The sequence below is a fragment of the Streptomyces sp. NPDC025618 genome (assembly GCF_055558795.1).
In genome coordinates this window covers 6481-62178 of the sequence record NZ_JBVHLW010000003.1, presented here as the reverse complement: position 1 = coordinate 62178, position 55698 = coordinate 6481, and the positions used below count along the sequence as shown (strand labels likewise).

Genomic DNA, 55698 nt, shown 5'->3' with positions numbered 1-55698 from the left:
CGAGGCGAGACGATGAGGGACGCTGCGACCACCAGGACGGGTGACGGCGGCAGCGACGCCGGCCGGGGTGACCGGGGCTGGTTCACCCGCCCCGCCACTCCGGGGCAGCGGGCGGGCGGCAGCCCTCCGGCCGAACGGCCCGCAGGCCCGGCCGACGAGCCGCCGGACGGCACGCCGGAGCCCCGCGCCGCGCGCGCCGCGAAGTGGGTGCCCGTGCGGGCGGTGGTCCCCGACCGCCCCGCGGACCGCCCACCGGCGGACCCCGTACGCCGCCACTACGCGAACCCACCGGACGGCCACTCCGTGCGGCCGGAGCAGCGGCCGGAGCAGCGGCCGGAGCAGCGGCCGGAGGCGCGGCAGCGGGAACACCCGGCCGCGCCGCCCGAACACCCACCGGGCCTTCCGCACCGAGCGGACGAGCCGCTTCCGCACCAACTGATCCCCGGGCCACCGTGGTTCGCGCCCGGAGCCCAGGCCGAGCACCAGCGCCCGGCCGACGGCCCGCCGGACCGCCCCACCCGCCCCGCGCCGCCGCCCGCGGCCGGACGACCGCCCTCTCCCGACGCCCTGGCGATACGACGGACGCTGGCCGGGATCGAGCCCGTCGCCGACAAGGCGACCTCGTACTTCTACGCGCTGCTGTTCGTGCGCCACCCCGATCTGAGGGCCCTCTTCCCCGCCGCGATGGACCTCCAGCGCGACCGGCTGTTCAAGGCGCTGCTGACCGCCGCACGCCACGCCGACGACGGACCCACGCTCTCCTCCTACCTCTCCGCACTCGGGCGCGGCCACCGCAAGTACGGGGCGCTGCCCACGCATTACCCCGCCGTCGGCGAGTGCCTGATCGCCGCGCTCGCCCGCTACGCCGGGGACTCCTGGGACGAGACGGCCGAGGCCGCCTGGGTGCGGGTCTACACCGCGGTCTCACAGATCATGATCGACGCGGCCGCCGAGGACGAGGCGCGCGCCCCCGCCTGGTGGCAGGCCGAGATCATCGGCCATGAGCTGCGCACGCCGGACGTCGCCGTCGTGACCGTACGGCCCGATCAGCCCTATCCCTTCGTCGCCGGGCAGTACACCAGCCTGGAGACCCCATGGTGGCCGCGCGTATGGCGGCACTATTCCTTCTCCTCCGCGCCCCGCCAGGACGGGCTGCTCTCCTTTCACGTCAAGGCCGTTCCCGCCGGGTGGGTGTCCGGTGCGCTCGTCCATCGCGCCCGCCCGGGCGACGTCCTGCGACTCGGTCCTCCCACCGGTTCCATGATTGTGGACCACACCACTGACAACGGCCTGTTGTGCCTGGGCGGCGGCACCGGCATCGCGCCCATCAAGGCGCTGGTCGAGGACGTCGCCGAGCACGGCAGGCGCCGTCCCGTCGAGGTCTTCTACGGCGCCCGCCACGACGACGACCTCTACGACATCGAGACCATGCTGCGGTTGCAGCGCTCGCACCCCTGGCTGTCGGTCCGCCCGGTCGTCGCCGAGGGCCCCACGCGCCGGCTGGTCGGGCAACTGCCGCACATCGTGCGGGAGTACGGCCCGTGGAACGCCTACGACGCGTATCTCTCCGGTCCTCCGGGGATGATCCGCAGCGGCGTGGACGCCCTCAGGCGCATCGGCGTTCCCTCGGACCGCATCAGACACGACGCGCTCGACGATCCGGGCATGCTGCCGGGCTGAGGCGTCAGCCGAGGTCTTCCGCCAGGAGCGCCCGTACTCCCTCGATGTTCGCGTCGAGGTAGGCGCGCAAGGACGGCGGCACCAGCTCGACGGAGGCGATCCCCGCGCGGCTGAAGGGGATGCGCACCACCTCGTACGTCCCGCGGGGCTCGTCCACCTCGGGGCCGTGGCGCAGCGAGTAGTCCATGGAGGCGAGGCGGCAGACGAAGAAGTGCTGCACTTTGACGCCGTGGGCGGAGTGCGCGACGGTGTCGACGAAGGCCGGGACGATGTCGACGACCTTGGCGCCGAGTTCCTCGTCGACCTCGCGGTGGAGGGCGGCCACGACGCTGGAGTCCTCGGGCTCCATGCCGCCGCCGGGCGTGATCCAGTACGGCGCCTCGCCGGGCTTGGTCCGCTTGATGAGGATCATCTCGAGATCGGAGTCGCCGGTGGACCCCGGTGCGGTGCTGTCGAGCAGGATGGCACGGGCGGTGCGCTTGACCACGGGACGTTCGGTCATAGGGGACATCTGCCGCGTGACCGCCCTGGTGAAACCCTTCCGTGCGGGGCTTTCTCACCAGGAGACCGCAGCGCGCAGCAGCCACTCGTGTGCGCGGGCGAGGTGCGGGTGGGCCAGGCTGCCGGTGCGGACGACCAGGAAATAGGTGCGCAGCGGCGGGACCGGCGGGTCGAGCAGGGCCACGATCTCCCCGGTGTCGAGCGCGTCGGAGCACAGATAGCGCGGCAGCACGCCGAGCCCGGCTCCGGCGGCCACGCAGGTGAGGACGGCGCGCAGGTCGGGGGCGATGACGCTGCCGTCGGTGACGGGCTTGGTGTCGAAGACGGCCGTCCAGTAGCGGGTGACGAGCGGCAGGCTCTCGTGGACCTCGACGACGGGCAGGTGTTCCAGTGCCGGGGCGCCCTTGTCGCGGAGGACGGCCGCGCCGCCGAGGCGGGCCGCCCAGCGCGGGGCGGCGACCAGCACGTGTTCCTCGTCGCAGAGCGGGGTGGCGGTGAGCAGGCGCCCACGGGGGCGCGAAGTGGTGATCGCGAGCTCGTGGTGGCCCGCCGCGAGCCCCTCGAAGAGCTCCTCGGCGGTCCCGTGCGCGGCGCGGACCGCCAGGCCCTCGGTGATGAGCGGGGTGAGCGCGGGCAGGGCGCGCAGGGCGAGGAATTCGGGCGGGCCGGCGAGGTGCAGCGTGGTGGAGGCGGACGGATCGTCCAGCCCGCCCGCCTCGGCGATCTCCAGGAGCGCGTCGACGTGCGGCGCGACCTTGTGCGCGAGCTCGTCACCGATGCCGGTGGGGGTGACGCCGCGCGCCTGCCGGAGGAAGAGGGGGCGCCCCAGCTGCTTCTCCAGCGCGCGTATCTGGCTGGTGACGGCCGGCTGGGAGAGCCCGAGGAGCGCGGCGGCCCGTGTGAAGGACCCGGCCCGGTGCACGGTGACGAAAGTGCGTAACAGGGTCAGATCCATGCTGTCTCCCCTGGGCCGGACACCCCTCGGTACGGGAACTATAAATAAGTCGATAGGGCTGTGTCTCCCGCGTGATTGGACACTGACGCAGAGTCAACTAGCCTTGGTCGGGCGGCCCGCCGTGTCTTCTCCGGCCGGCCGTGACGGCTCAAGCCAAGAGGGGGGAGGCTTGAGCCGTCTTTCTGCGCGGGGTCAACGCGCCTTCCTCCCGGCCCGGTTCAGGAGCCCGGAGACGCCTTCTCCGCAGGGGATCCGCTCGCGGCGGCCCGGTCCAGTGCGGTCAGCACGTCGTCGACGAGGTCCTCGGTGTCCTCCACCCCTGCGGAGAAGCGGATGAAGCCCTCCGGTACCGCGTCACCGCCCCAGCGGCCGCGGCGCTCGGCCGTGGAGCGGACGCCGCCGAAGCTCGTGGCTTCGTCGACAAGTCGCAAGGCGGCGAGGAAACGTTCCGCGTGTGGGCGGTCCGGGAGGGCGAAGGAGACGACGCAGCCGTAGCGTCCGCCGTGCATCTGGCGCGCGGCGAGCTCGTGCGCGGGGTCCGTCGGCAGGCCGGGGTGGCGGAGGCCGGTCACCTCGGGGCGCTCGCGCAGGGCCTCGGCCAGGGCGAGCGCGCTCGCGGCCTGCCGGTCGACCCGCAACTGGAGGGTGGCCAGCGAACGGTGCGCCAGCCAAGCCTCCATGGGCCCGGGGATCGCCCCGGTGACCTTGCGCCACGCCCGTACGCCCGCCGCGAGCGCGGGGTCGGGCGTGGCGACGTAGCCCAGCAGGATGTCGCCGTGTCCGGTGAGCGCCTTGGTGCCGCTGGCGACGGAGAAGTCGGCGCCCAGTTCCAGCGGGCGCTGGGCGAGCGGGGTGGCGAGGGTGTTGTCGACGGCGACGAGCGCGCCCTCGCGGTGCGCGGCCTCGGCGAGGCGGCGGATGTCGCACACGTCGAGTCCCGGGTTGGACGGCGTCTCGATCCACAGCAGCCGCGCTCCCTCCAGCGCTGCCAGTTGGGCGTCGCCGCCGGTCGGCGCGGTCCGTACGGTGACGCCGAAGCCCTCCAGCCGCTCCCGCAGCGCGGGCAGCAGCTGATAGCCGTCGCCCGGGAGCACGGCGGTGTCGCCGGGGCGCAGCAGGGACAGGAGTACGGCCGAGATCGCGGCCATGCCGGAGGGGAAGACCACGGCCTCGGCCCCGCCGCCGGGGGCCTCCAGCAGGCCGATGGCGTCCTCCAGCGCGGTCCAGGTGGGGTTGGCCTCGCGGCCGTAGGTGTATGGGCCGCCGACCTCGCCCGGCAGGTGGAAGTGGGCGGCGAAGGCGGGCCCGGGGAGGGCCGGTTCGTTCGGCCGCGGCTCCGGGAGACCTGCCCGTACGACGCGGGTGCCGTCGCCTGTCATGTGTGCTCCCTCGGGTGGTGCCTCGCTCGTTCCGTCGGAGGCCGGGCGCCCGCGGCGCCCCGGCCCTCAGTCCTGCTCGTCCGGCAGGATCATGTGCATCGCCCATGCCACGACCGAGATGATCACGCCGCCGACCAGGGCACTCCAGAAGCCCGCCACATGGAAGGCCAGCCCGAGCTTGCCCGCGAGCCAGGACGTCAGCAGCAGCATCAACGCGTTGATCACCAGCGTGATGAGCCCGAGGGTCAGGATGAAGAGCGGGAAGGACAGCAGCTTCACGACCGGCTTGACGATGAAGTTGACCACGCCGAAGACGAGCGCGACGAGAATGAGCGTGAGCACCTTGCGCACGGTGTTCTCACCGGACAGCGTGATGCCCTTGAGCAGCCAGATGGCGACCGCCAGGGCCGCCGCGTTGGCGATCGTCTTGACTACGAAATTCTTCATGGTGAGATCGTTGCAGACGGGATCGGCTGCCGAGGTCCCGTGCTGCGACGCACAGCGAAGCGACAGCAAGAGACGGGCAACGAGGTGGTCGAGAGATGAAGGCGTTCCGGCTGGACGAGCTCGAGGCGGAGCGGGCCGCCAACGAGGGGGCCTATCTGCAGTTCCTGCGCGAGCGGAACATGTCCGTCGGTCTCTACGCGCTGGACGCGGGGGACACCGACCCGCAGACCCCGCACGCGCAGGACGAGGTCTACATGGTCATGAGCGGGCGTGGGGCGATCACGGTGGGGAACGAGACGACCGATGTGGCGCGGGGGAGCGTGGTCTATGTGCCCGCCGGCGTGCCGCACCGGTTCCACCACATCAGCGAGGACCTGAGGGTTCTGGTGGTCTTCTCTCCGCCTGAGAGCTGAGGGGGCACCCCGGGATCCCGTAGGGGGCCGCTCAGGGACGGACGGGGGCCGCGGGGCCCCCGCGGCCCCACCGGGCCGTCCTAGCATCGAGAGCGAGGCCGGGGCAGTTCCGCTCCGGCTCCACCGAAGAGCTCCACGAAGCGGAAAGCAGGGACGACGACATGGGTGAGAAGGGGATTTTCGCAGGACTCCCGTGGTGGGTGAAGTGGATCGCCGTGCCGGTCCTCGTCCTGATGGTGTTCGGCGGCCTGATCATGACCGCGCTCGGTTTCGTCATCGCGCTGCTCTTCAAGGCGCTGCTGCTGGTGGCGCTCGTCGGTGGCCTGATCTTCGTCGTCAGGAAGTTCACGTCGTCCTCGTCGTCCAGGGGCGACTGGTAAACGCGTCCCATCGGTGTGCGGGAGACAGGAGTACGTCACCCGCACCGCCCCTCGGCAACGCCTTCCGACTGTCGCCCACGGTCGGTGTTGACGATTGAGGCGATTTCTCCGCCGTGAAACGCCCGGAACGACTCCGCCCCGTAGTCGAGTCGCTACGCTCCAGAGTCATAGAGCTCGTAAGCTCACTCTCGATCTCTATCGGTATCTGAAATATCACTCCCTGTGATCCATGGATGCCGTCGAATGACGGAGCCTATGGCCATAAGGAGCCAATCCCGGCCAAAACGACGAATCGGGGCATTGGGCGATGCGTGAAACGGTTCAGGCAGAAGTAATCATGACCTTCCTCGTCTCCGAGGAGCTGTCCTTCCGGATTCCGGTCGGGCTGGTCTACGACAGCAGTGACCCTTATGCGGTGAAATTCACCTTTCACCTGCCCGGGGACGCCCCGGTGACCTGGGCGTTCGCCAGGGAGCTGCTGCTCGACGGACTCAGCCAGCCGTCCGGCGAGGGCGATGTGCACATCGCCCCCGCCTCCACCGAGCACCTCTCGGACGTCTTCATCAGACTGCAAGTGGGCTGCGAAGGGGCCCTGTTCCGGGCCGGGGCCGCGCCTCTCGTGGCCTTCCTCGACCGGACCGACCGCATCGCGCCCCTCGGCGAGGAGCGCTCGGTCGCGGACTTCGAGTACGACCTCGCGGCCGCCCTCGACAACATCCTCGCCGGCAACCCCGAGGGGCAGAACGCTGGTTAGCGGCCCGGTACGGCTCCCTCGTCCTTCTCGACCGGCACCCGCTCCGGGCGGGGCGCCGCGCCCTGCGGCGCGGCCGCGGGACCCCGGCCCGCCGGGCTTTTGCCGCTGTCACCCCGGGCGCTGTCACCCCGGGCCGTAGCGCCGTCGCCTTCGGCGCCGCTCGCCGCCGGGCCGCCGAGGCCGTTCGGCCCCGGGCCCTCCGTCGTGCCCATGCTCGCGAGCAGCTGCCGTGCCAGGCCCAGGCCCGTGCCACCCATCGTCAGGGCCTTCGCGAAGAGGTCGGACATGCCGTCCGCCCCGTTCAACAGCACCATATGATCGACGTTTCCGAAGGCCGCCGCCCCTGCCCGCACGATCTCCGGCCAGTTCTCGGCCAGTTGCTGGGCGACCACCGCTTCCTGGTTCTCCGCCAGGGCAGCCGCCCTGGCCTTGATCGCCTCCGCCTCGGCCAGCCCCTGCGCCCTCGCCGCCTCGGCCGCCGCCAGACCCTTGGCCTGCGCGGCCGCGGCCTCGGCCTCACCGGTCGCCCGGGTCGCCGCGGCGGCCGCGGTGCCGCGCGCCTTGGTGGCCTCCGCCTCCGCGCCCGCCGCCGTCTTCACCCGCGTCGCCTCGGCGGCCGCCGCCAGCTCCGTCTCCCGGGCCTTCGCCTGCGCCGCGGAGATCCGGGCGTCACGCTCCGCCTCGGCCAGCGTCCGCTTCTCGTACGCCGCCGCGTCCGCGGGCTTGCGGACGTCCGCCTGGAGCTGCTGCTCCTTGCGCTGCGCCGCGAGCTCGGCGACCCGCGTCTCCTGGACCACGACCTCCTGCTGCGCCGCGGCCTCCGCCAGCGGGCCCGCCTGCCGGGCCTTGGCCGCCGCGCTGTCCCGCTCGGCCTGATAGCCGGCCCGGAGGATCTCGCTGTCGCGCGTCGCCTCCGACATCCGGGCCGCGGCCTGCTGCTCCGCCTCCGTGGCCAGCCGGTCCGCCTCGGCCTGGGCGATCCGGGCGTCGCGGTGGACCGCCGCCGCGTGCGGCGCGGAGAGGTTCTTGATGTAGCCCGTGGGGTCCTGGATCTCGTGGATCTGCAGGGAGTCGATGATCAGACCCAGCTTCTCCATCTCGGAGCCCGAGGCGGCCCGGGTCTCGCCGGTCAGCCGCTCGCGGTCGCGGATCATGTCCTCGACGGTCAACCCGCCGACGATGGAGCGCAGGTGACCCGCGAAGACGTTGTGCACCCGGTCGCCCATGTGCTTCTGCTGGTCCAGGAAGCGGCGGGCCGCGTTCGCGATCGACACGAAGTCGTCGCCCACCTTGAATATCACCACGCCGTGCACCTTGAGCGGGATGCCCTGCTGGGTGACGCAATCGACGTTCAGCTCGGCCTCGTTGAGATCCAGCGACAGCTTCCGCACCACCTGCACCCCGGGCAGCACGAGCGTGCCGCGCCCGGTGACGATCCGGAAGCCCATGCCTTCCTCGAGGCCCTCGGTGCGGTGCTTGGAGCCGGAGATGACCAGCGCCTCATTGGGCTCCGCCACCCGCCACATCAGCTTGAACAGCCCGATCACGACGGCGACGCCTACGACGACGACCCCCGCCACGATGCCGATGAGCATCGCTCATCCCCCCTTTGACGGCTCCTGGGTGCGGAGCCTTGTGATCGAAAGTGTGCTCCCGCGCAGGCCGGGGGTGAAGAGGACCGGGCGTCTTGGCGCTTTCTTGACGCCCGGCGCCCCGCGAACCTCCGCTCACCCCAGGTGAATCAGCCGTAGGCGGCCGCCACATAGACCGTGCGCGGCGGCTGATACTCCATGATCACCACCACCGTGCCCCGCTCCAGGCGCTCGCCCTCCTCCATCGCATACGCCAGGAACGCCTCGGCCCCGCCCCTGACCCGCACGATCACCTCGCCGACCAGCCCCGGGCCGACCGTCCCCGTCACCCTGCCCTGCTCCCCGACCACCGGCAGCTCCCCCTCCCGCGATCACTTCGCCCGACGGCGCCTCCCGCCCCGGGACGCCCCCCGCGCCCTCGGACCGCTCTTCGCCCTCGTCTTCGTATTGTGCCGGTCGGCACTGACAACGAGCGCCGCCAGCGCGGTCGTCACCGGCACCGAGGCCACCAACCCGATGCTGCCGACCAGCGTGCGCACGATCTCCTCCGCGACGATCTCGCTCGTCGCGACCCGCCCGATCCCGCTGTCCGCGATCGAGAACAGCAGCATCAGCGGCAGCGACGCGCCCGCGTACGCCATCACCAGCGTATTGACCACCGACGCGATGTGGTCCCGCCCGATGCGCATCCCCGAGCCGTAGAGCTTGCGCCAACTCGCGGTCGGATCCGCCTCCTTCAGCTCCCACACCGCCGACGTCTGCGTCACCGTGACGTCGTCGAGCACGCCCAGGGAGCCGATGATGATCCCGGCGAGCAGCAGGCCGCGGATCTCGATCTCCGGATAGAGGCCGTGCACCAGGCCGGTCTGGTCGTCGGTGTCGCCCGTCAGGTGCGCCCACTGCGTGAACAGCGCGCCGAGCAGCCCGATGAGCATCAGCGACGTGAGCGTGCCGACGACCGCCACGGACGTCCGCGCGTTGAGGCCATGACACATATAGAGCGCGATCAGCATGATCGCGCTGCCGCCGACCACGGCCACCAGCAGCGGGTTTGAACCGTGCAGGATCGCCGGGAGGATGAACAGCGTCAGCACCCCGAAGCTGACCACCAGGGCGACCAGCGCGAAGACCCCGCGCAGCCGGCCGACCACCACGACGGCCAGCGCGAACAGCCCGGCGAGCAGCGCCATGGGCAGCGTCCGGTCCACGTCGGTGACCGCGTACTGGAGGTTCTTGGGTGCCTTCGGCGCGTACGCCAGGACGACCTCCTGGCCCACCGTGTAGTGCCGTGAGGCGCTCGGCTGCACCAGTTCGGTGAAGGTGCGGCCCTTGTCCGGGCCCGAGGTCACCTCGATCTCCGACTTCTCGCACGGCCCCTGTGCCGCGGGCGGGCCGCCGCCCGGCTGCGGGGACTGCTGCTGCGGCGTGGCACCCGCCTTCGCGCAGTCGATCTCCTCGATCTTCACCACCCGCCCCGACCGCGTCTGCTGGTCGAGGCCGAGCCCGGAGTGCTTGTGCGGAGGCGCTCCGCCCGGCCACATCACGACCAGCCCCGCGAGCACCGCGACGGCGAAGGGGATGAGCACGGCCGCGATCACCTTGCGCAGGTGCGCGGAGACGGGCGTGGGCGGGCCGTGGCTGTGCGAGTGGCCGTGGGAGTGCCCATGGGATCTGGGCCGGGGGAGGTCGGTCGGGGTCTGCGGTTCCGTGGGGGTCACGCCCCGCATCATCGCAACCCCCTCTGGTCCTCCGTACGGGGGAAGCGCTAGCGTGGTGGCACCTTTGCAATCGCGGGAGCTCGGAGCACCGGGCTGAGAGGGCGCTGAACCTCCGTACGGCTGGCACGTACGGGAATCGCTGCGTCGACCGCCGAACCTGTTACCGGGTAATGCCGGCGTAGGGAGTTCTGGTCTCATGACCTCGCAGGATGCGCGCACGTCCGAAACCGGTTCCATCGGCTGGCACAAGGACTACGTGACCGGCTCGCGGCCGGACCTCAGGGTTCCGGTGCGGCGGGTGCATCTCACCAACGGGCAGGACGTACGGCTGTACGACACCTCCGGCCCGTACACCGACCCGGCCGTCGAGACGGACGTCCGCCGTGGCCTCCGGCCGCTGCGGGAGAGCTGGATCATCGGCCGCGGTGACACCGAGGAGTACGCGGGGCGACCGATGCGCCCCGAGGACGACGGCCTCAAGCACACCTCTCCGCGCGGGGGTCTGAAGAACCTCGACGCGGTCTTCCCCGGCCGCCCGCGCCAGCCCCGCCGGGGCCGGTCCGGCGCCGCGGTGACCCAGCTCGCTTACGCCCGGCGCGGTGAGATCACCGAGGAGATGGAGTACGTCGCCCTCCGGGAGAACGTCTCCCCGGAGACCGTCCGCGAGGAGATCGCGGCCGGCCGGGCCGTGCTCCCCGCCAATGTGAACCACCCGGAGATCGAGCCGATGATCATCGGCAAGAAGTTCCTGGTCAAGGTGAACGCCAACATCGGCAATTCCGCCGTCACCTCCTCGATCGAGGAGGAGGTCGAGAAGATGACCTGGGCGACCCGCTGGGGCGCCGACACGGTCATGGACCTCTCGACCGGCCGCAACATCCACACCACCCGCGAGTGGGTGCTGCGCAACTCCCCCGTGCCGATCGGCACCGTGCCGCTCTACCAGGCCCTGGAGAAGGTCGACGGCAAGGCCGAGGAACTCACCTGGGAGATCTACAAGGACACGGTCATCGAGCAGGCCGAGCAGGGCGTGGACTACATGACCGTCCACGCGGGCGTGCTGCTGCGCTACGTCCCGCTGACGGCGCGCCGCAAGACCGGCATCGTCTCGCGCGGCGGCTCGATCATGGCCGCCTGGTGCCTGGCGCACCACAAGGAGTCGTTCCTCTACGAGAACTTCGAGGAGCTCTGCGAGATCCTCGCCTCGTACGATGTGACGTACTCCCTCGGCGACGGCCTGCGCCCCGGCTCCATCGCGGACGCCAACGACGAGGCGCAGTTCGCCGAGCTGCGGACGCTGGGCGAGCTCAACACGATCGCCAAGCGGCACAACGTGCAGACGATGATCGAGGGCCCGGGCCATGTCCCGATGCACAAGATCAAGGAGAACATCGACCTCCAGCAGGAGATCTGCGAGGAGGCGCCGTTCTACACGCTCGGCCCGCTGACGACCGATGTCGCGCCCGCGTACGACCACATCACCTCGGGCATCGGCGCGGCGATGATCGCCTGGTGGGGCACGGCGATGCTCTGCTACGTCACGCCCAAGGAGCACCTGGGCCTGCCGGACCGCGACGACGTCAAGACCGGTGTGATCACATACAAGATCGCGGCCCACGCGGCGGACCTCGCCAAGGGCCACCCGGGCGCGCAGGAGTGGGACGACGCGCTGTCCGACGCCCGCTTCGAGTTCCGCTGGGAGGACCAGTTCAACCTGGCGCTCGACCCGGACACAGCACGGGCCTTCCACGACGAGACGCTGCCGGCGGAGCCCGCGAAGACGGCGCACTTCTGCTCGATGTGCGGGCCCAAGTTCTGCTCGATGAAGATCTCGCAGGACATCCGCCGTGAGCACGGCGGGGAGCTCGCCGTCGACCCCGAGGCGGGCATGGCGGAGAAGTCCAAGGAGTTCGCGGCGGCGGGCAACCGCGTCTATCTGCCGATCGCCGACTAGGCGTTCTCGCCGGAGCCCGGTGCCGCACCGCGCCCCGTGAGGGGCGCGGGGAACCGCGCCCGCTGTCCCGCGGTGACCGGACCGCGCCGACCGCGGAGCGCAGGGGCGTGCAGCCGCACGGTCCGAGAGGCCCCGGCCGGTGTCGGGGCCTCTCGCATGTGCCGTGCGGCGGTCCGGCGCGTCACTCCGGTCGGTTGTCCGGGCCGCCGTAGTCCGGGCTGGTGAAGTCGGGGCTGGTGTAGCGCGGGCGGAGGTGCGGGGAGGACTCGCTGTCGGGGCTGGTGAAGCCGGGGCGTGAGTATCCCAGCGTGGGGGTGCGGCTCTGGCTCTCGTGCTGCCTCGGGACGTACGAGGACGACGAGTTGAGCGGGGCGTTGGCCAGGGCTTCGCGGAGGAAGGGCAGTATGCCGCGGTGGAGCAGCGCCTGCCGCCATGCCTCACCGGCCCGGTCGGCCTCCTCGCTCAGCCCGGCGCCCCGGGCGTCCGTCCCCTGGCCGACGCCGTTGCGCAGGGCGGTCACCACCATGCCGATCATGGCGACGAACGCACCGGCGGCGGTGAGCCCGGCGAACCACCAGCCGATGGTGATCATCGGCTGGCCGACGGACGGGTTGGAGCCGACCGTCCGCAGGACGTATCCGACGAGGAGGAAGATCAGGGCGGCTATCCCGGCGAGCACGGGGGCCAGCACGGCGAGGACCGCGCCCGCGCCAGCGCCGGAGGACTCCACGATCTCGCCGTCCGCGGGGCCGGAGCCGTCGGGAGCGCTTTCATCGCGGTGCGCGCCCCCGGTGGTCATGCTTTGCGGGTGCATGCTCGCGGAGAGCGCGCGCAGGGCGTCGCGCGCCCTTACGTAGTTCTGATATTCGGTTGTCGCGCACGCCGAGATGGCGGTCATGGCATTGAGTGCCATGGTGCGCAGCTGTTCCGCATTGAGCCGCTGTCCTATCGCCGCGGCCAGTTCCGGGTCATGGTCGGCGGTACGCAACGCCTGGTCGAGAACCCGCTCGAATTCCGGGCGGTCCTCGGCCAGTAGGTGCGGAGCGCTGTTCATGTGCATCCCCCGATGCTCCGTAGGGCCTTCTTGCCGGCTTACACCGGGCAGTGGGCGGAAACGGAGGAGAGCCTGCTACGGATAAGCCGATGGTAGAGCGGTACCGGCGCACGGTGACAGTGTGTTTCGCGAATTGCCCCGCGCCGGTGGAACTCCCTACCTGCCCGGGGACCTACCCCCTGAACCCTCATCCACCCAGGGGAAGTTGCACCACCAGCAGTTTTCCGGCCATGGTGACCCCTCCGTCCATCGCCAGCGCGAGCCCGTCCGCGTAAAGATGCGGGCCGTCGACGGCGGGCGTGCCGCCCTCCTCGCCGTCCGCGTCCTCCGCGCCGACCTCGCCCAGGAGATACGGAATCGGACTGTGGCCGTGCACCAGACGGCGGCCGCCGTAGGTGTCCAGCAGCTCCCGTACGGCCATCGGCCCGGTCTCGTCGCGGAAGGCGAACCGCTTGGTGAACTTCCGGAAGAGGTCCCAGCACTCGTCGGGGTCGTTGCGCTGGAGCGCCTCGGTGACGGCGTCGTTGACGGCCTCGATGGAGTCGCCGTACTCCAGATAGGCGGTGGTGTCGGAGTGCACCAGCAGGTGCCCGTCCTCCTCCGCCATGGCGTCGAGCCGCGACATCCACTGGAGGTGGTGGTCCTCCAGGCGCTCCATGTCGGTGCGCTGGCCGCCGTTGAGCAGCCAGGCCGCCTGGAAGGAGGCTGTTCCCGCACCGGAGTTGACCGGCGTGTCGGAGAACCGCTTGGCGCCGATGATCAGCAGCTCGTGGTTGCCCATGAGGGCCTTGCAGTAGCCGCCGGCGGCCGCGGCCTCGGCGGACAGCCGCATCACGAGGTCGATCACGCCGACGCCGTCCGGCCCGCGGTCGGTGAAGTCGCCGAGGAACCACAGGCGGGCGTTGCCCGCGCACCAGCTGCCGTTCGCGTCGATGAGGCCCTGGGCCTCCAGCGCGGCGTGCAGCTGGTCGAGATAGCCGTGGACGTCGCCCACGACGTAGAGCGGGCCGAGGCCGGGCCGCGGGGCCGTGTGCTGCTCGGCGAGGGGCGTCAGGGCGACGGTCGGCACGTCGTCGGGGACGGGCTGGCCGATCACGGGCAGGTCGCGTTCGGTGGGGGTGTAGCCCTCCGGAGCGTCGACCGGCGGCTGCGCGGGCGGGGCCGTGTGGTCGTACGGCGGCATGGGGGCATGCGGAGGGGGCGCGGCATACCCGGGGAAGGGCGGCATCGCCGCCGTGGTCCGTGCCGCGGGTCCCTGACCGGCCCCCTGAGTCATCGACCCCTCCACCATCGCGCCGCCGTGCACCTTGTGGACCTTGCCTGGTCGACGGCGGTCCGTGGTGTCGTGCGCCCATCATAGGAATGACCGTCGCGCCTTGTGACGCACCAGGGGCCGTCAATCGGGGCGGGAGGGTGCGCGCGTCGGTCATTTCTCCCCAATTGAGTCATTCGCCCCCGGGTCTCCGCGCCCCTGCGCCCTCCGCACGGCTTTGGCAAAGGTGTGGCAGCTCGGAAACGGCGCGTTGACCCCGAGCGGCCCCGCGGTGCCCCTCAGCCGGGGGCGGGACCGCGCGGCGGGCTGACCGTGGTGCGTGGCCTGCGGCGCTGGGAGGACGTCCGGACGATCAGTTCGGTCGGTATCACCTGCTCGACCGGCTGCCCGCTGTCGAGCCCCTCGATGGCGTCGATGAGGAGCTGGACGACCGCCGTGCCGATGCGCCGGGGCTTCAGCGACAGGGTGGTGACGGGCGGCTCGGTGGCGGCGTAGACGGTGGACTCGCTGCAGCAGACGAGCAGGAGGTCGTCCGGGACGCGCAGGCCGTAGCGCCGGGCGGCGGCGAGCAGATCCGTGCCGTTGGGGTCGAAAAGGCCGTAGACGGCGTCCGGGCGGTCGGGCCGGGCGAGCAGCCGGTCGGCCGCCACGGCACCGGCGCAGGGGTCGTGGGCGGGGTACTTCTCGTAGACCGGGTCCTGGCCCGCCCGCTCGCACCAGTGCAGGTAGGCGTGGGTGGAGAGCCGGGTGTACGTGTCGGTGGTGGTGCCCGTCAGCAGGCCGATCCGGCGGGCGCCGGCCGCCGCGAGGTGGTCGAGGATGCCGATGACGGCGGCCTCGTGGTCGTTGTCGACCCACGCGGTGACCGGGAGGCTGCCCGCGGGCCGGCCGTCGGAGACCACCGGGATGCCCTGGCGGACCAGTTCGGAGACGACCGGGTCGTGGTCGGAGGGGTCGACGACGACGGTGCCGTCGAGGGCGACGTTGGACCACACGTCGTGGCGCGAGGTGGCGGGGAGGATCACCAGGGCGTAGCCGCGGGCCAGCGCGGCGGAGGTGGCGGCCCTGGCCATCTCGGCGAAGTAGGCGAACTCGGTGAAGGTGAAAGGTTCATCCCCGTACGTGGTCACCGTCAGGCCGATGAGCCCGGACTTGCCCGTGCGGAGGGTGCGGGCCGCGGCGGAGGGGCGGTAGCCCAGCCGGTCGGCGACCTCGCGGACATGGCGGCGGGTCGCGTCCGGTAGCCGGCCCTTGCCGTTGAGCGCGTCGGAGACGGTCGTGATCGAGACGCCGGCGGCGGCGGCCACGTCCCGGATGCCCGCCCGTCCCAGCCGGCGGCCGGTGGGCCGGCTCACCTGATGCTTCCCTGCTGCTGTCATGGCGAGCCGATAGTAGGGCTCGGGTAGTGCGTGGGCGGCGTGCTCCGTTTGGCTGTTGACAGGCACGTTTCTGCAAGCGCAATTCCACTCAATGACCATGGAAACACAGAGAGTTGTCCGCATCGACGGTGAACCATTGGCCTCTGGCATATCCGCCTCCGGTTATCACCCGAAGTCTCGAAGAGGTCTCAACTCACCTTCATGGGTGATGCGCGCCACGGCGCCCGCCACCGGCGTGCAGAAGTTTCGGGAGCGCTCCCCCTGCTCTGGACGCCGCCCCGGTGAATCCTCTTAAGGTGTGCAGTATTCATGTCCGCTATTCGTGTGCGGCCTGCCCGTGCGGGTGCGAGCGCACGGGATGTCGAGGAGGACCCGCGGTGACCGAGAAGACCCCGAGGCTGCGCCCCGCCCTGGACGGCGTGCCGACCTACAAGCCGGGCCGGCCCGCCGCCGCGGACGGCCCCGTGGCGTACAAGCTGTCCTCCAACGAGAACCCCTATCCGCCGCTGCCTGGCGTGCTGGAGAAGGCGGTCGACGCGGCGGGCACCATCAACCGCTACCCCGACATGGCCTGCACGGCCCTGATGGCCGAGCTCGCGGACCGCTTCTCCGTGCCGGTGACGCACCTGGCCACCGGCACCGGCTCGGTGGGCGTCGCCCAGCAACTGGTGCAGGCCACCTCGGGGCCGGGCGACGAGGTGATCTACGCCTGGCGGTCGTTCGAGGCGTACCCGATCATCACCCAGGTCTCCGGGGCCACTCCGGTGCAGGTCCCGCTGACGGGCGACGAGGTCCACGACCTCGACGCGATGCTGGCCGCGATCACCGACCGGACCCGGCTGATCTTCGTCTGCAACCCCAACAACCCCACCGGCACCGTGGTGCGCCGGGCCGAGCTGGAGTCCTTCCTGGACCGCGTCCCCGCCGACGTGCTGGTCGTGCTCGACGAGGCGTACATCGAGTTCGTCCGTGACACCGACGTCCCCGACGGCCTCGACCTCTACCGTGACCGCCCGAACGTCTGCGTGCTGCGCACCTTCTCCAAGGCGTACGGCCTGGCCGGGCTGCGGATCGGTTTCGCCGTCGCTCACGAGCCCGTCGCGGCGGCGCTGCGCAAGACCGCCGTCCCGTTCGGCGTGAGCCACATCGCGCAGGAGGCGGCGATCGCCTCGCTGCGGAGCGAGGACGCGCTGCGGGAGCGGGTGCAGGCGCTGGTGGAGGAGCGCGCCCGGGTCGTCGACGCGCTGACCGGGCAGGGCTGGACCGTGCCGGAGACGCAGGCCAACTTCGTCTGGCTGCGGCTGGGGGAGCGCACGGCGGAGTTCGCGGCGGCCTGCGAGCGGGCGGGCGTGGTCGTACGGCCGTTCCTGGGCGAGGGCGTCCGCGTGACGATCGGCGAGACGGCGGCGAACGACCTCTTCCTCGAAGTCGCGGGGGCGTTCCGCAAGGAGCTGTAGAAGGCGGAGCCTTCGGGTCGGCCGGGGTGCGCGGGGAGACCGCGCGCCCCGGCCCGCCGTCGTTGTGCGGCTGCCTGCTGCCTGCTGCCTGCTGCCTGCTGCCCGCTGCCCGCTGCCCGCGCCGCCTGGGGCCGTTGCCCGGACCGCCGGTGGCTGTCCTGTCAGCCGAAGCAGGCGTTCCGGATTTGGCCGAAGAGCGTCGGGTCCCCGGCCGGGGGGACCCCCTTGTCGAGCGCGAAAACCTGTGCGTCATAATTGCTTGTGAATGTGAACGCGTTCACAAGCATGCCCTTTACCTCCCGCTTTCGTTGGGGCGAAAGGGGCATATCGCCGGTGCGTGAGGCGTCGGTGACGCAAGAGGCAAGGAGAGACCGCGTGAACCTCGCTTTGGCGCCGGAGACGCTGGCACGCTGGCAATTCGGCATCACCACCGTCTACCACTTTCTCTTCGTCCCGCTCACGATCAGTCTCGCGGCGATCACCGCCGGTCTTGAGACGGCTTGGGTCCGCACCGGCAAGGACAAGTACTTCCACGCGACGAAGTTCTGGGGAAAGCTCTTCCTGATCAACATCGCGATGGGTGTCGTCACCGGCATCGTGCAGGAGTTCCAGTTCGGCATGAACTGGTCCGACTACTCGCGCTTCGTCGGTGATGTCTTCGGCGCGCCGCTCGCGATGGAAGCCCTGCTGGCCTTCTTCTTCGAATCCACCTTCATCGGCCTGTGGATCTTCGGCTGGGACAAGCTGCCCAAGAAGATCCACTGTGCGTGCATCTGGATCGTCGCCGTCGGCACCGTGCTCTCCTCGTACTTCATCCTGGCGGCCAACTCCTGGATGCAGCACCCGGTGGGCTACGCCATAGACAAGGCGACCGGGAAGGCGCGGCTCACCGACATCTGGGCCGTGCTCACCCAGAACACCACCATGGTCGTCGTCTTCCACACGCTCACCGCGGCGTTCCTCACCGGTGGCGCCTTCATCGTCGGCATCGCCTCCTTCCACCTGTGGCGCGCCAAGCGCAGGCAGCTGCGGGGCGAGGAGCTCGGCGAGAAGCAGCGGTCGCAGGTCGGGGCCATGCGGGCCTCGCTGCGCGTCGGCCTGGTGGTCGCGGTCATCGCCGGTCTGGGCACCGCCCTCAGCGGTGACAGCCTCGGCAAGGTGATGTTCGAGCAGCAGCCGATGAAGATGGCCGCCGCGGAGGCGCTGTGGGAAACCCAGGCGCCCGCCCCCTTCTCGGTCTTCGCGGTCGGCGATGTCACCAAGGGCCACAACAGCGTGGAGATAGAGGTGCCGGGAGTCCTCTCCTTCCTCGCCCACAGCAACTTCTCCGAGGCCGTCCCCGGCATCAACGACGTCGCCGCGCAGGAGGCCGCGCGGTACGGCGGCAAGCCGGAGGACTACATCCCCAGCATCTTCATGACCTTCTGGGGCTTCCGGCTGATGATCGGCTTCGGGATGACCTCCTTCGTCGCCGCGCTCATCGGCCTGTGGACCACGCGCAAGAAATTCTGGCTCGACCCCGAATACCGCACGGGCGACAACGAGGTGCCGCGGCTGATGCTCACGCGCACCCGCGAGATGAGCCCCTTCTTCACCGCCTGGTCCTGGCGCATCGGCCTGCTCACCATGGGCTTCCCGCTCATCGCCAACTCCTTCGGCTGGATCTTCACCGAGATGGGCCGCCAGCCGTGGGCCGTCTACGGGCTGATGAAGACCGGCCACGCCGTCTCCCCCGGTGTCAGCCAGACCGAAGTGCTCACCTCCATGGGCGTCTTCACCCTGCTGTACGGCGTGCTGGCGGTGGTCGAGGTCAAGCTGCTCGTGAAGTACGCCAAGGCCGGGCCCGACACGGACGAGAAGCCGCCCGCGAAGGACCCGAGGCTGCGCCTGCCGTCCGGGGGAGCCGGGGCGGAGCGGCCAGAGGACGCCGACAAGCCGATGACCTTCGCGTACTGACGCGGCGGCGGAACGGAGACAACGAACCATGCACCTCCACGACTTCTGGTTCCTCGTGATCGCCGTCCTGTGGACCGGCTACTTCTTCCTCGAAGGGTTCGACTTCGGCATCGGCGTCCTGACCAAGGTCCTGGCCAAGGACCGCACCGAGCGCCGGGTGCTGATCAACACCATCGGGCCCGTCTGGGACGGCAACGAGGTCTGGCTGATCACCGCGGCCGGCGCGACCTTCGCCGCCTTCCCCGACTGGTACGCCACCCTGTTCAGCGGCTTCTACCTGCCCTTCCTCGCCATCCTGGTCTGCCTGATCGTGCGGGGCGTGGCCTTCGAGTACCGCCACAAGCGGACCGGTGAGCGCTGGCAGCGCAACTGGGAGCACGCGATCTTCTGGTGCTCGCTGCTGCCCGCCTTCCTGTGGGGGCTCACCTTCGCCAACATCGTCCGCGGGGTGCCGATCGGCTCGGACAAGAACTTCAGCGGCACGCTCCTCGACCTCTTCGGCCCGTACGCCCTGCTGGGCGGCCTCCTCACGCTCGTGCTCTTCACCTTCCACGGCGCGGTCTTCGCCGCCCTGAAGACGGCGGGGGAGATCCGCCACCGGGCCAGGTCCTACGCCACCGTGTTCGGCATGACCGCCGGTGTGCTCGCCGTGGCCTTCCTCGGCTGGACGCAGGCCGAGTCGGGCAACGGGCGCAGCCTGGCCGCCCTGATCGTCGCCGTGGTCGCCCTGGGCGCGGCGCTGGTGATGAACCACGCGGGGCGCGAGGGCTGGGCGTTCGGCTTCTCCGGGGTGACGGTCGCGGCGGCCTTCGCCCTGGTCTTCCTCGCCCTCTTCCCCGACGTCATGCCGTCCTCGGTCAACCCGGCGTGGAGCCTCACCGTGGCCGAGGCCGCCTCCAGCCCGTACACCCTGAAGATCATGACGTGGGTCGCGGTCCCCATGACGCCCCTGATCATCGGCTACCAGGCGTGGACCTACTGGGTCTTCCGCAAGCGGATCGGCACCCAGCACATCCCGGCACCCGCCGGCCACTAGGACGGAACGCGCATGAAGCCCGTCGATCCCCGACTGCTCCGGTACGCCTCCGCGACCCGCCGCTTCCTGGTCGCCTCCGTCGTGCTCGGGCTGGCGGGGGCCGGCCTGGTCATCGCGCAGGCGATGCTGATCGCCGACGTGGTGACCGGAGCCTTCCGGCACGGCCGGTCCACCGGCGACCTGGCCGCGCAGCTGGCGCTGCTGGCCGCCGTGGCCCTGGGCCGGGCGGCCGTCACCTGGCTCACCGAGCTGACCGCGCACCGGGCGAGCGCGGCCGTGAAGTCCGAGCTGCGCACGCGGCTGCTGACGCGGGCCACCGCGCTCGGGCCCGACCGGCTGGACACGGTGCGGACCGGTGAGCTGGCCACCCTCGCCACGCGGGGGATCGACGCGCTGGACGACTACTTCGCCCGCTATCTGCCCCAGCTCGGCCTCGCGGTCGTCGTGCCGGTGGCCGTGCTCGCGCGGATCGCCACGGCGGACTGGCTCTCCGCGCTGGTCATCGTCCTCACGCTGCCGCTCATCCCCCTCTTCATGATCCTCATCGGCTGGGCGACGCAGTCCCGGATGGACAAGCAGTGGCGGCTGCTGTCCCGGCTGTCCGGCCACTTCCTCGACGTCGTCGCGGGGCTGCCCACCCTCAAGGTCTTCGGGCGGGCCAAGGCGCAGGCCGAGTCGATCCGTGCGATCACCTCCGACTACCGGCGCGCCACGCTGCGGACGCTGCGTGTCGCCTTCCTCTCCTCCTTCGCGCTGGAGCTGCTGGCCACGCTCTCGGTGGCCCTGGTCGCGGTGGGCGTCGGCATGCGGCTCGTGCACGGCGAACTCGGCCTGGAGACCGGGCTGATGGTGCTGGTCCTGGCGCCCGAGGCGTATCTCCCGCTGCGGCAGGTCGGCGCGCAGTACCACGCGGCGGCGGAGGGGCTGGCGGCCGCCGACCGGGTCTTCGCGGTGCTGGAGACCGAGCCGGCGCCGGCCGGCACGCTGCCCGCCCCCGACGCCGGGACCGCGACCCTGACGGTCGACCGGCTGGTGGTGCGGCACGAGGGGCGGGCCGAACCCTCCCTGCCCGAGACGTCGTTCGAGGTGCGGCCGGGGGAGACGGTCGCGCTCGTGGGACCCAGCGGCGCCGGTAAGTCGACACTGCTGAACGTCCTGCTCGGATTCGCGCGCCCGGCGGCCGGGCGGGTGCTCGTAGGCGGTACGGATCTGTCATCGCTCTCCCCCGGAAGCTGGCGGGACCAGGTGGCCTGGGTCCCGCAACGACCCCATCTCTTCGCCGGGACGGTCGCCGAGAACGTGCGACTGGCCCGGCCCGAGGCGACGGACGCGCAGGTGCGGGAAGCACTGCGCGCGGCCGGTGCGCTCGACTTCGTCTCCATGCTGCACCACGGCACTGACACCCGCCTCGGCGAGGACGGTGCCGGGCTCTCCGCCGGGCAGCGCCAACGGATCGCGCTGGCACGGGCGTTCCTCGCCGACCGGCCCGTCCTGCTCCTCGACGAGCCCACCGCGAACCTCGACGGCGAGACCGAGGCCGCCGTGGTCGAGGCCGTGCGCCGGCTCGCCGAGGGCCGGACCGTCCTGCTGGTCGTGCACCGCCCCGCGCTGCTCGCGGTCGCGGACCGCGTCATCCGCGTCGACGCCCAGCCGGTGGAGCGGCAGGCGGCCGCCCTGGCAGCCCCGGACGTCCCGCCCGCACGGACCGAGCGGCCGGGCGCGGTGGCGGACGAGGCGGGCGCGTACGACGTGCCGGGCGAGCCCCTGCCCGTACGCGGTGCCGGAGCGCTCGCCCGGGTGCGGGGCACCGGGAAGCCGCTCCGGGCGCGGTTCGCGCTCTCGCTGCTGCTGGGCGCCCTGGCCCTCGGCAGCGCCGTCGGCCTGATGGGCGTCTCCGGCTGGCTCATCTCGCGGGCCTCCCAACAGCCGCCCGTGCTCTATCTGATGGTGGCCGTCACCGCGACCCGCGCGTTCGGGATCGGACGCGCCGTCTTCCGCTACGCCGAGCGCCTCGTCTCCCACGACGCCGCGCTGCGCGCCCTCGCGGGGCTGCGGGTGGAGGTCTACCGGCGCCTGGAGCGGCTGGCGCCCGCCGGGCTGCGGGAGACCCGTCGGGGCGACCTGCTCTCCCGGCTGGTCGCGGACGTGGACGCCCTTCAGGACTACTTCCTGCGCTGGCTGCTGCCCGTCGGCTCGGCCGTCGCCGTGGGCACCGCCTCGGTCGCCTTCACCGCGTGGCTGCTGCCGGAGGCCGGTCTGCTGCTGGCGCTCGGACTGCTGGCCGCCGGAGTGGCCGTACCCGCTCTGTCCGGCGCGTTCGCGCGGCGCGCGGAGCGGCAGTTGGCGCCCGCCCGCGGCGCGTTGTCGACCGAGGTCGTCGACGTCCTGGCGGGCACGGCGGAACTGACGGTCGCGGGCGCCCTGCCCGCCCGGCTGGCGCGGCTGCGCGAGGCCGACGGACGGCTCACCGGGATCGCCCGCCGCGCCTCGGCCGCCACCGCGCTCGGCTCCGGGCTCTCCGCCCTCGCCTGCGGCCTGACCGTGGCGGCCGCGGCCTGGGCGGGCGTGGGCGCGGTGCACGACGGCCGCCTGGGCGGCGTGTGGCTCGCGGTGGTGGCGCTCATGCCACTGGCCGTGTTCGAGGCGGTGGCCGGACTGCCGCTCGCCGTGCAGTACCGGCAGCGCGTACGGCGGTCCGCGGAGCGGGTGTACGAGGTGCTGGACGCGCCCGTGCCCGTGCGGGAAGGGACGGATGGCGCTCCTGAATCGCCGTTCCCGCTGCGGGTGACGGGGCTGGGCGCGCGGTATCCGGGACGGTCCGAGGCGGCCCTGGAGGGGTTCGGCATGGAGCTCGTACCGGGCCGCCGGGTCGCGGTCGTGGGCCGCTCCGGGGCGGGCAAGACGACGCTCGCCCAGGTGCTGCTGCGCTTCCTGGACGCGGAGTCCGGGACGTACACCCTGGCGGGCCGGGACACCGGTCCCATGGCGGGTGACGCCGTGCGGAAGCTGGTGGGCCTGTGCGCGCAGGACGCGCATCTCTTCGACAGCTCGGTGCGCGAGAACCTGCGGCTCGCGCGCCCCGGGGCGGACGACGCGGAACTGCGGTCCGCCCTGCGGTCCGCGCGGCTGCTGGAGTGGGTCGACAGCCTCCCGGAGGGGCTCGACACGCTGGTCGGCGAGCACGGGGCGCGGATGTCCGGCGGGCAGCGGCAGCGGCTCGCGCTGGCCCGCGCGCTGCTCGCCGACTTCCCCGTGATCGTGCTGGACGAGCCCGCCGAGCATCTCGACCTGGTGACGGCCGACGCGCTCACGGCAGATCTCCTGGCGGCCACCGAGGGCCGTACGACCGTGCTGATCACCCACCGGCTGGCCGGGCTGGAGGCGGTCGACGAAGTGATCGTGCTGGAGCGCGGGCGGACCGTGCAGCGGGGCACCTACGAGGAGCTGGTGGCTGCGGACGGGCCGTTCCGGCGGATGCTGGAGCGCGAGCGTGTGGCGGACGCCTGGGGGATGGCCGGGGCGGCTGGGTCGGTTGGGGCTTCCAAGGCTGCTGGGGTGTCCGGGGCGGCTGGGCCGGAGGGCGCGGAGGCGGTGGCGGGGGCGCTCTCCCGTCGGTGAGCGCCCCCGCTGCGGGACCGGACACCGGCCGTGGCCACTTTCCATGACAAATAGTGCTTATTAGGCTCTACGGTATGGCAGCCACGGCAGAACCCTCCGGCTCGCAGGAACCCTCCGGCCCGGCCGGCGCGCGGGCGCCACAGGGCGCACAGGGCGCACAGGGCCCGATGGACCCGCTGGCCATCGCCACCGAGGCCACCCGCAGCCTCCAGGGGATGTCCACCGAGCTGACCGCGCGCGTGCCGCAGCTGCTGGAGGCCATGCGGTCGGTGGGCACCGGCCCGGAGCTGCACTCCACGCTCGACCGGATCGCCGAGACAGCCGCCGAGCTGGCCGCCGCCCGCTACGCCGCCATCGGGATCATCGACGCCAGCGGGGAGGGGCTGTCCGACTTCATCACCCATGGCGTCACCGACGAACAGCGCGAGCGCATCGGGGCGCTGCCCGACGGCCATCGCGGGCTGCTGGGCGCGCTGATCCACCAGCCGGCGCCGGTGATGCTCTCCGACCTGGCGGCCGACCCGCGCTCCGCCGGCTTCCCGCCAGGACACCCGCCGATGCGCAACTTCCTCGGGGTGCCCATCCAGGTGGAGGGGGAGATCTTCGGCAATCTCTACCTCACCGAGAAGCTCGGCGGCGGGGAGTTCAGCCTCGCGGACCTCAACATGGTGAAGATCCTCGCGACCGAGGCGGGCATCGCCATCGGCAACGCGCGCGTGTACGACGAGGGCCGCCAGCGGATGCGCTGGATCGACGGTTCCGTGGCCGTGACCACGGCTCTGCTGTCCGCCGGCGACGCCGAGGACGCGCTGTCCGTCGTCGCCGAACAGGCGCGCAGGCTCGCGGACTCGGCGGCCGGCATCGTGCTCCTGCCGGACGGCGAGGGCGGCCTGGAGATGGTCGCCGTCTCCGCCGACGACCCCACCGGGCTGCTGGGCACGGTGATGCCGCCGCACAGCCCCGTGGTGTCCCATCTGCTCGCGGGTGAGCCGGTGTTCATCGACGACTCCGCCACCGACCCACGCATGATCACCGGGGTGGCCCCGCGCTTCGGCCCGAGCATGCTGCTGCCGCTCAAGAGCGGCGACCGCGTGCTCGGCACGCTCGCGACGCCACGCGCGCGTGGCGCACGGGGATTCACCGCGACGGAGCGCACCCTGGCCGCGCAGTTCGCCGCGCAGGCCGCCCTCGCGCTCGTCCTGGCCGAGGCACAGCGTGACCGGGAACGGCTCGCCGTCTACGAGGACCGCGACCGGATCGCCAGGGACCTGCACGACCTGGTGATCCAGCGGCTGTTCGCCACCGGGCTGATGCTGGAGAGCGCGCAGCGCAACGCCGAGGTGCCCGACGTCCGGACCAAGGTCGGCCAGGCCGTCGACCAGCTGGACGTGACCATCCAGGAGATCCGTACGGCCATCTTCGCGCTCCAGCAGGGGCCCGCGGAGGCGCCCGCGGGACTGCGGACACGGGTGCTGAGGGAACTGGGCACGGCAGCGGTGCCGCTCGGCTTCCAGCCCTCCGCGAGCTTCGTCGGACCGGTCGACGCGAAGGTCGGCGAGCTCACCGGTAAGAACCTCGTCGCCGCGCTGCGCGAGGCGCTCTCCAACGCCTTCCGGCACGCGCGGGCCTCCCGCATCGAGGTCGTCGTCGACGCCACGGCGTCCCTGCCGGACGGCCGGGACGCGGTGCGGCTCACGGTCGCCGACGACGGCGTAGGCATCCCCGAGGGCGGCCGGCGCAGCGGGCTGCGGAACCTCGCCAAGCGGGCCGAGTCGCTGGGCGGCTCCAGCGCGTACGGGCCGGGGCTGGGGCCGGACGGGGGCGGCACGCGGGTGATGTGGGAAGCGCCCTTGTAGCGGGCGCTCAGGAGCCCTCCCGGCGCCCGCCTCGTGGCGCTCCGCCGTCCTCCGATCGGACCCTCACGGGGCGCGCTCGGCCGCGGTGCGGGACACGATCGCGTTCATGGGACGCCTGTACCGCCTGCTCATATCGCGCGGACCGTGGATAACCCGCGACCGCGTGCTCTGTGTGCTGTGCGCGCTCTGCACGGTGGTCTGGCCGCCGTTCGGCTCCGGCTTCCCGGCGGCCGGCGGGACCCCGCACAGGATCACCCGGGTCACCTCCGAGGTGTTCCGGCTGGCGGAGGAGGCGGGGGAGGTGAAGCAGCGGTTCGAGCGGACGCGGCGCGCGGCCGGGGAGCAGAAGGCGCGGGCCGAGGAACTCGACCGGATGCTGCGGGGCCGCGAGGTCGTCACGGCGGCCCTGCGCGACGACGCCGGGGCGGCCGCCCGCGCGCAGTACCGCACCGGCGGATTCACCGTCGAGGCCGGGGCCGAGGACGCCGAGGACCCCGTCGAACTGCTGGAGCTCCAGGAGCCCGCAGTGCGCCGCAGGGCGGCGCTGGGACGGCTGCTGGACGAGGGCGGCCGCCTGACCGGGAAGCTCGCGGCCGAGAGACAGGCCCTGGCGGCCTCCCGCCCCCTGCTGGAGCAGGACAGCGCACGGCTGAAGGCCGCGCAGCACTCGCTCACGACGCGTCTCGAGGCCGCGCGCGAGACGCTGAACTCCCTGTCCCAGACGTCCGTCGCGAACGGCCGCTGCGAGCCGCTGGACGTCGAGGACGTGGGGGTCGGCGACACCGAAGGACGCGCGGCGGGCGACGAGCACGAGGAGTGGACCCGGCCCGTGCTGTCGTACGAACTCTCGGCGGGTTTCGGTGGCACCGGCGCGAACTGGGCGAACGGTCACACAGGACAGGACTTCGCCGTACCGGTCGGCACACCGGTGCGCTCGGTCGGCGCGGGAACGGTGGTCTCCGCCGGGTGCGGCGGTCCCTTCGGCATGAGCCTGGTGATCCAGCACGAAGGCGGCTGGTATTCGCAGTACGCCCACCTGTCGGCGGCGCTCGTCACGCCGGGCCGGCAGGTGCGCGCGGGCCAGTGGATCGGGCTGGCGGGGACGACGGGCAACTCCACCGGCCCGCACCTGCACTTCGAGATCCGTACGACGCCCGAGTTCGGGTCGGCGGTCGACCCGGTGGAGTGGCTGAACGCCCACGGCGTGCGGGTGTAGGCGGCGACGGCACGGTGGTGCTGCCCGCCGCCGGGGCTCAGCGGGAGTCCAGGATCCGCTCGATGACCACGGCGACGCCGTCCTCGGTGTTGGCGGCGGTGTGGTGCGCGGTGGCGGCGAGGACGTCGGGATGGGCGTTGGCCATCGCGTACGCGGTGCCGGCCCAGTCGAGCATCTCCAGGTCGTTGGGCATGTCGCCGAACGCCACGACCTCCTCGGGCGCGATGCCGCGCTCGGCACAACACCGGGCGAGCGTACTGGCCTTGCTGATCCCGAGGCCGCTTATCTCCAGCAGGGCAGTCGGGCTGGACCGGGTGAACTCGCCGTGCGCGCCGCCCGCTTCCCGGGCGACGGCCAGGAACTCGTCGGGCTCACGCTCGGGGTGGTGGGCGAGCAGCTTGACGATGGGGTCGGTGTAGCCGGAGTCCTCGCCCAGCAGCTTCTCCGCGGGGGCGAAGACCGCCTCCGGGTCGAGGAAGAAGGGCGGGTAGGCGGGCTCGTAGTGGGTGCTCCCGGTGCGCTCCACGGCGAACGAGGTGCCCGGAGCGGCGGCACGCAGCGCGTGCACGACGGCGAGGGCGGCGGTGCGCTCCAGCGGCCGGACCTCGACGCAGCGGCCGCCGTCGTGGAGGTCGACGACGGCGGCGCCGTTGGCGCAGATCGCCAGCCCGTGGCCGTGCACGTGGTCCCGGACGACGTCCATCCACCGGGCCGGCCGTCCCGTGACGAAGAAGACCTCGATGCCCGCCGCCTCGGCCGCGGCGAGGGCCGCGACGGTGCGCTCGGAGACCGTCTTGTCGTCGCGCAGGAGGGTGCCGTCGAGGTCGGTGGCGATCAGCCGGGGGAAGGCGGCTGGGCGGTGGACCGCCGGGGTCTCGGGCTGCTCGATAGCTGAAGTCACGGCTCCATTCTCGTTCACGGACCACAGGTGTCGCACAGGCGTGCGCAGGGGTGGGCGGCCGGGGCGGCCGGGAATCCACGGTCGCCGCGTACGACGGATCCTGTGCCGGGGGCATGGGCTTTTGTCATACCCAGCGCTTAGGCTCGGTCCCATGCGACTGAGCACCGTGATCCTTCCCGAGCGCCGCTGGTCCGAGGGCGGCCGCGAGACGTGGCAGCGAGCCGAGGAGCTGGGCTTCCACGCGGCCTACACCTACGACCACCTGTCGTGGCGCACCTTCCGGGACGGCCCGTGGTTCGGCGCGATACCGACGCTGACGGCCGCCGCGACCGTGACCTCGCGGATGCGGCTGGGCACGCTCGTCACCTCGCCCAATTTCCGGCACCCGGTGACGCTGGCCAAGGAGCTCATCTCGCTGGACGACATCTCCGGCGGGCGCGTCACGCTGGGCATCGGTGCGGGCGGCTCCGGTTTCGACGCCACCGCGCTGCTGGGGGGCGGCCGGGAGCCGTGGACCCCGCGCGAGCGCGCCGACCGCTTCGCCGAGTTCGTCCCGCTGCTGGACCGGCTGCTCACCCAGGACGTCGTCTCGTACGACGGGGAGCACTACTCCGCGTCCGAGGTGCGCAACATACCGGGCTGTGTGCAGCGCCCCCGGCTGCCCTTCGCCGTGGCCGCCACCGGCCCGCGGGGGCTCAGGCTCGCCGCCCGCCACGGGCAGGCGTGGGTCACCACGGGGGACCCGAAGCTGTTCGAAACGGGCACGCCGGAGCAGTCGCTGAAGGCCGTGGCCGGGCAGATCGAGCGGCTTTCAGCCGCCTGCGCCGCGATCGACCGTGACCCCGCGGGCCTCCACAAGATCATGCTCACGGGCTTCACCCCGGACCGGCCGCTGGATTCCTTCGATGCCTTCGTCGACTTCGCGGGCTCGCACGCCGAACTGGGCATCGACGAGATCGTGGTGCACTGGCCGATCGCCGATTCGGTCTTCGCCGCCGACCTCGCGGTCTTCGAGAAGATCGCGACGGACGGGCTCGCGCAGCTCTCCTGAGGGCGGCACGGCGGGTCCGACGGGGCCGTGGCGATCGCCGTGCGTTCTCCACCCTCTTTCTTTACCCCGCGCACAACCGCTGAAGGAGGAGAATCGAGGGCAGAGGCACTCACTGGGGGCGCACGCCGCGCTGAGCCTTGGAGGTACCCCATGCCACGGACCCGATTCGCTCCCGACCGGGGGCTGACCACCCGCATGGTGAGCACGATGTTCTTCATCGGGCTGCTCTACGTCGTCTTCGTGGGCGTGCTGGTGGTGTTGCTGCGCGGGGCCTGGCCGATCGTCCTGATCCTCGCGGGCGGCATGTTCATCGCCCAGTTCTGGTTCAGCGACAAGATCGCCGCCTTCAGCATGGGGGCGCGCGAGGTCACCCCCCAGGAGGCGCCCGAGCTGCACGGTGCCGTCGACCGGCTGTGCGCGCTCGCGGACATGCCCAAGCCGCGGGTGGCCATCGCCGACAGCGACGTGCCCAATGCCTTCGCCACCGGGCGCAACCAGAGGAACGCCGTGGTGTGCGCGACGACCGGCCTGCTGCGCAGGCTGGAGCCCGAGGAGCTGGAGGGCGTGCTCGCCCATGAGCTCTCCCACGTCGCCCACCGCGACGTGGCCGTGATGACGATCGCGTCCTTCCTGGGCGTGCTGGCCGGGATCATCACCCGCGTCGGCCTGTGGGGCGGCTTCCGCCGCGCGGGCGGCCGCGATCAGAACACCGCGCTCCTGATGGTGCTGATCCCGCTGGTCAGCGCGGTCGTCTATGCCATCAGCTTCCTGCTCACGCGGCTGCTGTCCCGCTATCGCGAGCTGTCGGCCGACCGCGCGGGCGCCTTGCTGACGGGCAGGCCCTCGGCGCTGGCGTCCGCGCTGACCAAGGTCACCGGGCAGATGGCGCAGATCCCGACGCGCGACCTGCGGCAGGCCGAGCCGTTCAACGCCTTCTACTTCGCGCCCGCCTTCTCCAAGGACAGCCTGAGCCGGCTGCTGTCCTCGCACCCGACGCTGGAGCAGCGGCTGGACCAGCTCGGCCGGATCTCGGCGGAGCTCGGCCGCGCCTGAGCGCGCCGCACGCCCTTCGGTACCTCGGAGACTTCGGGACTTCCGGACATCTCCGCGGCCTCCGGAAACTCGGAAAAGGAGCTTCGCCTGTGGGATTCCTGGACGCCATCCTCGGCCGCAGCAAGCCGGTCCGCCCGGACCTCGACCAGCTCTTCGCCCTGCCCTCCGCCGCCGTCACCCTTCAGGCCGGCGCCGGATTCACCCCGACAGGGCTGGGCTCGGTGTGCTTCGCGAGCGTGGAGGGCGGGGCGTTCGGCCGGCTCCAGCAGGACGTCCGGGAGCTGCTGGACGCCGATACGGAGCGCGGTGGGGCGCCCGTGGAGTTCAGCCAGGACGGCTACGGCTACACCTGGCTGCTCGCCCGGCAGCCGGCCGACGACGTGGCGGGCCTGGTGAACGACCTGCACGCCGTCAACACCCTGCTCCAGGAAGGCGGTTTCGGACCGCAGCTGCTCTGCTCGCTGCTCGGCTTCCGGGACGAGGGCGGGCGTTCGCTGGCGCTCGTCTATCTCTACAAGCGCGGCACCTTCTATCCCTTCGCGCCGATGCCCGGCGGGGGCGACAAGCGGGACAACTCCCTGGAGCTTCAGGCCCGGGCGCTGCTGACGAACGACCTGCGGATCGAGGAGGACCTGGCGCGGTGGTTCCCCGTGTGGGGCGCGCCCGGCCTCAATTGATGAGGCACCACTTGATGGAGCGTCACTTCTCCTTCGCTGCCGCGATCTCGTCGGCGGCCCAGCGGGCCCACTCCTCGCGCATCGCGGTGAAGCGCAGCCCGTACTCCAGGGCCAGCCGGCCGTTGACCGACAGGGGGTCGTCGCCCCAGTCGACCTTCTTCTCCAGCTCCTTCAGCGCGCCGTGCTGCCCGGCGGCGCGGTCCGCCTCGCCGAGGAGGTAGGCCGTCGCCTCCAGCGGGGTGAGGTGGTTGAGGAAGAAGACGCGCAGCAGCGCGTCGCTGCGGCGAGCCTGCTGCGGGTCCGGCTCGGTGAGCCAGCTGTGCAGCTCGGCGCGGCCCGCTTCGGTGATGGCGTACTCCTTGCGGCCGCGAGGGCCTTCCGCCGCGACCTCCAGCAGACCGCCCTTCGCGAGCTTGCCCAGCTCGCCGTATACCTGGCTCTGGGTCGCCGGCCAGACATTGCTGAGGGAGGTCTCGAACCGCTTCATCAGGTCGTAGCCACTGGCCGACCGGTCGGCCAGCAGTCCCAGCATCGCGTGTCTCAGGCTCATGGCCTCACTCTAACTTCCACTGGTGACCCGTCAAGGGTGGACGTTCCACTTCTGACATGTCATAGTTGGAATATCGGTTGGGCGGCCAACCGGGGGGTACACCGCATCGGCTGAGGAGAGCTTCATGAATTATCTGCGTGGCTTCATTCCCTGGATCGCGCTGGCTGTCGTCTCGTCCTGGGGCTGGCAGTGGGGCGCGGCCGTCGGGCTGGGCGCGGGTCTCGTGCTGCTGGTCAAGGACCACAAGGCGGGGGTGGCCGCCGATTCGCTGATCCTGGAGCGCAGCACAGTCCTCTTCTTCGCCGCGCTCACCACGCTGGCCTTCGCCCTCCCGCAGAGCGGGCTGCGCCACTTCGTCGGGGCCCTCTCGCTGGGCTGGCTGGCCCTCACCGCCTGGGCCACGCTGGCTGTCGGGCGGCCCTTCACCACGGGGATAGCCAAGCGTCAGGCGCCGCCCGAGGTCTGGGACAACCCGGTCTTCCGCCGGATCAACGTCGTGCTCACCTCGGTATGGGCCGGGGCCTTCGCCCTCACCGCCGCCGTCATGACCGTGGTCGCCGCCACCGGTCTCGGCAGCGAGGTGTCCATCCCGGTCCAGGCCGCCGGATTCGTCCTCCCCGCGGTATTCACCGCCCGCTACCCCGACCGGGTCCGCGCCCGGCTCACGGCGGCAGCGGCCCACTGACGGCGCGGGCGGCGGCATCAGTCGCGCGGGAGCAGGCCGTCCATCACCCGGGCCTGCACCTCGCGCTCGGCGGCGGCGGCGATAAAGGCCGCGACGTGCTCCTCCCCGACGAGCTCGCGCACGGCTTCGAGGGTGTGGACGGGGAGCCGAAGGCTCCGGTGGGTGTGCGGCTGGGCGGCGGGGGCGGGAAGCGGCAAGGGGGCCGGTCCCGTGCTGAGGGGCTCGGCGGCCGTATCCTCCGCCGGTTCGGCGGCGAAGGGCTCCGATTCTCCGTGCTCCTCCAGGCGGTGGCGGAGATAGCTGGTGGCCAACGAGCGCATCGCGCGGGCCAGTTCGGCGTCGACGGTCTGCTGGGCCAGCGGGCGCAGGCGGCGGACCAGCGCCGCGGCCTCGGCCGCTTCCTCGTCGGTCGGCGGGTGGTCGAAGAACTGGTGGAAGACGTGCTCGGTCGTGAAGTCCAGGAAGCGCGCGGCTATGTGCTCGACGTGGGTGCGCAGCTCGCGCAGGTGGCCGGAGATCGCGGGCAGCGGCACCCCGGCGAGGTGGAGCTCGGCGGCGACGGCGAGTTCGCGGGGGCTCGGCACCAGGAACTCGTCCGGCGCGTCCGCGACCGGGACCAGCACTCCGAGCCGTACGGCCTCGGATACGGCGTCGTCGTCCTGGGCGCCGCCGAACCGCTCGTCCAGCGCCGCGCGCGTGATCCGTTCGGCCTGTTCGTCGGTCCAGGGGCCGTCGACCTCGGCGACCAGACCGAGGACCCCGCCGAGGTCACGGCCCGCGTCCCAGGCGTCCAGGAGTTCCTTGATGCTGGCGAGGGTGTAGCCGCGGTCGAGGAGACCGGCGATCCGCTGGAGCCGCGCCAGATGGGCCTCGCCGTAGACATTGGCGCGGCCGCGCCGCTCGGGCCGGGGGAGCAGCCCCCGGTCCTGATAGGCGCGGATCGTGCGGGCGGTGGCCCCGCTGTGGTGGGCGAGGTCGTCGATCCGGTACTCGACGGCCATCCGGCCCGGCGGCTCGTCGGGGTGGGGCTGTTCGAGCACCGGGCCGGGGGCCGGAGCGGACGGCACCGCCGCCGGCCCGGACTCCGGCCTTCGCACGTGCTTCGTGGTCACAGGGGCGCTCCTTACGAGATGGCCGCGCGGCCGATCGCGCCCGCCGCGGACCGTGCCGCGGGTGAGGTCGCCAGATACTCGACGGCACGGCGCAGCGACCCCTCCTGCGAGGGATGGTACGACCGCCGCAGATATCGGGGTACGGCCGAGCCGAGCTCCCGCCAGCTGGGCAGCAGGCCCTTGGCGACGGCCCTGTCGTGCTCGCGCAGCGAATAGCGCAGCCGCCCCGCGAGCTGGGGGTCGTGCCGTATCAGATAGGCGGCTCCCCAGCCCCACAGGTAGAACAGCATGGGGGCGGTGAAGGCCATGCCCAGGACCCGGCGGGCATAGCGCCCGGCCTCGGCGCCGCCGCAGTGTTCGTACATGTCGAAGGCGACCGAGCGGTGTTCGACCTCCTCCGCGCCGTGCCAGCGGAGCAGGTCCAGCATGACGGGGTCGGGTCCGGCCCGGTCCAGGCCGTCCGCGTGCAGCACCCAGTTGCCCAGCACGGCGGTGAACTGCTCGATGGCGGCGATCAGCGAGAGCCGGAAGCGCAGCCACTCCCGGGCGGTCACCGGGAGGCCGAGCGGCGGCCGGTCGCCGAGCAGGGCGTCGAAGAGGAAGTCCACATGGCGGGTGTACGGGCCGGTGTCCAGGCCCTGCCGGGCGAGGTGGCCCAGCACATAGGCGTGCTGGACGCTGTGCGTGGCCTCCTGGCCCATGAATCCCTTGACGTCCTTGAGGAGTTCCGGATCCCGCACGAGGGGCAGGGCCTCCTTGAACACCTTGACGAACCACCGCTCCCCGGCGGGCAGCAGCAGGTGCAGGACGTTGATGACGTGGGTGGCGGTGGGTTCGTCAGGGATCCAGTGCAGGGGGGTGTCGTCCCAGTCGAAGGCGACGCGGCGCGGGGCGATGGGGTGGCCGCCGCTGTGACCGTGGTTCATCTCTGCTCCTCTGCGGGCTTTCCGCTACAGCGGTGGGTCGATCCGCGCGATGGCGCGCAGCACCCGCGGCGCGAAACGGGACATGAAGCGGACGCCGTGCGCCTCGGGGGTCACGGGGACGACGGCCTGGTCGCGGAGCACGGAGCGCAGGACGGCGTCGGCGACCTTCTCCGGTGGGTAGTTGCGCCTGCCGTACGCCCGGCTGGCCTTCTCCCGGCGGCGTCGCTGCTCCTCCTCCGGGACGCCCGTGAAGCGCGCGGTCCCGGTGATGTTGGTGTTGACCAGGCCGGGACAGATCGCGGTGACCCCGATGCCCTGTCCGGCCAGTTCGGCGCGCAGGCTCTGGCTGAGCATCAGCACGGCCGCCTTGGAGGTGCTGTAGGCCGAGAGCGTCTTGAAGGGCTGGAAGGCCGCGGCGGAGGCGGTGTTGACGATGTGGCCGCCCTGCCCGCGCTCGGCCATCTGCTTGCCGAAGATCCGGCAGCCGTGGATGACGCCCCACAGATTGACGTCGAGGACCTTCCGCCAGTCCTCCGCGGAGGTGTCCAGGAAGGCCCCGGACAGCCCGATGCCGGCGTTGTTGACCAGCACGTCCACCACGCCGTACTCGGCGGCGACCTTCGCGGCCAGCTTCTCCATGGCCTGCTCGTCCGCGACGTCGGCGCACTCCCCCCATGCCTCGGGGGCGCCGATCAGCCGTGCCATCTCGGCCGTGCGCGTGGCCCCCTCCGCGTCCAGGTCGACCGCGACGACCCGCGCGCCCGCTTCCGCGAAGGCGAAGGCGGTGGCCCGGCCGATGCCGCTGGCCGCGCCGGTCACCAGCACCAGCCGGCCGCCGAACGCCTGGGCGTAGGGGCTGTCGGCCACGGCCCGCCGCACCCCGCGCGCCACCGGGCCCTGTGCCCCGGCGGCGCCCTCGGCGCCGCTCCGCTCATGGAGGGTGACGAACTCGGCGATCCAGGCCGAGAGTTGATCGGGGCGTGTCCGCGGCACCCAGTGCTTCGCGGCCAGGGTGTGCCGGACGAGGCCCGGCGCCCACTGCTCCAGGTCGTCGTAGACCCGCATCGACAGGAAGGCGTCGCCGGTCGGGGTGATCAGCTGCACCGGCGCGTGGGCGTAGGCGTCGGTGCGCGGCCTGCGCAGGCGGGGGCGGACGTTGTCGCGGTAGAGCCACGCGCCGTGCGCCGCGTCGACGGGCAGCGAGGGCGTCGGATAGCCGTCGGAGGGGACCTTCTCCGAGCGCTCCAGGATCTTCGGCCACTGCTTCATGAGCGGCCCGCGCATCACCGCCTCCGGCACGGCCGGGGTGTGCAGCGCCGAGACGTACCAGGACCGGGCGCCCTGGCCGAGCAGGTGGGCCACGCGGCGCGGGGTCGGCCGGGTGAGGCGCTTCCTGAACCAGAGCGCGAGGTGGTCGAGCCCCGGGCCGGAGATGGAGGTGAAGGACGCGATCCGCCCCTCCGTGCGCCCCACCGTCACGAACTCCCAGCCCTGCACGGACCCCCAGTCGTGCCCGACCACGTGCACCGGGGCGTCCGGGCTCACCGCGTCCGCGACCGCCAGGAAGTCGTCCGTGAGCTTCTCCAGCGTGAACCCGCCGCGCAGGGGCCGCGGTGCCGTGGAGCGCCCGCAGCCGCGCACGTCGTACAGCACCACGTGGAAGCGGTCCCGCAGCCGCGCGGCGACCGCCGACCAGACCTCCTTGCTGTCCGGATAGCCGTGCAGCAGCACCACCGTGGGCCGCTCGGCGTCGCCCAGCTCGGCGACGCACAGCTCGATCCCGCCCGTGCGGACCCGGCGCTCCCGCGCGCCCTCGAGTCCGGTGTCGTGTCCGGTCATGCGGCCCTCTCCCCTTGCGCGCGCCGCACGTGCGGCAGGTCATCGTCGAGCCAGAAGGCGCTCTCCTCGGGGTCCCGGGAGTCGGTGACCACCAGGAGCTCCTCGAACTTCACGCCGGTGCCCCGGAAGCCGATGTGGGGCTCGACCGCCCACAGGCCTGGCCGGGGCGGGTGATCGGAGAAGCGGTGCGGGCTCCACAGCGGTGACCAGCCCTCCCGGTGCCCGCGGACGGCGTCGGACGCCAGCCCTTTGAGCGCCTGGGTGCCGAACCCGAAGAGCTGGGGCGACCAGCGGCGCTCCCGCGCGCGGCCCACCTTGTGGGCGATGACGCCGAAGGGATACGCGCGGTGCCGGTTGGCATAGCCGTGGCGGACCATGAGGCGGTCCACGTTCTCGTAGATCTCGCGCAGGGAGCGCCGCTCGCGCACCTGGCGCAGGATCAGCTCGCGGTACGCCGGGAGATCCGCCGTCATCCGCTCGTGCAGCGGATCGGGCCCCAGGCAGCCCGCGTAGCCGATGTCGGCGGTGAAGCCGCCGTGCACCGGGGCCATGTCGAGGATGAACGGCATCCCCGGCTCCAGCCTGCGGTCCGTCGGGAAGAACTGGAGCGGCACCCGGAACCCGACGAACGCCGTGCGGTCACCGAACCACGCGAAGGGCAGGTGGAACCAGTCCCGCACGCCGCGCTCGCGCAGCCACTCCCGCTGCATCCGCGCCGCCTCGCGCTCGGTCACCCCCGGCCGCAGCTGCGCCGCCACCGCCTCCGCGCAGTCGTACGCGAGACGCTGCACCTGCCTGAACCCCCGCAACTCCGCGGTGAGTTCCCGAGCCACTGCTGAGGTCATCGTCAACCGTCCGTCCCGCCTGCCGGGGCCCCCGGACAGCAGCCGGAGGAGCGTTCCGCAACTTGACACTGATGAATGTGACAATGCTCCGCGGCTACGTCAAGGGTTGTGCACGGCCTGTGGATAACTTTCGGTAACCCATGGGCCGTGGCTCTCCCCCCTTTCGCCACCCCCGCCTCCCCTACGGGCATGTCAGACCCGAGGACTACGCGCATCCCCTCATCTGGGCTGACGACCGCTGTGGCGCAGGCCACTAACGTCGAGGGCGTGACTGTGATCGCTACCGAAAGCCTCAGCAAGCGGTTCCCCCGGGTGACCGCGCTCGACCGGCTGTCCGTCGACATCACGCCGGGCGTGACCGGCCTGGTGGGTGCCAACGGAGCCGGCAAGTCCACGCTGATCAAGATCCTGCTCGGGCTGTCCCCGGCCACCGAGGGCCGCGCCCGGGTGCTCGGCCTCGACGTGGCGACCGAGGGCGCCGCCATCCGCGAGCGGGTCGGCTATATGCCCGAGCACGACTGCCTGCCGCCGGACGTCTCGGCGACGGAGTTCGTCGTCCACATGGCGCGGATGTCCGGGCTGCCCGCGAGCGCCGCCCGTGAGCGCACCGCCGACACCCTGCGCCACGTGGGGCTCTACGAGGAGCGGTACCGCCCCATCGGCGGCTATTCGACGGGCATGAAGCAGCGGGTCAAGCTGGCCCAGGCGCTCGTCCACGACCCCCAGCTGGTGCTGCTGGACGAGCCGACCAACGGCCTCGACCCGGTCGGCCGTGACGAGATGCTCGCCCTGATCCGCCGGGTCCACTCCGACTTCGGTATCTCGGTCCTGGTCACCTCCCACCTGCTCGGCGAACTGGAGCGCACCTGCGAGCAGGTCGTCGTCATCGACGGCGGCAAGCTGCTGCGGTCCTCCACCACCGCCGAGTTCACCCAGGCCACGGGCTCGCTCGCGGTCGAGGTCACGGACTCCGACACGCATCCGGACGGCACGTCCGCCCTCATCGGCGCGCTGACGGCGGCCGGGCTGACGGTCCAGCCCGTGGGCCGCGCCGCCGAGTTCGCCGCGGCCGGCTCCGGCCACGTCGTCCTGGTCGACGTCACCGGCGACGACACCTACGACACCGTGCGCGACGCGGTGACCGACCTCGGCCTCGGCCTGGTCCGCATGGAACAGCGCAGGCACCGCATCGCGGAGGTCTTCCAGAGCGCCGACAGCGCACACGAAAGGGGCAGCTCCGATGCCGCCTGAGAGCATCACGGCGCCCGCCCAGGACGTCATCCACAACATCGGCTACCGCAACTACTCCGGGCCCCGCCTCGGCCGCGCATACGCCCGCCGCTCGCTCTTCTCGCAGAGCCTGCGCGGTGCCTACGGCCTCGGCCGGTCGGCGAAGTCCAAGGTCCTGCCGATGATCCTGTTCGGCGTGATGTGCGTCCCCGCCGCCATCATGGTCGCCGTCGCCGTGACGACGAAGGCGACCAGACTGCCGGTGGAGTACACGCGTTACGCGATCATCCTCCAGGCCGTCATCGGCCTCTACCTCGCCGCGCAGGCCCCGCAGTCCGTCTCGCGCGACCTGCGGTTCAAGACGATCCCGCTCTACTTCTCGCGGCCGATCGAGCGGATCGACTACGTGGTGGCCAAGTTCGCCGCGATGGCCTCCGCCCTGTTCATCCTCACCGCGGCGCCTCTGCTGATCCTCTACGTCGGCGCCCTGCTCGCCAAGCTGGACTTCACCGCGCAGACGGAGGGCTTCGTGCAAGGACTGGTCTCCGTGGCACTGCTGTCCCTGCTCTTCGCCGGGCTCGGCCTGGTGGTCGCCGCCGTCACACCGCGCCGCGGCTTCGGCGTCGCCGCCGTCGTCGCCGTGCTGACGATCTCCTACGGCGCGGTCTCCACCGTGCAGGGCATCGCGCTCGACCGCGACAACACCGGGGCGATCAGCTGGATGGGCCTGTTCTCGCCGATCACCATCATCGACGGCGTCCAGACGGCGTTCCTCTCGGCCACCTCCGCCTTCCCCGGCGGCAACGGCCCCGGCACCGGAACCGGTGTCGTCTACGCCGTCGTCCTGCTCGCGCTGATCGCCGGATCGTTCGGGCTGCTGCTGCGCCGCTACCGAAAGGCCGGGCTGTGACCGCCCTCCCGCCGCCCACCGCCACCCTCCGAAGGAATGGGCCGCGCCCATGACGACTCTGCACATCGACAACGTCTCCCGCTGGTTCGGCAACGTGGTCGCCGTCAACGACGTCTCCATGACCGTCGGCCCCGGCGTCACCGGTCTGCTCGGCCCCAACGGCGCCGGCAAATCCACCCTCATCAACATGATGGGCGGCTTCCTCGCGCCCTCCACCGGCACCGTCACCCTCGACGGGAAGACCATCTGGCGCAACGAACAGGTCTACCGCGAGATCGGCCTCGTCCCCGAGCGCGAGGCGATGTACGACTTCCTGACCGGCCTGGAGTTCGTCCGCGCCAACGCCGAGCTGCACGGCCTGGGCGCCAAGGAGGCCCAACGTGCCCTCGCCACGGTCGAGATGGAGTACGCGCAGGACCGCAGGATCGACACGTACAGCAAGGGCATGCGCCAGCGGGTGAAGATGGCCTCCGCGCTCGTCCACGAGCCGTCCGTGCTCCTCCTCGACGAGCCGTTCAACGGCATGGACCCGCGGCAGCGCATGCAACTGATGGACCTGCTGCGCCAGATGGGCGCCGAGGGCCGCACCGTGCTGTTCTCCTCCCACATCCTGGAGGAGGTCGAGCAGCTCGCCGCCCATATCGAGGTGGTCGTCGCGGGGCGGCACGCGGCCTCCGGCGACTTCCGCAAGATCCGCCGGCTGATGACGGACCGGCCGCACCGCTATCTGGTGCGCTCCAGCGACGACCGGGCCCTCGCCGCCGCGCTCATCGCCGACGCGTCGACCTCGGGCATCGAGGTGGACGTCCAGGAGGGCGCGCTGCGCGTCCAGGCCGTCGACTTCGACCGCTTCACCACCCTGCTGCCGCGGCTCGCCCGCGCGCACGGCATCCGGCTCCTGACGGTCTCGCCCTCCGACGAGTCCCTGGAATCGGTCTTCTCCTATCTCGTAGCGGCCTGAAAGGAGCCCTGGCGCCATGTATCACCCGACCGTCGCCCGGCTCACCTACCGGGGGCTCCTCGGCCGCCGCCGTGCCTTCATCCTCTTCGCGCTGCCCGCGCTCCTGATCGTCATTTCCGCCGTCATCCGCGCGCTGACCGGAGCCGACGACGACACCGCGACCAACGTCCTGGGCGGCTTCGCGCTGGCCACCATGGTGCCGCTCATCGGCGTGATCGCCGGTACGGGAGCGATCGGCCCGGAGATCGACGACGGCTCGGTGATCTATCTGCTCTCCAAGCCGGTCCCGCGCCACACGGTCATCCTCACCAAGCTGATCGTCGCCATCAGCGTCACCGTGGCCTTCTCGGCGGTGCCCACCCTGATCGCGGGCTTCGTGCTGAACGGCAACAGCCGGCAGATCGCCGTGGCCTACGCGGTGGCCGCCGCGGTCGCCTCCGTCGCCTACAGCGCGATCTTCCTGCTGCTGGGCACCGTCACCCGGCACGCCGTCGTGGCGGGCCTGGTCTACGCCCTGGTGTGGGAGACGCTCTTCGGCAGCCTCATCCCCGGCGCCCGCACGCTCAGCGTCCAGCAGTGGTCGCTCTCCCTCGCGCAGAGGATCGGCGCGGAGGGCGCGGTCAGTTCGGACGTCGGCCTGCCCGTCGCGGTCACCCTGCTGATCGCCGTCACCGCCGCGGCGACCTGGTACGCGAGCCGGAAGCTGCGCACGCTCACGCTCGCCGGCGAGGAGTGACACAGGACGGACGAGGTAAGGGGCGGTCTCCATAGGAGACCGCCCCTTACCTATCGCCGAGTCGCCGCCTACACGCGCTCGTCCAGCAGTGCCCGCGCTATGTCCAGCTGCACCGGCGAGAGCGCGACGACCTCGCCGTCCTCGGCGTCCTCCAGGTCCCACAGGGCGTTCTGGAGCACCCTCCCGAGCGTCCAGCGCGCCGCGCGCCGCCGGTCCAGGCCGAGCACCTCGGTCATCAGGTCGAAGCGGCGCAGGACCGCCCCCCTCACGTCACCGGTCGCGGTGAGGTCGTCCCACCGGTCGTGCATGGCGGGCAGCAGCTCGAAGCCGGGGTCGCCCACGAGCGGCTTGGGGTCGATGGCCAGCCAGGGCTCCCGGCCGGAACCGGGCAGCGGCGCCAGCACGTTGGCGTAGTGCAGGTCCCAGTGGAGCAGCCGCCCTTCGCCGGGCTCGGCGGCCACCTCCCGTACGGCGGCCGCGCAGTCGGCCATCACGCGGCGCTCGGCGGCGTCGGGCACGGTGGGCAGGGCGGAGGGCACTTCGGCCAGCATCGCGGCGCTGACGTCGGCCAGCGTGCGCAGCCCGGCCGGAGCGGGGGTCTTGAGCAGCCGGGCGAGCAGCTCGGAGAGCGTACGGACGGCGTCCTCGGCGTCCGGCACGGACAGCAGGGAGCGGTCGGCGTCCAGCCGCTCCAGCAGCATCGTGCCGGACTCCGCGTCGTGGTCGAGGAGGGCGACGGCTCCGTCGCCGCCCCAGGCGCGCAGCGCGGCCGGTTCGTCGACGCTCTCGTCGGTGACCGGCTGGAGCTTGAGCGCGGCCCGGGAGCCGTCCGCGCGGCGTACGGGCAGGACGAGCGCGACCATGCCGTGCGAGGCCGGGCCGTCGAGCCGCAGCCCCCAGCGGTCCAGGAAGTCCGCCGCGAGGTCCGGCAGGGCGGCGACCCAGGCGCGCCCCACCTCTCCGTCGAAGGTGTCGTGGAAGCCGGCGAGTTCGGCGGGGACGGTGATCCGGGAAGGCACGTACATGGGTGGCGCTCTCCTCGTGACAGGTGGGAGGCCCCGGGGGCCTCCCTGTCATCCCAACGTCTCAGATCTTCCGATCGCGCCCGGCTCCCAGCCCGAGACACAGCAGACCCGCGCAGACCACGAGCAGCGCCACGATCGGTACGGTCCAGCCGCCGGTCGCCTGGTGCAGGGCGCCGAGGGCGAACGGGCCGACGGCGGCCAGCAGATAGCCCCAGGTCTGTGCCATGCCCGACAGCCTGGCCGCCGTGTGCGCGTCGCGGGTGCGCAGCACCATCATCGTCAGCGCGAGGCCCAGGGCGCCGCCCTGTCCCACGCCGAGCAGCGTCGCCCAGAGCCAGGCGCCGGCGACCGGCGCCACGAGCAGGCCCGCGACACCGGCCGCCATGAACACCACGACACCGGCCGCCAGCGACCGCTGGGAGCGCATCCGGCCGGCGAGCATCGGCACCACGAACGAGCCGACGGCCTGCACCAGCGTGCTGAACGCGAAGACGAGTCCGGCCTGCGCCTTGCTCATCCCGTGGTCGGTGAAGATCGTCGGCAGCCAGGCGATGATCACGTACGCCACGAGCGACTGCGAGCCCATGAACAGCGTGATCTGCCAGGCGAGCGGGATGCGGGTCAGCCGCGGCCCGTCGTCGGCCGCCCGGGGCGCCGGGGCGGCTCCCGGGCGCTCCGTCGCGGCCTGGCGGGCGGCGCCGCGGGCGAGGACGGCCTGCGGGGCCCACGCGGCCGCGGCGACGGCCGCCAGCACCGCCCAGGAGGCGAGGGAGCCCTGCCAGCCGCCGAGCGCGTTCTCCAGCGGCACGGCGCTGGCGGCGGAGACGGTGGCGCCGAGGATCATCGCGGTCGAGTAGAGCGCGGTCATGCCCGCCGCCCGCTCGGGGAAGTCCCGCTTGATCAGGCCGGGCATCAGGACGTTGAGCAGGGCTATCGCGGTGCCGACGAGCGCGCAGCCGACGAACAGCGCGACGACCGGTGGCGCGATGCGCAGCAGGATGCCGCCGCACAGCAGGACGAGCGCGCCGCAGAGGACGGCCTCCGTGCCCCACCGGCGGGCCAGTTTCGGCGCGAGGATCGAGCCGAGCCCCATGAAGACGAGCGGAATGGTGGTCACCAGGCTGCTCGCGGTCGCCGCCAGGTGGAAGTGGTCGCCGATCTCACCGAGCAGCGGCGACACACCGGCCAGCGCGGCCCGCATGTTGAGCGAGGCCAGGACGATGCCCAGCAGGACGAGCAGGGGGTGGGCCCGCATCCGCCGGGCGGCGGCAGCGGGTGGCGCGAACTCCCCGGCGGCCACGGCGTCTTCCGTGACGGTCAGTGGTGCTTGCGACCTCGTTTCGGACATGGGGGCCTTTCCAGGGAGTGCGGTGGTACGTGAGGGGGCGTGGTGAGCGGGGGGTCAGCTCTCCGAGAGGAGCGACTCCACCGCCTGCTTCGGACGTTCGAGCAGCAGGCGGCAGGCGTGCGCCGCCGCGTCCGGGTCGCCGGAGGCGATGGCGGTCATGAGGGCGTGGTGGTCGCCGTGGAGGACGCGCGGCATCTCGCGGTCGTCGAGCGCGGTGAGCAGGGCCTCGCGCACGGAGCTGCTGAACCACGCGTAGGTGGCGGACAGCGCGCTGTTGTGGGCGGCGTCCACGACCGCCTTGTGGAACTCGATGTCGTGGTCCGCGTAGAGCTCCAGATCGCCCGAGCCGGGTTGGCCCTCGGTGTCCTCCAGGGCCTCCTGCGCGTCCAGCGCGGCACGCATCCGCTCCAGGTCGGCGGGCTCGTGCCGGAGCGCCGCGAGCCGGGCGGCCTCCGCCTCCAGGGCGATGCGCAGCTCCAGGACGTCCCGGATGCCCGCGCGCCGCACTCCGCGCATGATCTCGGCGGGGTCGGCCATGGAGACGACGAACGTGCCCTCGCCCTGACGGGAGCGCAGCATCCCGGCGTGCACGAGGACGCGGACGGCCTCGCGGACGGTGTTCCGTCCGACCTGGAGCTGCTCGGCGAGCGCGTGCTCGGTCGGGATGCGCTCGCCGACCTTCCACTCCCCGGCGGCGACCTGCGCGCGCAACTGATCCACGACGGTGTCCACCAGGGACTGCCGTCCCGCCGCACGCAGTGCCATTCCGCTGCTCCTCTTGCCGCTCTCTCCGACTCAACCGGTTGCCCAGTCATCCTACAACTGCGCACGAACGCTCTTCGGGCTACCTTCGGAGGGTGCTCCGCAGCGAACCCTGCCTCCGGATGTACGCCCGGATGTCCGCCTGGGTGCGGTCGGCGCCCGGTACCCACATCTGGCTGCTGATCATCGGCGTCACCAGCCTCGTCATCGCCGCGGCCAGCCAGGGCCTGGAGACGTTCCTCCTGCACCGCAACAGCAGCAACATCCACGAGCTGAACAAGCACCCCGTGCAGTCGCTGCTGATCAGCGGCTTCTGGATCGAGAACCCGTCGTCGTTCCTGCTCTACGTCGCGCTCTTCGAGATCTTCCACGCCAATGTCGAACGCTGGATCGGCACCCTGCGCTGGCTCGTCACGGTCACCGTCGCGCACGTCGTGGCCACGCTCGTGAGCCAGGAGGTCGTGCTGCTGTCGATCCAGGACCACGCGCTGCCCCGCTCGATGAAGCACGTTGTCGACATAGGCGTCTCGTACGGGCTGGCGGCGGCGGCCGGGATCCTCGCCTACCGCGTGCCGCGGCCCTGGCGGTGGCCGTATCTGGCGGGCGCGGTGCTCTTCTTCGCGGTGCCGCTGCTGACCGGCGGGACGTACACGGACGTCGGCCACGCGATCGCGCTGGCGATCGGGCTGGTGTGCGGGCCGCTGACGCGCGGCCGCCCGCCGTGGGACTTCGCCGCCGGCCACGAGCATCTGCGGAGGGCCTGTGAGCCCCTGCGCGGGCGCGGGACCGACGTCAGGTGAAGCGGGCCCGGTCAGGGTGAGGCGGGCCCGGTCAGGGTGAGGCGGGCCCGGTCTCAGGCGAAGCGCGGGACGCGCCTTTAGCTGCCTTTAGACGAAGAGGCGGTCCAGGACCGTCGCGATGCCGTCGTCCTCGTTGGAGTCCGTGACCTCGTCCGCCACGGACTTCAGCTCCTGGTGCGCGTTGGCCATCGCCACACCGTGTGCCGCCCAGGCGAACATCGGGACGTCGTTCGGCATGTCGCCGAAGGCGATCGTGTCCACCGCCTTCATGCCGAGGCGGCGCGCGGCCAGCGAGAGGCCGGTGGCCTTGCTCAGGCCCAGCGGCAGCAGCTCGACGATCCCGGCGCCCGCCATGGTCACGCCCACCAGGTCACCGGCGACGGCGCGCGCGACCTCGGCGAGGCCGTCGTCGTCCAGGTCGGGGTGCTGGAGGTAGAGCTTGTTCAGCGGCGCGGCCCACAGGTCGGCCGGGTCCGTGATCGGGACGGCCGGCAGCGGGCCCTCCTGGATGCGGTAGCCGGGGCCGACCAGGACGTCGCCGTCCATGCCGTCGCGGCTGGCCGCGAGGTAGAGCGGCCCGACCTCCGCCTCGATCTTGGCGAGTGCCAGCCCGGCGAGCTGCCGGTCCAGCGTCACCGACGTCAGCAGTCTGTGCTCACCCGCGTGATAAACCTGCGCGCCCTGCCCGCACACCGCGAGTCCCTGATAGTCCAGGGAGTCGAGGATGTGCTTCGTCCACGGGACGGAGCGCCCGGTGACGATGATGTGCGAGGCGCCCGCCGCCGTCACCCGTTCGAGCGCGGCGCGGGTGCGCTCCGAGACGGTGTCGTCGGAGCGCAGCAGCGTGCCGTCGAGATCGGTAGCGATCAGGCGGTAGGGCAGCTCAGTCACTGTGTCGTCCTCGCTTCTCCCTCGGACTCCGTCCGGGGGCACCCCCATCCGCCCGCGTGGCGCGGCGGTGCGGCCATCGTCGTCATCCGCGGCCCGGCGGCCACGCGTGCGCGGCTCACCGGGCGAGAGGCTCCAGGACCTCCCGGCCGCCCAGATACGGGCGGAGCACCTCCGGCACGCGCACGGTGCCGTCGGCCTGCTGGTGGTTCTCCAGGAGTGCCACGATCGTGCGCGGGACGGCGCAGAGCGTGCCGTTGAGCGTCGCCAGCGGCTTGACGGTCTTGCCGTCGCGCATGCGCACCGACAGGCGGCGCGACTGGAACTCGTCGCAGTTGGACGTCGACGTCAGCTCGCGGTACTTCCCCTGGGTGGGGATCCACGCCTCGCAGTCGAACTTGCGCGAGGCGGACGAGCCCAGGTCACCCGTGGCGACGTCGATCACCTGGTAGGGCAGCTCCAGGCTGTTCAGCCACTGCTTCTCCCACTCCAGCAGGCGCGCGTGCTCCGCCTCGGAGTCCTCCGGCGCGACGTACGAGAACATCTCGACCTTGTCGAACTGGTGGACCCGGAAGATGCCGCGGGTGTCCTTGCCGTACGTGCCGGCCTCGCGGCGGAAGCACGGCGAGAAGCCGGCGTAGCGCAGGGGCAGCTGCGAAGCGTCCAGGATCTCGTCCATGTGGTACGCCGCGAGCGGCACCTCGGAGGTGCCCACCAGATAGAAGTCGTCCTTCTCCAGGTGGTAGACGTCCTGCGCGGCCTGGCCGAGGAAGCCGGTGCCCTCCATGGCGCGCGGCTTGACCAGCGCGGGGGTGAGCATCGGTGTGAAACCGGCCGCCGTGGCCTGCGCGATGGCGGCGTTGACGAGGGCGAGCTCGAGCAGGGCGCCGACGCCCGTCAGGTAGTAGAAACGCGAGCCGGACACCTTGGCGCCGCGCTCGACGTCGATGGCGCCGAGCGCCTGGCCGAGCTCCAGGTGGTCCTTGGGCTCGAAGCCCTCGGCGGCGAAGTCGCGGGGGGTGCCGACGGTCTCCAGGACGACGAAGTCGTCCTCGCCGCCGCGCGGGACGTCCGGGTGGACGATGTTGCCGATCCGGAGCAGGAGGCGCTGCGCCTCGGCGGCGGCCTCGTCCTGCTCGGCGTCGGCGGCCTTGACGGCGGCGGACAGCTCACCGGCCCGCTTCAGCAGCTCGGCCTTCTCGTCACCGGCGGCCTTGGGGATGAGCTTGCCGAGCGACTTCTGCTCGGAGCGGAGTTCGTCGAAGCGGACGCTGGACGACCTGCGCCGTTCGTCGGCGGAGAGCAGCGCGTCGACGACGTCGACGTCCTCTCCACGGGCGCGCTGGGAGGCGCGCACACGGTCGGGGTCCTCACGAAGCAGGCGAAGGTCAATCACCCCACCAGGCTACCGTTGCGGGCGCGATCACTCGACGCGATATTCCTCTTCGTTGTGTTTTGTCCCATTTTGGGGAGAGTGGAAAAGGCTGTGAATAACCGGGCCCGCCGCCGTGCCGGGAAATTCCAGCGCTTTTGGCGAAATGGGGCATAGGGGCGGTCCGGTGGGTCGATCGGCCTTGTGGAGAGCGGGAGTTGACGGAGCTGTTGTCCACAGGAGTCGGATCCTCCGTTTTCTTTGTCCACAGGCTGTGCGCGGAATCTGTGGACGCCGGAATCGAACGTTCCATCCGGGCCTCTCCGGCACCGTGAATTGCCTACCCAAACCCCACTTAGCCACTCATTCGGGTGGTATTGCCTCGCCCTAAAGGGTTGATGGCCGGTATTCGGCTGACGAATGAGGGGTGTTGGGCACGCAGGGTGCGGCTTGGCGCTGTGGATGACGAGCCTGTGGTTAGAGCGATTTGTCGACCTTGACCGACCGGATCGCGCTCCTGGACCCTCGATCTGTCGACTTATCCCCAGGGCGGGGGGATCCTGTGGATAACTCTGTGGATCATGATCTTGGGCGGCTCTGCCGAAGATCGTCGATCATACGCGGACGATCAGGCCCCGCCGGCGTCCAGCCCGCCGTCCGCGCACCGCGCCAGCCACTCCGCCGCCTCCAGGAACGCGCTGTCCGATGTCCCGGGCCGCGGCGCAGGGGTCGCCTCCGTGCCCGCCCGCGGATACGAGCCCAAAAAGCGCACCTTCGGGAACGTCCGCTTGAGCCCCATCAGCGCCTCGCCCACCCGGCGGTCGGTGATGTGCCCCTCGCAGTCCACCGAGAAGCAGTAGCGGCCCATGCCCTCGCCCGTCGGCCGCGACTCGATCCGCATCAGGTTCACCCCGCGCGCCGCGAACTCCTGGAGCAGCTCCAGCAGCGCTCCCGGATGGTCGTCACCGAGCCAGACGACCAGCGACGTGCGGTCCGAGCCGGTGCGCGCCGACGGCCGCGCCGGGCGCCCGGCGAGCACGAAGCGGGTCTGCGCGTTCTGCGCGTCGTGGATGTCCTTGACCAGCGGCTCCAGTCTGTACGTCGCCGCCGCGAACTCGCCCGCGAACGCCGCGTCGTAGCGCCCCTCCCGCACCAGGCGCGCGCCGTCCGCGTTGGACGCGGAGGACTCCCACACGGCGTCCGGCAGGTGCGCGGCCAGCCACTTGCGCACCTGCGGCTGTGCCACGGGATGGCCGGTCACCGTCTTGATGCCGGCCAGCTCCGTGCCGGGGCGCACCAGCAGCGCGAAGGCGATCCGGAGCAGCACCTCGCGGTAGATCATCAGCGGGGCGCCGGTGGCGAGTTCGTCGAGGGTCGCGGTGACCCCGCCCTCCACGGAGTTCTCGATCGGCACGAGCGCCGCCGCGGCCTCGCCGTTGCGCACGGCGTCGAGCGCGGCCGGCACGGAGACCATGGGCACGAGCTCGCGCGTGGCCGCCTCCGGCAGCGTGCGCAGGGCGGCCTCGGTGAAGGTGCCCTCGGGTCCGAGATAGGTGTAGCGGCTGGCCGGCATCACGCGTGGCGCTCCTCGCGGTGGGTACGGGGCGGGCCCCGCCACACTACCCAGGTCTCCGCGGGTGCCCCTGGGGAAGCCGGGGCACCCGGCACCGCCCGGGGTCAGCCCTCCAGCAGCCGCTGTCCGACGTACTCGCCCTCCGCGCAGCCGCCCGGCACCGCGAAGAGCGCGCTCGACTCGTGGCGCAGGAAGCGCGAGAGGCCGTCGCCCCGGTCGAGCTTGCGCTGCACCGGGACGAAGCCCTTGCGCGGGTCCGCCTGCCAGGCGATGAAGAGCAGGCCCGCGTCCGGAGCGCCGTCGTCCAGGAAGCCGTCGTGATAGGAGAACGCCCGTCTGAGCATCGCCGCGCCCCGGTTGGACTCCGGGGCCGCCACCCGGATGTGCGCGTCCCCGGCGATGGCCAGCGAGCCGTCCGCGCCGATCTTGTTGAGGTCGACCGGCGTCGTCTCGGTGCCGCCCGACAGCGGTGCCCCGTCCGACTTGCGCCGTCCGATCACCTTCTCCTGGCGCTCCAGGGACAGATGGTCCCAGCTGTCGAGCAGCATGCGGACGCGCCGTACGACCGCGTAGGAACCGCCCGCCATCCAGTCGCCGGAGTCGTCCGGCACGAAGATCCGGGTGCCGAAGTCGGAGTCCGTCGGCTTCGGATTGTTCGTACCGTCGATCTGGCCCATCAGATTGCGGCCGGTCATCGGCTTGGAGGTGGCGCCGGGTGTCCGGTTGAAGCCGTTCATCTGCCAGCGCGTCCGGGCGGTGTCCGCGGCCTGCTTCTGGATCAGCCGGAGCGCGTGGAAGGCGACGAGCGGGTCGTCGGCGCCGATCTGCACCCACAGGTCGCCGTCGCTCCGCCTGGCGTCGAGCGCGTCCCCAGTGAAGGAGGGCAGCGGTTCCAGCGCGGCGGGCCGCTTGGCGGCGAGCCCGGTCCGGTCGAAGAACGTCCTGCCGAAGCCGAAGGTGACGGTCAGGGAGGAGGGGCCGGCGTCGAGCGCGACGCCCGTGTCGTCGCCCTTCGGCGCGTTGCCCGCCGTCAGGTCGGCCGCCGTCGCCGACCAGCGCCGCAGCAGCGCCGCCGCGGCCTTGCGGTCGGCGCCGGGGGCGAGGTCGAAGGCGAGGAGGTGGCCGCACGCCTGCGCGGGGTCGGCGATGCCCGCCTGATGTCTCCCGTGAAACGGGACGGACGTGGTGCCGACCCCGGCGAGGGGCGCCGGCTTGTCCCGGGCGGCCTCGGTGGCGAAGGCGCCGCCCGCGCCGCCCACGACGAGCCCGGCGGCACCCGCCGCTCCGGCGGTGCCCAGGAGCCGGCGGCGGCTCATTCCGTGCTTCTCGGTCTGTTCAGCCATCAGTTGATCTTCACGTTCCTGAGCTCCGTGATCTGGTCGATGTCGGAGGTCCGTACGGTCAGGGTGAGCTGCCACTCGCCCGCCATGGGGAGCTGGAAGGCGGTGGCCTCCCAGCGGCCGGGGGCGATGTGCTTGAGCGTGGCGCGCAGCGGGCCGATCTTTTGCTCGGTCTGCGTGAACGACACGCCCAGCTCCGGTACTTCAACGGCGCGGCCGGTCGGGTCGGTCACGGTGACGCCGACGGTGTTGTCGCCGGAGCGGGCGGGGTCGATCCGGACGGTCGCCGTGCCGCGCCCGTTCGTGCCGCCGGTGTCGTAGGGGATCTTCACCTCGGTGGGGACCGCGTTCGACGGGGACGCGCTGCGGGCCGCCTCCTTCTGCTCGGTCTCCGCGCGGCCCGGCTGGGTGCCGGTGAGCAGGGTGGTGACGGCGAGCAGGACGACGGCGACGGCGGTCTCGGCCAGGACGGAGCGCCGCAGTCCGCTGCGGCCCTCGTCCGCGTCGCGCCGCCGCTGCCCGGCCGCCTTCGCGACCGCGGCCCGCTGCCGGGCGAGCTGGGCGGCGCGCTCGGGGGAGGCGTCGCTCTTTCTGGGCGCCTTCGCCGTGGCCTTGGGCTTCCTGGGCTCCGCACGGTCGGTGAGCCGCCCCGTCCAGCGCCGCGAGAAGTACGCGGTCCCGACGAGGAGGGCCACCAGCCCGGCCTTGATCAGCAGCAGTCGCCCGTACTCCGTGCCGGTGAGCGCGCCCCACGAGCCGACCTGGCGCCAGGACTGGTAGAGCCCGGTCGCCACCAGTACGCACACCGAGGTGAACGCGATCGTGGAGAAGCGCCGCACGGCCGCGCGCGTGATCGCCTCGCCGGTCCACAGCGTGGCCAGCAGCGCGGCCAGCCCGCCGAGCCACGCGGCGACGCCCAGCAGGTGCAGCACGTCGACCGGCATGGCGAGCCACGACTGGAGCCCGGCCGAGGCGTGTTCGGCCATCGCCCAGGTCGCCGCCAGCCCGATGGCGACGACGGCGCCGCCGATCGCGAGCCCGTAGGCGACGTCCCGCCGCTCCCCGGGGCTGCGGTCGTCGTCCTCGCGGGTGTACGAGCCGAAGAGGACGGCGAGGAAGACGGCCGCCGCGCTGAGCAGGAGCAGCCGCGACAGCAGCGCGGCCCCCGGTTTGGTGGCCAGCACGTCGCTGATGAGCGAGAGTTCGACGACGGCGCCCGGCCCCTTGCCGGTCGTATAGGCGCCCCGCAGCAGTATCAGCGCGGCCGTGGAGACGAAGAGGGTGATCCAGCCGCCGACCGCGATCCGCTGCACGGCCCGCGAGGAGCGGCACACCCCGGCGAAGACGCAGCCGCCGACGAGCAGGACGAAGCCGGCGTACGCGGCGTAGCGCCCGATGCCGTAGAGCGTGTCCACGGTCGGGTCGATCTTGGCGGTCGCCACCTTCGCCACCGTCTTCGACGGCGCGCCGATGGAGAAGGTGAACGCCCCGGCCACCGGGTGGCTGTCCGCGGAGACGGCCTGCCACGCCACGGTGTACGTGCCGTCCGCGATCCCGCTCCGCAGGCCCACGCCCGCGGTGTCGGACTTGCCGTCCACGTGCGCGGGCCTGCCCTCGTCGACGCGCGCTCCCTGCGGGTCGAGGACCCGCAGGGAGTCGGCGTTCAGCAGGACGCCCTCGGAGAAGGTGAGCCGCACGCGCTGGGGCGCGGCCGGCACCACCGATCCGTCGGCCGGGTCGGTGGCGGTCAGCGCGGCGTGCGCCGACGCGGTGGCCGCACCCGGGCCCAGCGCGCACAGCAGCGCGGCCAGCAGCATGCCGAAGAGGGCCGGCAGCCGCCCGGTGGTCAGGGTTCTCATCGCACGTCAGCCCTCGGGGCGGAACGTCGCGGACTCGACCGGCACCTGGACCTTCACCGCGCCGGAGGTGGCGAAGTGCAGCGTGAACTCGACCTTCTCGCCGACCTTGGGCTTGTGGTCGAGCTTGCCGAGCATCAGGTGCGCGCCGCCGCGGGCCAGCTTCAGCTCGCCGTTCGCGGGCACCTCCAGCTCGCCCGCGTGCTTCATCTGCGAGCCCTCGGTGGTGTGCATGGTGATGTCACCGGAGAGGGGGCTGGTGACCGACGTGAGCCGGTCGGCCTCGCCGCCGTCGTTCTTGACGGTGAGGTAGGCGGCGGCCATGTCGGTCATCGCGGGCTGCGGGAGGTAGGCACCGCTGACGGACAGCTCGGCCTTGTGGGACTTCAGGGCGTCCTTCTCGGACTGGCAGCCGGTGATCAGCAGCAGCCCCCCGGCGAGCAGGAGCGGCATGGCGGCGGCGGTGGCGACGGTGGACTTGCGCATCACGGGTTCTCCCCCTTGACGATCTTCGGGAGATCCTTGGCGTACTGGTCGGCGGTGGTTTCCGCGGTGTAGATCCAATGGGCACCGTCGTCCTTCGGCGAGAAGCCGACGACCTCGGCGCCATGGCTGACGGTGACGGAGCCGTCCTTCTCCTTCTTCGCCTTCTCCACCAGGATGCCGAGCGGCTTGGCGGCCGCCTGGATGGTGTCGAAGTCGCCGGTCAGGCCGACGATGTCCTGGCCGCCCTGGGCGTCGAGCCACTCGCGCATCCGCTTGGGGGTGTCGCGGTCGGGGTCGGTGGTGACGAAGACGATCTTCAGCTTGTCCCGGTCGGCCTGCGGCAGCTTCTTCGCGGCCGCGGCCATGTCGGAGACGACGGTCGAGCAGACGTCGGGGCAGTAGGTGTAACCGAAGTAGAGGAGCACGGGGTGCCCCTTGGTCTCCTTGATCAGCTCGTACTTCTTGTCGGACGTGTCGGTGAGGACCAGGTCCGGCTTGGCCTTCGGGCTGTCCAGGGTGATGGCGGCGGCCTTCTTGGGGGCCGCGGAGACATCGGCGACGGCCTTGTCGCCGCCGCTGTCCGAACCACCGCCACAGGCGGTGAGGGTGAGCGCGGCGGCTATCGCCAGCGCCGCGCCCAGGGTCTTGGTGCGCATGGAGCTCTTCTCCAGGGGTCGGTCAGGGGTACGGGGGCGGCGCGCTGTCGGGAGCGCCGCCCCGGTGGGGCCGTGAGGGGCGGTAGCGAACCTACGCAGGGCGGACGGGTCGGGTGCGTCCGGGCCCGCGCGCGGTCGGGTTCCGCACGCCCTCGCGGGCCGGGGCTCAGGCCGCGGAACGACGGCGTCCGGCGAGCACGCCGAAGGCCACGCCCGCGACACCGACGACGATGCCGGCGATGCCGAGCGCGCGGGCCGTGGTGTCGGAGGAGTCGGCACTCTTGTCCGCGGCGGCCTCGGCCGTCCCGCTCTTGTCGTCCTTCGTGGCTCCGCTCGCGGCGGCCTTGTCGACGAGCTTCAGCGTCGGCGCCGGGTGCTCGGCCTCCTGGCCGTTCGGCTTGGAGGGGTCGATCCAGCGGACGACCTCGTCGTCGGAGTAGGTCTGGAGCGCCTTGAAGACCAGCGCGTCGGTGTCGGTGGGCAGCTGGCCGACCGACAGCGGGAACTGCTGGAACTGGCCCGGGTCGATCTTGCCGCCGCTCCAGGTGACCTTGGTGACGGCCTCGTTGATCGTCTCGCCGTGCATCCGCACCGGCTTGTCGAGCTTGGACTTCTCGACCTTGATGTCCCAGCCCGGCACGGGCTGCGGCATCACCGAGGCGAGCGGGTGCTCGGGGTCGAGGGTGAGCTCCAGCTTCACCGTCGAGGCGTTGTCCTTCTCGTTCGGCACCTTGAGGGCGATGGTGCTGTAGCCGCCCTTCTCCGCGGTGCCGGGCTGCACGCTGACGTGTGCGAAGGCGGGTCCGGCGAGCAGCAGGACGCCACCGGCGGTGAGTCCGGCGAGGACGGGGAGGCGCAGGCGAGCGGTCTTGACGTTCATGGGAACACTCCACAGGCAGGAGGGGACAAAAGGGGAGTACGGCACGCGTGCGGTCACGGTGCGACGACTCTCCTGCCCGAAATGCCGGAATTTTTCCCGGGGATGACGGAATCCGCGCATGCCGGGACAGAGGACCGCCGGAATGCCGGATCGCTGGAGCGCGTCGCGTCGTCAGGCCGCGAGGGCGAAGCGCGGCGGTCCCCGCCTGATCACGAAGTGCTGGAGCGCCGGTTCGGCCGCCGGGCGCTCATGGTCGCCGTACGCGCCCCGGACGGGCGCCGCCAGGCGGGCGGCGTCCCGGTCCCACAGCGCGCGCACGAGCGTGAACGCGGCGCGCAGCGCCCGTACGAGCGCCGCCTCCGCGATCCCGCGCGCGGAGCGCTCCGAGAGCCCGACCACCCGCCACAGCGCGACCTCGCCGCGCCGCAGCAGCCAGCCGAGCGCGAGGGCCGCCAGCAGGTGGCCGAGCAGCATCGGCAGCGAGGGCAGCAGGGCGTGCAGCGTGGACTGCGGCTCCATGGGCATGCGTTGCGGCATGGCCATCCGCGCGGGGTGCACGGCCGGGTCGAGCCCGGCGTCCGTGATGACGCGGCGCGCCTCGGCTGCCGACATCGGGTGCGGCCGGTTGCAGATCAGGCGGGCTGCGAAATCGATCACCCGGCCCTCGGGGCCCGCCTGCCGGGTCGCCGTACCGGCGCCCTGCTGGCCGAGCCCGAAGAGCGCGTGCAGCGCGAGCTGTCCGGCGGCCAGCGCGGCCGCGATGCCCGGCAGCGAACGCTCGCGTCCCGCCAGCGGCACGACCAGCGCGAACACCGCCACGAAGGCCGCGCCCAGCGTCCACAGCGGCACGCTCGCGCAGGAAGCCAGCACATGCCCGCCCGCGGACAGCAGTACACAGGCCGCGGTGAACACCGCGGCCCGGAACAGTCGCAGATCGGCGCCGGCGCGCGCGACGGGATGAGGCATGGCCGCGCCATCATCCCATCGGACTTACCCCTTCCCTACGGCAGGGGGCGCTCATGGGGGGCGCATGGGCGCACGCGGGTTCGAGCGCCATACACCGATGCACCCGCCGGGCGCGTCGTCCGAATGAGCGGTCTCACACATCCGACAGGCTTACGGGTCGATGGTGGTGGCTATACGTATCGGTATATCGAGCCGCGGCCAGGAGGCTGAGCATGAGCATTTGGTGGTCACTCCATCTGCGGCGCGAGGCCGCGAGCGTTCCGCTCGCCCGGCGACTGCTGGTCGGCACCATGGAAACGGCCGGCGTCGATCCCGACATCTCCTACGACCTGTCGGTGGCGCTCAGCGAGGCGTGTGCGAACGCGGTCGAGCACGGCGGCGACTCCTCCACCGGATATCTGGTGACGGCCTTCATCGACGGCGACACCTGCCGGATCGAGGTCACCGACTCCGGACCGGGCTTCCCGGAGCAGCCGCGCCGCCACGACCGGCGTCGCCCGCGCACCGCCCATCAGGCCCCGCAGCCCGTGGCCCCCGCCCATGACGAACACGGCAGGGGCCTCTTCCTTATCGAGTCCCTGACCGACCACGTCCGGGTCCGCAACCGCCCGGGCCACCCGGGCGCGGTCGTCAGCTTCGACAAGATCCTCAAGTGGAGAGAGGACGCGGCGCTGCTCAGGGCGTCGTGAGCGCCGAGGTCCCCTCGTGTGGGCCCTGCCCACGGGCGCGCGCCGGTAGCTGCTCCTAGCGTGGCAATACCGGCAATTCACGCGTTCCAGGAGAGGCCCATGCCCAGCCCCACGCGCACGCTCAAGGACAAGGTCGTCGTCATCGGCGGCGCCTCCAGGAATCTCGGCGGTCTCATCGCCAGAGAAGTCGGCAAGGACGGCGCCAAGGTCGTCGTCCACTACAACAGCCCGTCCTCGAAGGAGGCGGCCGAGAAGACCGCCGCCGACGTCGAGAAGGCGGGCGGCGAAGCGGTTGTCCACGAGGCCGACCTGACCAAGGTGACCGAGGTCGAGGGACTCTTCGAGGTCGCCGAGGGCGCTTTCGGCAGGATCGACTGCATGGTGAACACCGCCGGCATGGTGATCAAGAAGCCGATGACGGAGGTCACGGAGGAGGAGTACGACCGGATGTTCGCGGTCAACTCCAAGGCGGCCTACTTCATGATGCGCGAGGCCGCCAAGCGGCTCCAGGACGGCGGGAAGATCGTCACCATCGTGACCTCGCTGCTCGCCGCGTACACCGGCCTGTACTCCGTCTACGCGGGCAGCAAGGCACCGGTCGAGCACTTCACGCGGGCGCTGTCGAAGGAGCTCTTCGGGCGGAACATCTCGGTCAACAACATCGCGCCCGGCCCGATGGACACCGGCTTCTTCTACCCGGCCGAGACGGACGACTCCATCGCGTACCACAAGTCCTCGGCGATGAACGGTGACCTGACCAAGATCGAGGACATCGTGCCGTACGTGAAGTTCCTGCTCACGGACGGCTGGTGGCTGAACGGCCAGACGCTCTTCATCAACGGCGGCTACACGACGCGCTGAGGCGGCCGGGGGGGGGGGGGGGGGGGGGGGGGGGGGGGGGGGGGAGGGGGGGGGGGGGGGGGGGGGGGGGGGGGGGGGGGCGGGGGGTTCGTGTTATGGGGC

50 protein-coding genes are annotated in these 55698 nt (G+C 71.9%); 22 read left to right on the top strand and 28 right to left on the bottom strand.

Annotated features, from left to right (window positions below):
• Positions 1-12 precede the first annotated feature (12 nt).
• Complete coding sequence (locus tag ACZ4A5_RS04230) at positions 13-1680, top strand: globin domain-containing protein (RefSeq protein ID WP_467578257.1); 1668 nt, start codon at positions 13-15, stop codon at positions 1678-1680.
• 4 nt (positions 1681-1684) lie between these two features.
• On the opposite strand, the gene ACZ4A5_RS04225 is transcribed toward ACZ4A5_RS04230, so the two are convergent.
• The 4 genes from ACZ4A5_RS04225 to ACZ4A5_RS04210 form a co-directional block, all read right to left on the bottom strand.
• Positions 1685-2182 carry an NUDIX hydrolase gene (locus tag ACZ4A5_RS04225; protein WP_467578255.1) on the bottom strand — a complete coding sequence of 166 codons (498 nt, stop codon included), beginning with the start codon at positions 2180-2182 and terminating at the stop codon, positions 1685-1687.
• A gap of 54 nt (positions 2183-2236) precedes the next feature.
• A complete protein-coding gene (locus tag ACZ4A5_RS04220) occupies positions 2237-3136 on the bottom strand; it encodes a LysR family transcriptional regulator (protein ID WP_467578253.1) in 900 nt (299 codons plus the stop codon).
• A 218-nt stretch (positions 3137-3354) separates the two neighbouring features.
• Positions 3355-4515: a cystathionine gamma-lyase gene (locus tag ACZ4A5_RS04215; RefSeq protein ID WP_467578251.1), complete on the bottom strand. Its 1161-nt coding sequence runs from the start codon at positions 4513-4515 to the stop codon at positions 3355-3357.
• Positions 4516-4581: 66 nt separating this feature from the next.
• Positions 4582-4962, bottom strand: coding sequence for a phage holin family protein (locus tag ACZ4A5_RS04210; protein WP_398871071.1), 381 nt, complete (start codon positions 4960-4962; stop codon positions 4582-4584).
• 95 nt (positions 4963-5057) lie between these two features.
• Here ACZ4A5_RS04210 and ACZ4A5_RS04205 point away from each other — a divergent pair, with 95 nt between their 5' ends.
• From ACZ4A5_RS04205 to ACZ4A5_RS04195, 3 genes are all read left to right on the top strand, one after another.
• The gene (locus ACZ4A5_RS04205) at positions 5058-5375 is read left to right on the top strand and encodes a cupin domain-containing protein (RefSeq protein ID WP_361519351.1); all 318 of its coding nucleotides are present in this window, start codon (positions 5058-5060) and stop codon (positions 5373-5375) included.
• Positions 5376-5536: 161 nt separating this feature from the next.
• Entirely contained in the window at positions 5537-5755 is a 219-nt protein-coding gene (locus tag ACZ4A5_RS04200; RefSeq protein WP_467578248.1) for a DUF5326 family protein, read from the top strand.
• Between the two features lie 307 nt (positions 5756-6062).
• A complete protein-coding gene (locus tag ACZ4A5_RS04195; RefSeq protein ID WP_361519345.1) occupies positions 6063-6509 on the top strand; it encodes an SsgA family sporulation/cell division regulator in 447 nt (148 codons plus the stop codon).
• Here the strand turns inward: ACZ4A5_RS04195 and ACZ4A5_RS04190 are convergent.
• From ACZ4A5_RS04190 to ACZ4A5_RS04180, 3 genes are all read right to left on the bottom strand, one after another.
• Positions 6506-8104, bottom strand: coding sequence for an SPFH domain-containing protein (locus tag ACZ4A5_RS04190; RefSeq protein ID WP_467578246.1), 1599 nt, complete (start codon positions 8102-8104; stop codon positions 6506-6508). The genes ACZ4A5_RS04195 and ACZ4A5_RS04190 overlap by 4 nt on opposite strands.
• Positions 8105-8250: 146 nt before the next feature.
• Positions 8251-8451, bottom strand: coding sequence for a hypothetical protein (locus ACZ4A5_RS04185; RefSeq protein WP_467578244.1), 201 nt, complete (start codon positions 8449-8451; stop codon positions 8251-8253).
• Between the two features lie 21 nt (positions 8452-8472).
• Positions 8473-9828 carry a YibE/F family protein gene (locus ACZ4A5_RS04180; RefSeq protein WP_467578684.1) on the bottom strand — a complete coding sequence of 452 codons (1356 nt, stop codon included), beginning with the start codon at positions 9826-9828 and terminating at the stop codon, positions 8473-8475.
• Positions 9829-10015: 187 nt separating this feature from the next.
• Here ACZ4A5_RS04180 and thiC point away from each other — a divergent pair, with 187 nt between their 5' ends.
• On the top strand, positions 10016-11773 hold the full coding sequence (thiC, locus tag ACZ4A5_RS04175) for a phosphomethylpyrimidine synthase ThiC (RefSeq protein WP_467578242.1): 1758 nt from the start codon (positions 10016-10018) through the stop codon (positions 11771-11773).
• A gap of 181 nt (positions 11774-11954) precedes the next feature.
• On the opposite strand, the gene ACZ4A5_RS04170 is transcribed toward thiC, so the two are convergent.
• From ACZ4A5_RS04170 to ACZ4A5_RS04160, 3 genes are all read right to left on the bottom strand, one after another.
• Complete coding sequence (locus ACZ4A5_RS04170; RefSeq protein WP_467578240.1) at positions 11955-12833, bottom strand: hypothetical protein; 879 nt, start codon at positions 12831-12833, stop codon at positions 11955-11957.
• A 181-nt stretch (positions 12834-13014) separates the two neighbouring features.
• Positions 13015-14118, bottom strand: coding sequence for a metallophosphoesterase (locus ACZ4A5_RS04165; protein WP_467578682.1), 1104 nt, complete (start codon positions 14116-14118; stop codon positions 13015-13017).
• A 260-nt stretch (positions 14119-14378) separates the two neighbouring features.
• On the bottom strand, positions 14379-15479 hold the full coding sequence (locus tag ACZ4A5_RS04160; protein ID WP_467578238.1) for a LacI family DNA-binding transcriptional regulator: 1101 nt from the start codon (positions 15477-15479) through the stop codon (positions 14379-14381).
• A gap of 377 nt (positions 15480-15856) precedes the next feature.
• Here ACZ4A5_RS04160 and hisC point away from each other — a divergent pair, with 377 nt between their 5' ends.
• The 6 genes from hisC (at position 15857) to ACZ4A5_RS04130 (ending at position 26618) form a co-directional block, all read left to right on the top strand.
• A complete protein-coding gene (gene hisC / locus ACZ4A5_RS04155; protein ID WP_467578236.1) occupies positions 15857-16936 on the top strand; it encodes a histidinol-phosphate transaminase in 1080 nt (359 codons plus the stop codon).
• A gap of 375 nt (positions 16937-17311) precedes the next feature.
• Positions 17312-18892, top strand: coding sequence for a cytochrome ubiquinol oxidase subunit I (locus tag ACZ4A5_RS04150; protein ID WP_467578234.1), 1581 nt, complete (start codon positions 17312-17314; stop codon positions 18890-18892).
• Between the two features lie 28 nt (positions 18893-18920).
• Positions 18921-19928 (top strand): cytochrome d ubiquinol oxidase subunit II, encoded by a 1008-nt coding sequence (cydB, locus tag ACZ4A5_RS04145; RefSeq protein WP_467578232.1) that lies wholly within the window; start codon positions 18921-18923, stop codon positions 19926-19928.
• A 12-nt stretch (positions 19929-19940) separates the two neighbouring features.
• Positions 19941-23546 (top strand): thiol reductant ABC exporter subunit CydD, encoded by a 3606-nt coding sequence (gene cydD, locus ACZ4A5_RS04140; RefSeq protein ID WP_467578230.1) that lies wholly within the window; start codon positions 19941-19943, stop codon positions 23544-23546.
• A gap of 167 nt (positions 23547-23713) precedes the next feature.
• A complete protein-coding gene (locus ACZ4A5_RS04135) occupies positions 23714-25402 on the top strand; it encodes a GAF domain-containing sensor histidine kinase (protein WP_467578680.1) in 1689 nt (562 codons plus the stop codon).
• 106 nt (positions 25403-25508) lie between these two features.
• Positions 25509-26618, top strand: coding sequence for a M23 family metallopeptidase (locus ACZ4A5_RS04130; RefSeq protein WP_467578228.1), 1110 nt, complete (start codon positions 25509-25511; stop codon positions 26616-26618).
• Between the two features lie 37 nt (positions 26619-26655).
• Here ACZ4A5_RS04130 and ACZ4A5_RS04125 read toward each other — a convergent pair whose 3' ends face one another.
• Complete coding sequence (locus tag ACZ4A5_RS04125; protein WP_467578226.1) at positions 26656-27519, bottom strand: Cof-type HAD-IIB family hydrolase; 864 nt, start codon at positions 27517-27519, stop codon at positions 26656-26658.
• Positions 27520-27670: 151 nt separating this feature from the next.
• Between ACZ4A5_RS04125 and ACZ4A5_RS04120 the strand changes: the two genes are divergently transcribed.
• From ACZ4A5_RS04120 to pspAB, 3 genes are all read left to right on the top strand, one after another.
• A complete protein-coding gene (locus tag ACZ4A5_RS04120; protein ID WP_467578224.1) occupies positions 27671-28570 on the top strand; it encodes an LLM class flavin-dependent oxidoreductase in 900 nt (299 codons plus the stop codon).
• A 150-nt stretch (positions 28571-28720) separates the two neighbouring features.
• The gene (gene htpX / locus ACZ4A5_RS04115) at positions 28721-29623 is read left to right on the top strand and encodes a zinc metalloprotease HtpX (RefSeq protein ID WP_467578222.1); all 903 of its coding nucleotides are present in this window, start codon (positions 28721-28723) and stop codon (positions 29621-29623) included.
• Positions 29624-29712: 89 nt separating this feature from the next.
• Complete coding sequence (pspAB, locus tag ACZ4A5_RS04110) at positions 29713-30300, top strand: PspA-associated protein PspAB (protein WP_467578220.1); 588 nt, start codon at positions 29713-29715, stop codon at positions 30298-30300.
• A gap of 22 nt (positions 30301-30322) precedes the next feature.
• Here pspAB and ACZ4A5_RS04105 read toward each other — a convergent pair whose 3' ends face one another.
• On the bottom strand, positions 30323-30850 hold the full coding sequence (locus ACZ4A5_RS04105; protein WP_467578218.1) for a PadR family transcriptional regulator: 528 nt from the start codon (positions 30848-30850) through the stop codon (positions 30323-30325).
• A gap of 124 nt (positions 30851-30974) precedes the next feature.
• Between ACZ4A5_RS04105 and ACZ4A5_RS04100 the strand changes: the two genes are divergently transcribed.
• Positions 30975-31535 (top strand): hypothetical protein, encoded by a 561-nt coding sequence (locus tag ACZ4A5_RS04100; protein ID WP_467578216.1) that lies wholly within the window; start codon positions 30975-30977, stop codon positions 31533-31535.
• Positions 31536-31552: 17 nt separating this feature from the next.
• On the opposite strand, the gene ACZ4A5_RS04095 is transcribed toward ACZ4A5_RS04100, so the two are convergent.
• From ACZ4A5_RS04095 to ACZ4A5_RS04080, 4 genes are all read right to left on the bottom strand, one after another.
• The gene (locus ACZ4A5_RS04095) at positions 31553-32536 is read right to left on the bottom strand and encodes a MerR family transcriptional regulator (protein WP_467578678.1); all 984 of its coding nucleotides are present in this window, start codon (positions 32534-32536) and stop codon (positions 31553-31555) included.
• 122 nt (positions 32537-32658) lie between these two features.
• The gene (locus ACZ4A5_RS04090; RefSeq protein ID WP_467578214.1) at positions 32659-33573 is read right to left on the bottom strand and encodes a metal-dependent hydrolase; all 915 of its coding nucleotides are present in this window, start codon (positions 33571-33573) and stop codon (positions 32659-32661) included.
• A 24-nt stretch (positions 33574-33597) separates the two neighbouring features.
• Positions 33598-35412 (bottom strand): SDR family oxidoreductase, encoded by a 1815-nt coding sequence (locus tag ACZ4A5_RS04085; protein ID WP_467578212.1) that lies wholly within the window; start codon positions 35410-35412, stop codon positions 33598-33600.
• Complete coding sequence (locus ACZ4A5_RS04080; RefSeq protein WP_467578210.1) at positions 35409-36257, bottom strand: M24 family metallopeptidase; 849 nt, start codon at positions 36255-36257, stop codon at positions 35409-35411. Before ACZ4A5_RS04080 ends, ACZ4A5_RS04085 begins: the two co-directional genes overlap by 4 nt.
• Positions 36258-36497: 240 nt before the next feature.
• On the opposite strand from ACZ4A5_RS04080, the gene ACZ4A5_RS04075 reads away from it, so the two are divergent.
• The 4 genes from ACZ4A5_RS04075 to ACZ4A5_RS04060 are packed head-to-tail and all read left to right on the top strand — an operon-like array spanning position 36498 to position 40094.
• Positions 36498-37508 (top strand): ABC transporter ATP-binding protein, encoded by a 1011-nt coding sequence (locus tag ACZ4A5_RS04075; protein WP_467578208.1) that lies wholly within the window; start codon positions 36498-36500, stop codon positions 37506-37508.
• On the top strand, positions 37498-38397 hold the full coding sequence (locus tag ACZ4A5_RS04070) for an ABC transporter permease subunit (RefSeq protein WP_467578206.1): 900 nt from the start codon (positions 37498-37500) through the stop codon (positions 38395-38397). The genes ACZ4A5_RS04075 and ACZ4A5_RS04070 overlap by 11 nt, the downstream gene beginning before the upstream one ends.
• Before the next feature lie 49 nt (positions 38398-38446).
• Positions 38447-39358, top strand: coding sequence for an ABC transporter ATP-binding protein (locus tag ACZ4A5_RS04065; RefSeq protein ID WP_398871021.1), 912 nt, complete (start codon positions 38447-38449; stop codon positions 39356-39358).
• A 16-nt stretch (positions 39359-39374) separates the two neighbouring features.
• On the top strand, positions 39375-40094 hold the full coding sequence (locus ACZ4A5_RS04060) for an ABC transporter permease (protein ID WP_467578203.1): 720 nt from the start codon (positions 39375-39377) through the stop codon (positions 40092-40094).
• Between the two features lie 68 nt (positions 40095-40162).
• On the opposite strand, the gene ACZ4A5_RS04055 is transcribed toward ACZ4A5_RS04060, so the two are convergent.
• From ACZ4A5_RS04055 to ACZ4A5_RS04045, 3 genes are all read right to left on the bottom strand, one after another.
• The gene (locus ACZ4A5_RS04055; RefSeq protein ID WP_467578201.1) at positions 40163-41119 is read right to left on the bottom strand and encodes an aminoglycoside phosphotransferase family protein; all 957 of its coding nucleotides are present in this window, start codon (positions 41117-41119) and stop codon (positions 40163-40165) included.
• Positions 41120-41180: 61 nt separating this feature from the next.
• Positions 41181-42467: a CynX/NimT family MFS transporter gene (locus ACZ4A5_RS04050; protein ID WP_467578199.1), complete on the bottom strand. Its 1287-nt coding sequence runs from the start codon at positions 42465-42467 to the stop codon at positions 41181-41183.
• A gap of 54 nt (positions 42468-42521) precedes the next feature.
• Positions 42522-43232, bottom strand: coding sequence for a FadR/GntR family transcriptional regulator (locus tag ACZ4A5_RS04045; protein ID WP_467578197.1), 711 nt, complete (start codon positions 43230-43232; stop codon positions 42522-42524).
• Positions 43233-43351: 119 nt separating this feature from the next.
• Between ACZ4A5_RS04045 and ACZ4A5_RS04040 the strand changes: the two genes are divergently transcribed.
• Positions 43352-44029, top strand: a complete 678-nt coding sequence (locus ACZ4A5_RS04040; protein WP_467578676.1) for a rhomboid-like protein — start codon at positions 43352-43354, stop codon at positions 44027-44029.
• An 87-nt stretch (positions 44030-44116) separates the two neighbouring features.
• Here ACZ4A5_RS04040 and ACZ4A5_RS04035 read toward each other — a convergent pair whose 3' ends face one another.
• From ACZ4A5_RS04035 to ACZ4A5_RS03995, 9 genes are all read right to left on the bottom strand, one after another.
• Positions 44117-44920: an HAD family hydrolase gene (locus tag ACZ4A5_RS04035; RefSeq protein ID WP_467578195.1), complete on the bottom strand. Its 804-nt coding sequence runs from the start codon at positions 44918-44920 to the stop codon at positions 44117-44119.
• 115 nt (positions 44921-45035) lie between these two features.
• Entirely contained in the window at positions 45036-46313 is a 1278-nt protein-coding gene (gene serS, locus ACZ4A5_RS04030) for a serine--tRNA ligase (RefSeq protein WP_467578193.1), read from the bottom strand.
• A 604-nt stretch (positions 46314-46917) separates the two neighbouring features.
• Positions 46918-47862: a prephenate dehydratase gene (gene pheA, locus ACZ4A5_RS04025; RefSeq protein ID WP_467578674.1), complete on the bottom strand. Its 945-nt coding sequence runs from the start codon at positions 47860-47862 to the stop codon at positions 46918-46920.
• Positions 47863-47966: 104 nt separating this feature from the next.
• Positions 47967-49205, bottom strand: coding sequence for an iron uptake transporter deferrochelatase/peroxidase subunit (gene efeB / locus ACZ4A5_RS04020; protein ID WP_467578191.1), 1239 nt, complete (start codon positions 49203-49205; stop codon positions 47967-47969).
• Positions 49205-51061 carry a copper resistance protein CopC gene (locus ACZ4A5_RS04015; RefSeq protein ID WP_467578189.1) on the bottom strand — a complete coding sequence of 619 codons (1857 nt, stop codon included), beginning with the start codon at positions 51059-51061 and terminating at the stop codon, positions 49205-49207. Before ACZ4A5_RS04015 ends, efeB begins: the two co-directional genes overlap by 1 nt.
• A gap of 6 nt (positions 51062-51067) precedes the next feature.
• On the bottom strand, positions 51068-51544 hold the full coding sequence (locus ACZ4A5_RS04010) for a copper chaperone PCu(A)C (RefSeq protein WP_467578187.1): 477 nt from the start codon (positions 51542-51544) through the stop codon (positions 51068-51070).
• Positions 51544-52200 carry an SCO family protein gene (locus ACZ4A5_RS04005; protein ID WP_467578185.1) on the bottom strand — a complete coding sequence of 219 codons (657 nt, stop codon included), beginning with the start codon at positions 52198-52200 and terminating at the stop codon, positions 51544-51546. Before ACZ4A5_RS04005 ends, ACZ4A5_RS04010 begins: the two co-directional genes overlap by 1 nt.
• Positions 52201-52366: 166 nt before the next feature.
• On the bottom strand, positions 52367-53080 hold the full coding sequence (locus ACZ4A5_RS04000; RefSeq protein ID WP_467578183.1) for a YcnI family copper-binding membrane protein: 714 nt from the start codon (positions 53078-53080) through the stop codon (positions 52367-52369).
• Positions 53081-53251: 171 nt separating this feature from the next.
• Positions 53252-54046 (bottom strand): hypothetical protein, encoded by a 795-nt coding sequence (locus tag ACZ4A5_RS03995; protein ID WP_467578181.1) that lies wholly within the window; start codon positions 54044-54046, stop codon positions 53252-53254.
• 212 nt (positions 54047-54258) lie between these two features.
• On the opposite strand from ACZ4A5_RS03995, the gene ACZ4A5_RS03990 reads away from it, so the two are divergent.
• Together ACZ4A5_RS03990 and ACZ4A5_RS03985 are read left to right on the top strand one after the other, a co-directional pair.
• Complete coding sequence (locus ACZ4A5_RS03990) at positions 54259-54735, top strand: ATP-binding protein (protein ID WP_467578179.1); 477 nt, start codon at positions 54259-54261, stop codon at positions 54733-54735.
• 99 nt (positions 54736-54834) lie between these two features.
• The gene (locus ACZ4A5_RS03985; protein WP_467578177.1) at positions 54835-55596 is read left to right on the top strand and encodes an SDR family oxidoreductase; all 762 of its coding nucleotides are present in this window, start codon (positions 54835-54837) and stop codon (positions 55594-55596) included.
• The last annotated feature ends 102 nt before the right edge of the window (positions 55597-55698 follow it).

What these genes read in the sequence shown, in the direction of transcription:
- cydB (WP_467578232.1), top strand. Translation starts at nt 18,921, where the DNA reads ATGCACCTCCACGACTTCTGGTTCCTCGTGATCGCCGTCCTGTGGACC.
- ACZ4A5_RS04120 (WP_467578224.1), top strand. Translation starts at nt 27,671, where the DNA reads ATGCGACTGAGCACCGTGATCCTTCCCGAGCGCCGCTGGTCCGAGGGC.
- ACZ4A5_RS04010 (WP_467578187.1), bottom strand. Translation starts at nt 51,544, where the DNA reads ATGCGCAAGTCCACCGTCGCCACCGCCGCCGCCATGCCGCTCCTGCTC.
- ACZ4A5_RS04045 (WP_467578197.1), bottom strand. Translation starts at nt 43,232, where the DNA reads ATGGCACTGCGTGCGGCGGGACGGCAGTCCCTGGTGGACACCGTCGTG.
- ACZ4A5_RS04195 (WP_361519345.1), top strand. Translation starts at nt 6,063, where the DNA reads ATGCGTGAAACGGTTCAGGCAGAAGTAATCATGACCTTCCTCGTCTCC.
- ACZ4A5_RS04085 (WP_467578212.1), bottom strand. Translation starts at nt 35,412, where the DNA reads ATGACCGGACACGACACCGGACTCGAGGGCGCGCGGGAGCGCCGGGTC.
- ACZ4A5_RS04130 (WP_467578228.1), top strand. Translation starts at nt 25,509, where the DNA reads ATGGGACGCCTGTACCGCCTGCTCATATCGCGCGGACCGTGGATAACC.
- ACZ4A5_RS04080 (WP_467578210.1), bottom strand. Translation starts at nt 36,257, where the DNA reads ATGACCTCAGCAGTGGCTCGGGAACTCACCGCGGAGTTGCGGGGGTTC.
- ACZ4A5_RS03990 (WP_467578179.1), top strand. Translation starts at nt 54,259, where the DNA reads ATGAGCATTTGGTGGTCACTCCATCTGCGGCGCGAGGCCGCGAGCGTT.
- ACZ4A5_RS03995 (WP_467578181.1), bottom strand. Translation starts at nt 54,046, where the DNA reads ATGCCTCATCCCGTCGCGCGCGCCGGCGCCGATCTGCGACTGTTCCGG.
- ACZ4A5_RS04135 (WP_467578680.1), top strand. Translation starts at nt 23,714, where the DNA reads ATGGACCCGCTGGCCATCGCCACCGAGGCCACCCGCAGCCTCCAGGGG.
- ACZ4A5_RS04200 (WP_467578248.1), top strand. Translation starts at nt 5,537, where the DNA reads ATGGGTGAGAAGGGGATTTTCGCAGGACTCCCGTGGTGGGTGAAGTGG.
- thiC (WP_467578242.1), top strand. Translation starts at nt 10,016, where the DNA reads ATGACCTCGCAGGATGCGCGCACGTCCGAAACCGGTTCCATCGGCTGG.
- ACZ4A5_RS04095 (WP_467578678.1), bottom strand. Translation starts at nt 32,536, where the DNA reads ATGGCCGTCGAGTACCGGATCGACGACCTCGCCCACCACAGCGGGGCC.
- ACZ4A5_RS04220 (WP_467578253.1), bottom strand. Translation starts at nt 3,136, where the DNA reads ATGGATCTGACCCTGTTACGCACTTTCGTCACCGTGCACCGGGCCGGG.
- ACZ4A5_RS04040 (WP_467578676.1), top strand. Translation starts at nt 43,352, where the DNA reads ATGTACGCCCGGATGTCCGCCTGGGTGCGGTCGGCGCCCGGTACCCAC.
- ACZ4A5_RS04215 (WP_467578251.1), bottom strand. Translation starts at nt 4,515, where the DNA reads ATGACAGGCGACGGCACCCGCGTCGTACGGGCAGGTCTCCCGGAGCCG.
- ACZ4A5_RS04070 (WP_467578206.1), top strand. Translation starts at nt 37,498, where the DNA reads ATGCCGCCTGAGAGCATCACGGCGCCCGCCCAGGACGTCATCCACAAC.
- ACZ4A5_RS04225 (WP_467578255.1), bottom strand. Translation starts at nt 2,182, where the DNA reads ATGACCGAACGTCCCGTGGTCAAGCGCACCGCCCGTGCCATCCTGCTC.
- ACZ4A5_RS03985 (WP_467578177.1), top strand. Translation starts at nt 54,835, where the DNA reads ATGCCCAGCCCCACGCGCACGCTCAAGGACAAGGTCGTCGTCATCGGC.
- ACZ4A5_RS04230 (WP_467578257.1), top strand. Translation starts at nt 13, where the DNA reads ATGAGGGACGCTGCGACCACCAGGACGGGTGACGGCGGCAGCGACGCC.
- ACZ4A5_RS04000 (WP_467578183.1), bottom strand. Translation starts at nt 53,080, where the DNA reads ATGAACGTCAAGACCGCTCGCCTGCGCCTCCCCGTCCTCGCCGGACTC.
- ACZ4A5_RS04105 (WP_467578218.1), bottom strand. Translation starts at nt 30,850, where the DNA reads ATGAGCCTGAGACACGCGATGCTGGGACTGCTGGCCGACCGGTCGGCC.
- ACZ4A5_RS04090 (WP_467578214.1), bottom strand. Translation starts at nt 33,573, where the DNA reads ATGAACCACGGTCACAGCGGCGGCCACCCCATCGCCCCGCGCCGCGTC.
- ACZ4A5_RS04205 (WP_361519351.1), top strand. Translation starts at nt 5,058, where the DNA reads ATGAAGGCGTTCCGGCTGGACGAGCTCGAGGCGGAGCGGGCCGCCAAC.
- ACZ4A5_RS04060 (WP_467578203.1), top strand. Translation starts at nt 39,375, where the DNA reads ATGTATCACCCGACCGTCGCCCGGCTCACCTACCGGGGGCTCCTCGGC.
- ACZ4A5_RS04005 (WP_467578185.1), bottom strand. Translation starts at nt 52,200, where the DNA reads ATGCGCACCAAGACCCTGGGCGCGGCGCTGGCGATAGCCGCCGCGCTC.
- ACZ4A5_RS04190 (WP_467578246.1), bottom strand. Translation starts at nt 8,104, where the DNA reads ATGCTCATCGGCATCGTGGCGGGGGTCGTCGTCGTAGGCGTCGCCGTC.
- efeB (WP_467578191.1), bottom strand. Translation starts at nt 49,205, where the DNA reads ATGGCTGAACAGACCGAGAAGCACGGAATGAGCCGCCGCCGGCTCCTG.
- cydD (WP_467578230.1), top strand. Translation starts at nt 19,941, where the DNA reads ATGAAGCCCGTCGATCCCCGACTGCTCCGGTACGCCTCCGCGACCCGC.
- ACZ4A5_RS04180 (WP_467578684.1), bottom strand. Translation starts at nt 9,828, where the DNA reads ATGCGGGGCGTGACCCCCACGGAACCGCAGACCCCGACCGACCTCCCC.
- ACZ4A5_RS04165 (WP_467578682.1), bottom strand. Translation starts at nt 14,118, where the DNA reads ATGGTGGAGGGGTCGATGACTCAGGGGGCCGGTCAGGGACCCGCGGCA.
- ACZ4A5_RS04100 (WP_467578216.1), top strand. Translation starts at nt 30,975, where the DNA reads ATGAATTATCTGCGTGGCTTCATTCCCTGGATCGCGCTGGCTGTCGTC.
- ACZ4A5_RS04210 (WP_398871071.1), bottom strand. Translation starts at nt 4,962, where the DNA reads ATGAAGAATTTCGTAGTCAAGACGATCGCCAACGCGGCGGCCCTGGCG.
- ACZ4A5_RS04170 (WP_467578240.1), bottom strand. Translation starts at nt 12,833, where the DNA reads ATGCACATGAACAGCGCTCCGCACCTACTGGCCGAGGACCGCCCGGAA.
- htpX (WP_467578222.1), top strand. Translation starts at nt 28,721, where the DNA reads ATGCCACGGACCCGATTCGCTCCCGACCGGGGGCTGACCACCCGCATG.
- ACZ4A5_RS04015 (WP_467578189.1), bottom strand. Translation starts at nt 51,061, where the DNA reads ATGAGAACCCTGACCACCGGGCGGCTGCCGGCCCTCTTCGGCATGCTG.
- ACZ4A5_RS04050 (WP_467578199.1), bottom strand. Translation starts at nt 42,467, where the DNA reads ATGTCCGAAACGAGGTCGCAAGCACCACTGACCGTCACGGAAGACGCC.
- ACZ4A5_RS04160 (WP_467578238.1), bottom strand. Translation starts at nt 15,479, where the DNA reads ATGACAGCAGCAGGGAAGCATCAGGTGAGCCGGCCCACCGGCCGCCGG.
- ACZ4A5_RS04055 (WP_467578201.1), bottom strand. Translation starts at nt 41,119, where the DNA reads ATGTACGTGCCTTCCCGGATCACCGTCCCCGCCGAACTCGCCGGCTTC.
- ACZ4A5_RS04065 (WP_398871021.1), top strand. Translation starts at nt 38,447, where the DNA reads ATGACGACTCTGCACATCGACAACGTCTCCCGCTGGTTCGGCAACGTG.
- pheA (WP_467578674.1), bottom strand. Translation starts at nt 47,862, where the DNA reads ATGCCGGCCAGCCGCTACACCTATCTCGGACCCGAGGGCACCTTCACC.